The 57671-nt window shown below is 66.9% G+C and carries 50 protein-coding genes, 1 tRNA gene and 2 pseudogenes (1 of these 53 running past the window's edge); 29 read left to right on the top strand and 24 right to left on the bottom strand.

Translation table 11 applies throughout. The features are described 5' to 3' along the window. On the top strand, nucleotides 1-63 hold the end of the coding sequence (gene cysD, locus QSJ18_RS17165; protein ID WP_286327827.1) for a sulfate adenylyltransferase subunit CysD. The gene continues 900 nt to the left of window position 1, outside the view; 63 of the gene's 963 nt are visible here — the last part of the coding sequence; the start codon falls outside the window, past its left edge; the stop codon is at nucleotides 61-63. Further along, the gene (gene cysC, locus QSJ18_RS17160) at nucleotides 63-2003 is read left to right on the top strand and encodes an adenylyl-sulfate kinase (protein WP_286327826.1); all 1941 of its coding nucleotides are present in this window, start codon (nucleotides 63-65) and stop codon (nucleotides 2001-2003) included. Before cysD ends, cysC begins: the two co-directional genes overlap by 1 nt. 24 nt (nucleotides 2004-2027) lie before the next feature. On the opposite strand, the gene efeB is transcribed toward cysC, so the two are convergent. Genes efeB through efeU form a run of 3 tightly spaced genes read right to left on the bottom strand, consistent with a single transcriptional unit; the run spans nucleotide 2028 to nucleotide 5608 of the window. Next, complete coding sequence (gene efeB / locus QSJ18_RS17155; protein ID WP_286327825.1) at nucleotides 2028-3359, bottom strand: iron uptake transporter deferrochelatase/peroxidase subunit; 1332 nt, start codon at nucleotides 3357-3359, stop codon at nucleotides 2028-2030. A 13-nt stretch (nucleotides 3360-3372) separates the two neighbouring features. Next, the gene (efeO, locus tag QSJ18_RS17150; protein WP_286327824.1) at nucleotides 3373-4581 is read right to left on the bottom strand and encodes an iron uptake system protein EfeO; all 1209 of its coding nucleotides are present in this window, start codon (nucleotides 4579-4581) and stop codon (nucleotides 3373-3375) included. A 16-nt stretch (nucleotides 4582-4597) separates the two neighbouring features. After that, on the bottom strand, nucleotides 4598-5608 hold the full coding sequence (efeU, locus tag QSJ18_RS17145) for an iron uptake transporter permease EfeU (protein ID WP_286327823.1): 1011 nt from the start codon (nucleotides 5606-5608) through the stop codon (nucleotides 4598-4600). 209 nt (nucleotides 5609-5817) lie between these two features. Between efeU and QSJ18_RS17140 the strand changes: the two genes are divergently transcribed. From QSJ18_RS17140 to QSJ18_RS17120, 5 genes are all read left to right on the top strand, one after another. After that, nucleotides 5818-6576: a lytic transglycosylase domain-containing protein gene (locus tag QSJ18_RS17140; protein WP_286327822.1), complete on the top strand. Its 759-nt coding sequence runs from the start codon at nucleotides 5818-5820 to the stop codon at nucleotides 6574-6576. A gap of 152 nt (nucleotides 6577-6728) precedes the next feature. Continuing rightward, entirely contained in the window at nucleotides 6729-8012 is a 1284-nt protein-coding gene (gene eno / locus QSJ18_RS17135) for a phosphopyruvate hydratase (protein ID WP_286327821.1), read from the top strand. Between the two features lie 13 nt (nucleotides 8013-8025). Beyond that, a complete protein-coding gene (locus QSJ18_RS17130; RefSeq protein ID WP_286327819.1) occupies nucleotides 8026-8745 on the top strand; it encodes an FtsB family cell division protein in 720 nt (239 codons plus the stop codon). Continuing rightward, entirely contained in the window at nucleotides 8742-9290 is a 549-nt protein-coding gene (locus QSJ18_RS17125; RefSeq protein ID WP_286327818.1) for a DUF501 domain-containing protein, read from the top strand. Before QSJ18_RS17130 ends, QSJ18_RS17125 begins: the two co-directional genes overlap by 4 nt. Then, nucleotides 9287-10243 (top strand): Ppx/GppA phosphatase family protein, encoded by a 957-nt coding sequence (locus QSJ18_RS17120; RefSeq protein WP_286327816.1) that lies wholly within the window; start codon nucleotides 9287-9289, stop codon nucleotides 10241-10243. Before QSJ18_RS17125 ends, QSJ18_RS17120 begins: the two co-directional genes overlap by 4 nt. Nucleotides 10244-10325: 82 nt before the next feature. Here QSJ18_RS17120 and QSJ18_RS17115 read toward each other — a convergent pair whose 3' ends face one another. The 4 genes and pseudogenes from QSJ18_RS17115 to QSJ18_RS17100 all read right to left on the bottom strand — a co-directional run bounded on the left by QSJ18_RS17115 (nucleotide 10326) and on the right by QSJ18_RS17100 (nucleotide 13660). Then, complete coding sequence (locus QSJ18_RS17115) at nucleotides 10326-10829, bottom strand: DUF4395 domain-containing protein (protein WP_286327815.1); 504 nt, start codon at nucleotides 10827-10829, stop codon at nucleotides 10326-10328. Between the two features lie 183 nt (nucleotides 10830-11012). Beyond that, nucleotides 11013-11196, bottom strand: a pseudogene (locus QSJ18_RS17110) (hypothetical protein); the annotation flags it as partial. A gap of 98 nt (nucleotides 11197-11294) precedes the next feature. Next, nucleotides 11295-12512, bottom strand: coding sequence for a fatty acid desaturase family protein (locus tag QSJ18_RS17105; RefSeq protein WP_286327813.1), 1218 nt, complete (start codon nucleotides 12510-12512; stop codon nucleotides 11295-11297). A 74-nt stretch (nucleotides 12513-12586) separates the two neighbouring features. Then, nucleotides 12587-13660 (bottom strand): ferredoxin reductase, encoded by a 1074-nt coding sequence (locus QSJ18_RS17100; RefSeq protein WP_286327811.1) that lies wholly within the window; start codon nucleotides 13658-13660, stop codon nucleotides 12587-12589. Nucleotides 13661-13837: 177 nt separating this feature from the next. Between QSJ18_RS17100 and QSJ18_RS17095 the strand changes: the two genes are divergently transcribed. From QSJ18_RS17095 to QSJ18_RS17065, 7 genes are all read left to right on the top strand, one after another. Next, on the top strand, nucleotides 13838-14500 hold the full coding sequence (locus QSJ18_RS17095; RefSeq protein ID WP_286327810.1) for a TetR family transcriptional regulator: 663 nt from the start codon (nucleotides 13838-13840) through the stop codon (nucleotides 14498-14500). A gap of 173 nt (nucleotides 14501-14673) precedes the next feature. Further along, complete coding sequence (locus tag QSJ18_RS17090; RefSeq protein ID WP_286327808.1) at nucleotides 14674-15849, top strand: LLM class flavin-dependent oxidoreductase; 1176 nt, start codon at nucleotides 14674-14676, stop codon at nucleotides 15847-15849. A gap of 89 nt (nucleotides 15850-15938) precedes the next feature. Continuing rightward, the gene (sfnG, locus tag QSJ18_RS17085; RefSeq protein WP_286327807.1) at nucleotides 15939-17051 is read left to right on the top strand and encodes a dimethylsulfone monooxygenase SfnG; all 1113 of its coding nucleotides are present in this window, start codon (nucleotides 15939-15941) and stop codon (nucleotides 17049-17051) included. Further along, the gene (locus QSJ18_RS17080) at nucleotides 17048-18274 is read left to right on the top strand and encodes an SfnB family sulfur acquisition oxidoreductase (protein ID WP_286327806.1); all 1227 of its coding nucleotides are present in this window, start codon (nucleotides 17048-17050) and stop codon (nucleotides 18272-18274) included. The genes sfnG and QSJ18_RS17080 overlap by 4 nt, the downstream gene beginning before the upstream one ends. Before the next feature lie 76 nt (nucleotides 18275-18350). Next, nucleotides 18351-19865: a serine/threonine-protein kinase gene (locus tag QSJ18_RS17075; RefSeq protein WP_286327805.1), complete on the top strand. Its 1515-nt coding sequence runs from the start codon at nucleotides 18351-18353 to the stop codon at nucleotides 19863-19865. Between the two features lie 62 nt (nucleotides 19866-19927). Further along, the gene (locus tag QSJ18_RS17070) at nucleotides 19928-20818 is read left to right on the top strand and encodes a serine hydrolase (RefSeq protein ID WP_462476108.1); all 891 of its coding nucleotides are present in this window, start codon (nucleotides 19928-19930) and stop codon (nucleotides 20816-20818) included. A 156-nt stretch (nucleotides 20819-20974) separates the two neighbouring features. Beyond that, the gene (locus QSJ18_RS17065; RefSeq protein ID WP_462476105.1) at nucleotides 20975-21841 is read left to right on the top strand and encodes a serine hydrolase; all 867 of its coding nucleotides are present in this window, start codon (nucleotides 20975-20977) and stop codon (nucleotides 21839-21841) included. An 18-nt stretch (nucleotides 21842-21859) separates the two neighbouring features. Here QSJ18_RS17065 and QSJ18_RS17060 read toward each other — a convergent pair whose 3' ends face one another. Both QSJ18_RS17060 and QSJ18_RS17055 read right to left on the bottom strand, forming a co-directional pair. Continuing rightward, nucleotides 21860-23296, bottom strand: coding sequence for a YibE/F family protein (locus QSJ18_RS17060; RefSeq protein WP_462476104.1), 1437 nt, complete (start codon nucleotides 23294-23296; stop codon nucleotides 21860-21862). Nucleotides 23297-23486: 190 nt separating this feature from the next. Then, nucleotides 23487-24953, bottom strand: a complete 1467-nt coding sequence (locus QSJ18_RS17055) for an LLM class flavin-dependent oxidoreductase (protein ID WP_286327802.1) — start codon at nucleotides 24951-24953, stop codon at nucleotides 23487-23489. 69 nt (nucleotides 24954-25022) lie between these two features. Here QSJ18_RS17055 and QSJ18_RS17050 point away from each other — a divergent pair, with 69 nt between their 5' ends. Together QSJ18_RS17050 and QSJ18_RS17045 are read left to right on the top strand one after the other, a co-directional pair. Continuing rightward, the gene (locus tag QSJ18_RS17050) at nucleotides 25023-25526 is read left to right on the top strand and encodes a mycothiol transferase (protein ID WP_286327801.1); all 504 of its coding nucleotides are present in this window, start codon (nucleotides 25023-25025) and stop codon (nucleotides 25524-25526) included. 10 nt (nucleotides 25527-25536) lie between these two features. After that, complete coding sequence (locus QSJ18_RS17045) at nucleotides 25537-26466, top strand: LLM class F420-dependent oxidoreductase (protein ID WP_286327800.1); 930 nt, start codon at nucleotides 25537-25539, stop codon at nucleotides 26464-26466. Between the two features lie 15 nt (nucleotides 26467-26481). Here QSJ18_RS17045 and QSJ18_RS17040 read toward each other — a convergent pair whose 3' ends face one another. Continuing rightward, nucleotides 26482-27237, bottom strand: a complete 756-nt coding sequence (locus QSJ18_RS17040) for a pirin family protein (protein WP_286327799.1) — start codon at nucleotides 27235-27237, stop codon at nucleotides 26482-26484. A gap of 130 nt (nucleotides 27238-27367) precedes the next feature. Between QSJ18_RS17040 and QSJ18_RS17035 the strand changes: the two genes are divergently transcribed. After that, nucleotides 27368-27745 carry a hypothetical protein gene (locus QSJ18_RS17035; RefSeq protein WP_286327796.1) on the top strand — a complete coding sequence of 126 codons (378 nt, stop codon included), beginning with the start codon at nucleotides 27368-27370 and terminating at the stop codon, nucleotides 27743-27745. A 20-nt stretch (nucleotides 27746-27765) separates the two neighbouring features. Next, on the top strand, nucleotides 27766-28596 hold the full coding sequence (locus QSJ18_RS17030) for an alpha/beta hydrolase (RefSeq protein ID WP_286327795.1): 831 nt from the start codon (nucleotides 27766-27768) through the stop codon (nucleotides 28594-28596). A gap of 55 nt (nucleotides 28597-28651) precedes the next feature. Here the strand turns inward: QSJ18_RS17030 and QSJ18_RS17025 are convergent, their stop codons facing one another. Beyond that, a complete protein-coding gene (locus QSJ18_RS17025; RefSeq protein ID WP_286327793.1) occupies nucleotides 28652-30250 on the bottom strand; it encodes an alpha/beta hydrolase in 1599 nt (532 codons plus the stop codon). Between the two features lie 164 nt (nucleotides 30251-30414). Further along, the gene (locus QSJ18_RS17020) at nucleotides 30415-31839 is read right to left on the bottom strand and encodes an aldehyde dehydrogenase family protein (protein WP_286327791.1); all 1425 of its coding nucleotides are present in this window, start codon (nucleotides 31837-31839) and stop codon (nucleotides 30415-30417) included. Nucleotides 31840-32029: 190 nt separating this feature from the next. Between QSJ18_RS17020 and QSJ18_RS17015 the strand changes: the two are divergent. Continuing rightward, a pseudogene (locus QSJ18_RS17015) lies at nucleotides 32030-32921 on the top strand (SDR family NAD(P)-dependent oxidoreductase). Here QSJ18_RS17015 and QSJ18_RS17010 read toward each other — a convergent pair. From QSJ18_RS17010 to QSJ18_RS16990, 5 genes are all read right to left on the bottom strand, one after another. Beyond that, nucleotides 32908-33132: a hypothetical protein gene (locus QSJ18_RS17010; RefSeq protein WP_286327790.1), complete on the bottom strand. Its 225-nt coding sequence runs from the start codon at nucleotides 33130-33132 to the stop codon at nucleotides 32908-32910. The pseudogene QSJ18_RS17015 and the gene QSJ18_RS17010 sit on opposite strands and share 14 nt — an antisense overlap. 37 nt (nucleotides 33133-33169) lie before the next feature. After that, on the bottom strand, nucleotides 33170-34477 hold the full coding sequence (locus tag QSJ18_RS17005) for a hypothetical protein (protein ID WP_286327789.1): 1308 nt from the start codon (nucleotides 34475-34477) through the stop codon (nucleotides 33170-33172). 7 nt (nucleotides 34478-34484) lie between these two features. Further along, nucleotides 34485-34715 carry a hypothetical protein gene (locus QSJ18_RS17000; protein ID WP_286327787.1) on the bottom strand — a complete coding sequence of 77 codons (231 nt, stop codon included), beginning with the start codon at nucleotides 34713-34715 and terminating at the stop codon, nucleotides 34485-34487. 10 nt (nucleotides 34716-34725) lie between these two features. After that, nucleotides 34726-36633 carry a hypothetical protein gene (locus QSJ18_RS16995; protein WP_462476107.1) on the bottom strand — a complete coding sequence of 636 codons (1908 nt, stop codon included), beginning with the start codon at nucleotides 36631-36633 and terminating at the stop codon, nucleotides 34726-34728. 89 nt (nucleotides 36634-36722) lie between these two features. Beyond that, nucleotides 36723-37688 carry a sterol desaturase family protein gene (locus QSJ18_RS16990; RefSeq protein ID WP_286327861.1) on the bottom strand — a complete coding sequence of 322 codons (966 nt, stop codon included), beginning with the start codon at nucleotides 37686-37688 and terminating at the stop codon, nucleotides 36723-36725. Nucleotides 37689-37804: 116 nt separating this feature from the next. Between QSJ18_RS16990 and QSJ18_RS16985 the strand changes: the two genes are divergently transcribed. Beyond that, nucleotides 37805-38479, top strand: a complete 675-nt coding sequence (locus QSJ18_RS16985) for a TetR/AcrR family transcriptional regulator (protein ID WP_286327786.1) — start codon at nucleotides 37805-37807, stop codon at nucleotides 38477-38479. A gap of 130 nt (nucleotides 38480-38609) precedes the next feature. Here QSJ18_RS16985 and QSJ18_RS16980 read toward each other — a convergent pair. Continuing rightward, nucleotides 38610-38686: transfer RNA gene (locus QSJ18_RS16980), tRNA-Leu, on the bottom strand. A gap of 160 nt (nucleotides 38687-38846) precedes the next feature. On the opposite strand from QSJ18_RS16980, the gene QSJ18_RS16975 reads away from it, so the two are divergent. From QSJ18_RS16975 to QSJ18_RS16960, 4 genes are all read left to right on the top strand, one after another. Then, the gene (locus QSJ18_RS16975) at nucleotides 38847-41132 is read left to right on the top strand and encodes an MMPL family transporter (protein ID WP_286327785.1); all 2286 of its coding nucleotides are present in this window, start codon (nucleotides 38847-38849) and stop codon (nucleotides 41130-41132) included. Continuing rightward, entirely contained in the window at nucleotides 41089-41808 is a 720-nt protein-coding gene (locus QSJ18_RS16970) for a TetR/AcrR family transcriptional regulator (RefSeq protein WP_286327784.1), read from the top strand. The genes QSJ18_RS16975 and QSJ18_RS16970 overlap by 44 nt, the downstream gene beginning before the upstream one ends. 144 nt (nucleotides 41809-41952) lie before the next feature. Next, nucleotides 41953-42807 carry a Bax inhibitor-1/YccA family protein gene (locus QSJ18_RS16965; protein ID WP_286327783.1) on the top strand — a complete coding sequence of 285 codons (855 nt, stop codon included), beginning with the start codon at nucleotides 41953-41955 and terminating at the stop codon, nucleotides 42805-42807. Between the two features lie 176 nt (nucleotides 42808-42983). Next, a complete protein-coding gene (locus tag QSJ18_RS16960) occupies nucleotides 42984-44489 on the top strand; it encodes an MDR family MFS transporter (RefSeq protein ID WP_286327782.1) in 1506 nt (501 codons plus the stop codon). Nucleotides 44490-44570: 81 nt separating this feature from the next. Here QSJ18_RS16960 and QSJ18_RS16955 read toward each other — a convergent pair whose 3' ends face one another. Then, nucleotides 44571-45794 carry an acetyl-CoA C-acetyltransferase gene (locus tag QSJ18_RS16955; RefSeq protein WP_286327781.1) on the bottom strand — a complete coding sequence of 408 codons (1224 nt, stop codon included), beginning with the start codon at nucleotides 45792-45794 and terminating at the stop codon, nucleotides 44571-44573. 65 nt (nucleotides 45795-45859) lie between these two features. Continuing rightward, on the bottom strand, nucleotides 45860-46783 hold the full coding sequence (locus tag QSJ18_RS16950) for an SGNH/GDSL hydrolase family protein (protein ID WP_286327860.1): 924 nt from the start codon (nucleotides 46781-46783) through the stop codon (nucleotides 45860-45862). 140 nt (nucleotides 46784-46923) lie between these two features. On the opposite strand from QSJ18_RS16950, the gene QSJ18_RS16945 reads away from it, so the two are divergent. From QSJ18_RS16945 to ilvA, 3 genes are read left to right on the top strand one after another with little or no spacing between them, the layout of a single operon-like run. After that, entirely contained in the window at nucleotides 46924-48318 is a 1395-nt protein-coding gene (locus QSJ18_RS16945; protein ID WP_286327780.1) for a cystathionine beta-synthase, read from the top strand. Nucleotides 48319-48326: 8 nt separating this feature from the next. Further along, a complete protein-coding gene (locus tag QSJ18_RS16940) occupies nucleotides 48327-49472 on the top strand; it encodes a cystathionine gamma-synthase (RefSeq protein ID WP_286327779.1) in 1146 nt (381 codons plus the stop codon). 13 nt (nucleotides 49473-49485) lie between these two features. Next, entirely contained in the window at nucleotides 49486-50688 is a 1203-nt protein-coding gene (gene ilvA / locus QSJ18_RS16935) for a threonine ammonia-lyase (RefSeq protein WP_286327778.1), read from the top strand. Between the two features lie 84 nt (nucleotides 50689-50772). On the opposite strand, the gene QSJ18_RS16930 is transcribed toward ilvA, so the two are convergent. Beyond that, nucleotides 50773-51246 (bottom strand): SRPBCC family protein, encoded by a 474-nt coding sequence (locus tag QSJ18_RS16930; protein WP_286327777.1) that lies wholly within the window; start codon nucleotides 51244-51246, stop codon nucleotides 50773-50775. 33 nt (nucleotides 51247-51279) lie between these two features. Here QSJ18_RS16930 and QSJ18_RS16925 point away from each other — a divergent pair, with 33 nt between their 5' ends. Then, nucleotides 51280-54630, top strand: a complete 3351-nt coding sequence (locus QSJ18_RS16925) for a BTAD domain-containing putative transcriptional regulator (RefSeq protein WP_286327776.1) — start codon at nucleotides 51280-51282, stop codon at nucleotides 54628-54630. Here the strand turns inward: QSJ18_RS16925 and QSJ18_RS16920 are convergent. From QSJ18_RS16920 to QSJ18_RS16910, 3 genes are all read right to left on the bottom strand, one after another. Next, entirely contained in the window at nucleotides 54612-55439 is an 828-nt protein-coding gene (locus tag QSJ18_RS16920) for an ABC transporter permease (RefSeq protein WP_286327775.1), read from the bottom strand. The two genes, QSJ18_RS16925 and QSJ18_RS16920, sit on opposite strands and share 19 nt — an antisense overlap. Next, on the bottom strand, nucleotides 55436-56446 hold the full coding sequence (locus QSJ18_RS16915) for an ATP-binding cassette domain-containing protein (RefSeq protein WP_286327774.1): 1011 nt from the start codon (nucleotides 56444-56446) through the stop codon (nucleotides 55436-55438). The genes QSJ18_RS16920 and QSJ18_RS16915 overlap by 4 nt, the downstream gene beginning before the upstream one ends. Before the next feature lie 104 nt (nucleotides 56447-56550). Then, nucleotides 56551-56859: a hypothetical protein gene (locus tag QSJ18_RS16910; RefSeq protein WP_286327773.1), complete on the bottom strand. Its 309-nt coding sequence runs from the start codon at nucleotides 56857-56859 to the stop codon at nucleotides 56551-56553. 249 nt (nucleotides 56860-57108) lie between these two features. Between QSJ18_RS16910 and QSJ18_RS16905 the strand changes: the two genes are divergently transcribed. Further along, on the top strand, nucleotides 57109-57591 hold the full coding sequence (locus tag QSJ18_RS16905; RefSeq protein WP_286327772.1) for an MmpS family transport accessory protein: 483 nt from the start codon (nucleotides 57109-57111) through the stop codon (nucleotides 57589-57591). Nucleotides 57592-57671: the final 80 nt, after the last annotated feature.

Below are 57671 nucleotides of genomic sequence, written 5' to 3'. Positions count from 1 at the left end.
CGCGCCGACGACCGCACCTCAAGTGCCGCGATGGAAGACCGCAAGCGCGAAGGATACTTCTGATGACTCTCACCGACACCACCTCCGGCGCGGCCGCAACGGGTACGGAAGTATCTGCACCGGACGACCTTTCGCATGGACGGCAGTTCCTGCGCATCGCCACCGCAGGCAGCGTCGACGACGGCAAGTCGACGCTGATCGGACGGATTCTGCACGACACCGGCAGCCTGCCGACAGATCATCTGTCCGCGGTGACCAACGGCGACGGAGACGTCGACCTCGCCGCGCTGTCCGACGGGCTGCGTGCCGAGCGGGAACAGGGCATCACCATCGATGTCGCCTACCGCTTCTTCGGCACCGAGACCCGCAGCTACGTGCTCGCCGACACCCCCGGTCACGAGCGTTACACCCGCAACATGTTCACCGGTGCGTCCAACGCGCATGTGGCCATCCTGCTCATCGACGCCCATAACGGTCTCGCCCGCCAGACGCGGCGGCACGCACGGATCGCGACCCTGGTCGGGGTGCCCCACGTGATCGCCGCGGTCAACAAGATCGACCTGACCGACTACTCGGAGTCGCGGTTCGCCGAGATCAAGTCCGACCTCGACGATCTGGCGACACAGCTGGGTATCGGAACCATCGACGCCATCCCGATCGCCGCCAAACACGGCGACAACGTCGTGCACCGCTCCGCGAACACACCGTGGTACGAAGGCCCCACGCTGCTGGAATACCTCGAAGGTGTCGAACTCGTGGCACCCGATCCCGTCGCAGGCGAACTGCGTCTGCCGGTGCAGTGGGTATCGCGGCCGACGGACGACCAACGGCGGACCTACACCGGCCGGCTGGCCGCGGGCACGCTGCGCGTCGGCGACGAGATTCGCGTATTGCCTTCGGGCAGTACCAGTGTGGTCACCGCACTGGACACCCTCGATCCGGAGCGGAGCGTCGCGGTCGCGCCGCTGTCGGTGTCGGTGGAACTGGCCGACGACATCGATGTCGCGCGCGGCGACGTGATCGTGAGCGCGGCCGACGGCGCGCATCTACCGGTGCTGGCCCGTGAGATCGATGCCCATGTCTGCTGGTTGTCGGGGACGCCGCTGCGGGCGGGGGACCGGGTGGCGTTCAAACACGGTGCGTCGACGGTGCGGGCCACCGTCGGCTCCATCGAGCGGCGCCTGGACCCGGACACGTTGATCGAACACGTCGGTCCCAGCAAGTTGGAACTCAACGACGTCGGCACGATCACCCTGCGCACCTCGTCGGTGGTGCCCGCCGATCGCTACCGCGACAACCGGGACACCGGCGCCTTCATCCTCATCGACGAGGCGTCCAACGACACCGTCGGCGCGGGCACCATCCTGGAGCCGCGTGCGGTCATCCCCGGACAGGTCACCCGCAACGACATCAAGTGGCATCCCAGTTCCCTGGCCAGGGCCGAACGGTGGGCCTACACCGGTCAGCGGGGTGCGACGGTGTGGCTGACCGGGCTACCCGCGTCGGGAAAGTCGACGGTGGCGGTGGCCCTCGAACGTGCCGTCGTCGCGCGCGGGCGGGTCGCCTACCTGCTCGACGGAGACAACATCAGGCACGGTATCTCCGACGATCTCGGGTTCTCGCCGGGTGACCGCGCCGAGAACATCCGTCGGGTCGGCCATCTGGCCCGGTTGTTCGCCGACGCCGGGGTGATCGCGATCGCGTCGATGGTCTCCCCGCTGCGGTCGGATCGTGAGATCGCCCGAGAACTGCATCAGGCCGCCGAGCTGGAGTTCATCGAGGTTCACGTCAGCACACCGGTTTCCGAATGCGAGCGCCGCGACCCGAAGGGGCTCTACCAGCGGGCCCGGTCGGGACAGTTGCGTGGGTTGACCGGGGTGGATGCACCGTACGAGCATCCTGAACACCCGGATCTGCGATTCGACACCACCGGCGCCGACATCGACACGCTGGCGTCGCTGGTACTCGGTGCGCTGATGGACCGCGGGATCATCGAGGGGTGAGCCGGGCTTCGTGATGCGGTGAGGCTAGCCGGAGAACAGGTGCTGACCCCACCATTCGCCGTCGGCGAGACCGGCGGGCACGGCGAAGACGGCTGAACCGTTGGGGCTGATGTACTCGTTCATCGCGTCCTGGCGGGACAGCGTCTGCTGCATCGGGATGAACTGCTTCTTCGGGTCGCGGTTGAACGCGATGAAGAAGAGGCCGGCGTCGAGGTGGCCGAAGCCGTCGGAACCATCGGTGAAGTTGTAACCCCGCCGCAGGATCTGGATCCCGCCGAGATTGTCCGGATGTGCCAGCCGCACATGGGCGTTGCGCGGAATCAGCGGGGCGCCATACGAGGTGATCTGGAAGTCGGGTTCGTCGAACTCGTTCTTCTGTCCGAGCGGGGCGCCCACACGCTTGTCTCGGCCGATGACGACCTCCTGCTCGAGGAGATGGGTGCGGTCCCACGCCTCGATATCCATCCGGATGCGGCGGGTGACCAGATAGGTGCCGCCGGTCATCCACTGTGCGCCTGCCGGATTGTCGGCACCCTCGACCCACACCCACTTGTCCAGCAGGTCGGTCTCCTCGGCGCGCACATTCGCTGTGCCGTCCTTGAAACCGAACATGTTGCGCGGGGTCTGCTGGGCTTTCGTGGTGGCCGAGGTGCGGCCGAAGCCGAGCTGCGACCAGCGCACCGCGACCACCCCCATGCCGAGCCGGGCGAGGTTACGGATGGCATGCACGGCGACCTGCGGATCGTCGGCGCAGGCCTGGACGCAGATGTCGCCGTAGGAGCGACCGGGATCGATCTTCTCCCCGGCGAACATCGGCAGGTCTTGCAAGACAGCGGGTTTACGGTCGGCGATGCCGAATCGATCTGGACGGTCCGGATAGGCGACGCTGGGTCCGAACAGGCCGGGGCCGAATCCGATCGTCAGCGTCAAGCGCGCCGGATGCAGGTCGAGAGCTTCGCCGGTGTCGGTGGGCGGGGTGTAATCGCCGAGCCCGGTCGCACCGCCCGGTTCGGTTTCCTCGCCGCGGGTCATCCGCTCGGCGGCGGCCGTCCACCGCTTGAGTAACGCGACGAGTTCATCGCGGGAGTCAGTGGTGACATCGAAGGCGACGAAATGCAGACGATCCTGCGCCGCGGTCACGATCCCGGCCTGATGGGTGCCGCGGAAGGCGACGACCTCGGTGTCGGCGGGAGTCTGTTCACCGGCCCCGGCACGACCGATCGCGACACCACCCGCGGCGGCCGCGACCCCGACCCCGACGGTACCGAGCACGGTGCGGCGCGAGAATGCGCCACGTCCGGCCCGCTTGCCGGGAGTGGAATCGTTGTCTGCCGCTTCGGGGGTCGCGTCGGTCATGCCGTCACCTCTCTCAGGGGGCCAGCACCAGGCCGGGCACCTGGGAGAGGGTGGCCGACAGGGCGTCGATCTTGTTGGACAGATCGCGGCGCTGTTCCGGGGTCACCTTGGTATAGGAGACGTAGCCGTCGCCCTCACGGAAGGCGTTGACCGCGTTGCGGGCCTCGGTGAACTGCTGGGTGATCTTGTCCATCAGCGCCTGGTTCTTCTTGGCGATGATCGGCTGCATGGTCGCGATCGCGGTCTCGGAGCCGTCCAGGTTGGCCGCGATATCCCACAGGTCGGTGTGGGAGTAACGGTCTTCTTCACCGGTCACCTTGGTCGCGGCGATCTCGTCGACGAGTGCCTGCGGGCCCTGCACGAAGGAGCGGGTCTCGAAGTCGAAGGTGGGGCGGGCGACCTCGTCGCGAAGCTTGATGACGTCGGCGAGCAGTTCGTCGGCGACCTTGTCGATGGCAGCCTTCGTGTCCGCGGTCTTGGCGTTGGCCGCGTCATCGGGCGTGATCTGGCCTTCGGCGTCGCCGATCTCGTTGGGCTGCGGCGGCCACAGGAAGCGTTCGAGGCGGTGGAATCCGGTGAACGGCTGCGTCCCGCCCTCGGTGTCGTCCCAGCGCATGTCGATCCGCGGATCGAGGTCGGCGAAGGATTCGGCGACCGGCTCGATGCGCTCGTACGGGGTGCGGGCGAGTCCGAACTGGCTGCGGGCGGCGTCGAGGTTGCCGCTCTTGATGTTGTCGACGAAGACGGTGGTCTGCGAGACCAGGGTGTTCAGCTGATTGCGGACGTACTCGATGTAGGCCTTCTTCGCCGCATTCACGTCGGCGGGCACCTCGGTCTTGTCCTTGGCATCGCCGGACACCTTCAGCTCACTGCGGATGCCGGTGCCGACCATGCCCGGCTTGCAGGCGACGGTGTAGGTGCCGGGTTCGACGATCTCCACGGTCAGGTTGCCGGTCACGCCGGGGCCGATGTTCTCCACCTCGCCGAGAACCCGGTTGTTGTTGCCGTACACGTAGAACTCGGTGACCTTGTTGCCGTTGTTGGTGACGGCGAAGTCGACCTGGCCGGTCTGCGCGTCGGTGCTGTCGAGGTCGCACGCCGATTCGGTCGAGGTGACGCTGATGGCGCCCTCCGAATCTGCCTTCGACGTACAGCCCGCGAGGAGCAGGGGAGTGGCCACGGTCAGCACGACCGCGCCCGCGCAGGTGGTGAAGCGATGCACCTTGGGATTCTTCCTTTCAGGAACCGGCGTCGGGGGTGGCCGGATGAACAGTGACTGGATGGCTCGTGTTCGCGCCGGGGGAGACGGCCGCGTCGGTGGTTTCGTCATCGGTGGCCGGCTGGTCGTCGGCAGGCTGATCGGATGCCGGTGCCTTGGCCGGCGCCGGAGGGCGTTTGGCCAGATTCGCGTAGAGGAACAGGGGCATCACGATGGCGATGTAGGCGAGCCAGGCGATGACCTGCAGCCAGGTCGGTTCGGGCCGGAAGTTGAAGATGCCCGCGAAGATCGTTCCGTACCACGACGACTGGTCGTACTGGGCCGAGATGTCGAAGGCGATGTTCTCCCGGCCGGGTAGCCAGTCGACGGTCTGCAGGGCGTGCACGGCGTAGGCGAGGATGCCCGCCGCGACGACGATGAGGAAGGCGCCGGTGTAGAGGAAGAACCGATGGAAGTTCAAGCGGATCGCGCCCTGGTAGAGCGCGATGGTCACGACGACGGCCGTGAGGACGCCGAGCAGCAGGCCCAGTAGTGGCCACCATCCGCCCGACACGCTCTCGGCGTAGCCGACCATGAGCAGCGCGGTCTCGAAGCCTTCACGGCCGACCGCGACGAAGGACAGGCCCAGGATCGAGAGGCTGCCCGCGACCAGCGCCTCCGACATCCCCTCCTTGAGGTCGGCGGAGATGTGCGCCGATGCCTTGCTCATCCACAGGACCATGAACGTGACGATGACGACGGCGACCAGGGAGGCGACGCCGGCGATCGTCTCGGCTGCCAGCGGTGTCATCGTCGAGGTACCGAAATGGATGATCGCGAAGACCGCGAACACCATCGCCACGGCGATCCCGACTCCGGTCCAGATCCATTTGAGGGCGTCGCGACGGCCGCTGCGGGTGACGAAGGCGACCAGAACCATGACCACAATGCCCGTTTCGAGGCCTTCGCGAAGGCCGATGAGGCCGCTGCCGAACATTTGGGCGAACACTGACGGGGTGCCGCCCGAGGCGAGGATCTCCACGGAACTCATTTCTGGTGCGCGTCGGTGGCTGTTACACACCGACTGCTTCAGCAGGTAAGCCTAGCCTGCCGGAAGGGGGAACTGAATGCCGACCCGGCGAGTTGAGTAGGAGATTGGGGTCCAAGGACCCAAGGTGAGAGGGTGTTGCTCGGCCGGATCACATAGGTCGCGCGAGCGGCCCGATCGGCCGAGGTATCGACTGAGGAATTGCGGAGGGTATGAGCGTGGCTGGGCAACGGTCGTGGGTGCGTGGTGTGGCGATGGGTGTGGTTGCCGCCGCGACGGTGGTCAGCCTTGCCGGCTGTATCGACATCCCCTCGCTCGACCGGCCCGACATCCCTGACGGACTGCCGCCCGGCGCCGGGATCCCGCAGCCCTATATCGACATCAACGCGCCCGGGCGGACCGCCGAGAAGATGCGTGGCTGGGCCACGCCGATCGCCAAGTCGACGGGTATCGGACTGGTCGCACTCGAGGCCTACGGAAATGCCGCGGAAATCCAGCGTCAGCAGCATCCCGAATGCGGTATCACCTGGACGACACTGGCCGGGATCGCCGGTGTGGAGAGCAAACACGGCACCTACCGCGGGACCCGGGTCGCCGCCAACGGCGACACATCTCCGTCCATTCGCGGGGTCGCGCTGGACGGTACCCGCGGAAATATGAAGATCCACGACACCGACGGCGGGCGTCTGGACGGCGACGCGACGCACGACCGGGCGATGGGGCCGTTTCAGTTCATCCCCGAGACCTGGACGCGATTCGGTGTCGACGCCAATGGTGACGGCAAGGTCGATCCGGACAACATCGACGACGCGGCGCTGTCCGCGGCCCGCTACCTGTGTGTTTCCTCCGGCGGTGACATGACCACCCCGGCGGGCTGGGAGAAGGCCGTCAAGGTCTACAACAACTCGATGGCCTACGTGCTCGATGTCCGTGATCACGCCAACGCCTATTCGGTGAACGTCCGCTACTGAACGCACTTCGCCCTGCGCTGTCGCCGGTGTCCGCAGGCGCTTGGACGATCCCTTGCTACATGTGCTGCGACGGCAGCCATTAGGCTTTGTCGCGTACGTGTGGTCGGCCGGCAATGCCGACCCTTCCACCGAGATAGGTAGGGGTTGAATCCGTGGCAATCATCGAACAGGTTGGTGCACGCGAGATTCTCGATTCGCGGGGTAACCCGACGGTCGAGGTCGAGGTCGTTCTGGACGACGGCACGTTCACCCGGGCCGCGGTGCCCTCGGGCGCGTCGACCGGTGAGCACGAGGCCGTCGAACTGCGCGACGGTGGCGATCGCTACCTGGGCAAAGGCGTCACTAAGGCGGTCGAGGGCGTGCTCGGTGAACTGGCACCGGCCGTTATCGGCATCGAGGCCGAGGAACAGCGCCTCGTCGACCAGGCGCTCCTCGACTGCGACGGGACCCCCGACAAGAGCCGCATCGGCGCCAACGCCCTGCTGGGTGTGTCGCTCGCGGTCGCCAAGGGCGCTGCCGAGTCGGCCGGACTGCCGCTGTTCCGCTACATCGGCGGACCGAACGCCCACATCCTCCCGGTCCCGATGATGAACATCATCAACGGCGGTGAGCATGCCGACAACGGCATCGACTTCCAGGAATTCATGATCGCGCCGGTCGGCGCACCCACCTTCAAGGAGGCGCTGCGCGCCGGTGCCGAGGTGTACCACGCGCTGAAGTCGGTGCTGAACAAGAAGGGTTACAACACCGCGCTGGGCGACGAGGGTGGCTTCGCCCCCGATCTGCCCAACACCGACGCGGCGATCTCGATCATCGGCGAGGCCGTGGAGAAGGCGGGCTACAGCTTCGGTCGCGACATCGTCATCGCGCTCGACGCGGCGTCCACCGAGTTCTACAGCGATGGCGCATATTCGCTGGAGGGTAAGAAGCTGACCTCGGACGAGATGGTGCCGTTCTACGAGAAGCTGATCGCCGACTTCCCGATCGTCTCGATCGAGGACGGCCTGGCCGAGGATGACTGGGCAGGCTGGGCCAAGCTTACCGAGGCCATCGGAGACAAGGTGCAACTCGTCGGTGATGACCTCTTCGTCACCAACCCCGAGCGCCTGGAAGAGGGCATCTCCAAGGGCATCGCCAATGCGTTGCTGGTGAAGGTGAACCAGATCGGCACGCTGACCGAGACCCTGGACGCCGTCGCGCTGGCGCACAACAACAGCTACAAGTCGATGATGAGCCACCGGTCCGGCGAGACCGAGGACACCACCATCGCCGACCTGGCGGTGGCGTGCGGTTGCGGCCAGATCAAGACGGGTGCGCCGGCACGCAGTGAGCGCGTCGCCAAGTACAACCAGCTGCTGCGCATCGAGGAGGGGCTGGGTGACGCGGCACGCTACGCCGGGGACCTCGCCTTCCCGCGCTTTTCGTTTGGTTCGTGATTAGCTGAAACCCATGGCATCGGATGGACGTCGGCGGGCGCGGGACACGCGGTTGGATTCGCGTACCCGTGAACGCGCTCGTGCGACGCGCCGCCGTTCGCAGCCCGGGGCTCGTCGTGGTTCGCCGGTCTCGACAACCGAGACCGGCGAACACGAACTCCGCGACGGCAGCGGCGTCGACGATCGGTTCGATACGGCCGCCCGGCTGGTCGACGCCGAACCCGGACCGGACGCGACCGCTGACGGGGCCGCCGAAGCGGCCGTCGAGCGCACCGCCAGGCCGATCCGTTCTGCATCGACCCGGGCTCGTCGCGACCTCGGCGGCCCATCCTTAGGAGAGCGGCTCCTGGCCCGCGCACAGCGGGTCGACGCCAAACGCGCCGTGGTGCTGGCCTTGGTCATCAGTGTGGTCTCCCTGACCCTGGCGATGCCGGTGCGCACCTACTTCGAACAGCGCGCCGAGCTCAACGATCTGACGGCCTCCAACGCCGAGAAACGACGCCAGGTCGTCGACTATCAGCAGAAGGTCAACGAACAGAACGATCCGGCCTACATCGAGGCGAAGGCCCGATCGGAACTACTCTTCGTCAAGCCGGGAGAGACCCCGCTGGTGATGATGTTCCCCGGGGACGAAGCCCGTAAGGCCGCCGCCGAAGAAGCCGAAAAGCGTGCGCGCGCACCGTGGTACGGCAACCTTTTCGAATCGATAGCAACACCGCCGGGAGTCAAGTGAGCTCGTTGGAAGAGGATCTGGCGACGGTCGCCGCCCAGCTGGGGCGCGAACCGCGCGGGGTCCTGGAGATCAGTTACCGCACCCCCGATGGGCGGCCCGCCGTGGTCAAGACTGCGCCGCGGCTGCCCGACGGGACGCCTTTCCCCACGCTCTACTACCTCACCGATCCGCGGCTGACCGCCGAGGCCAGCAGGCAGGAATCGGCCGGGGTGATGCGCGAGATGACCGAGCGGCTGGCCACCGATCCCGAACTCGCGGCCGCCTATCGTCGCGCACATGAGGACTACCTCGCCGAACGCGACGCGATCGAGTCGCTGGGTACCGATTTCACCGGTGGCGGTATGCCGGACCGAGTCAAGTGCCTGCACGTGCTGATCGCGCACTCACTGGCCAAGGGGCCCGGACTCAATCCGCTCGGGGACGAGGCCGTCGCACTGGCGGCCGACTCCGGTCTGCGAGGGACCGCGATTCCCGACGACTGGCCCCGTGCGCGTGGCTCCGATGAGGCCGCAGGCGACGCGCCGAACACCCCCGACACACCGTGACGGTCGTCGGGGCGGTCGACTGCGGCACCAACTCGATCCGCCTGCTGATCGCGACGCCCGGCGTTGCGGGCCGGCTGACCGACGTGCATCGGGAGATGCGGGTCGTCCGGCTCGGACAGGGCGTCGACGCCACCGGTCGTCTGGCCGCCGAAGCGATCGACCGAACGCGGGTCGCCCTCGCCGACTATGTCGACACGATGGTCGCGGCCGGCGTGACGCGCGTGCGGATGGTCGCGACCTCGGCGACACGCGACGCCGCCAATCGTGACGACTTCTTCGCCATGACAGCAGAGCTGCTCGGCCGCGTGGTGCCCGGCGCGTGCGCCGAGGTCATCAGCGGCGACGAGGAGGCCCGACTGTCCTTCCGCGGTGCGGTCGGTGAACTCGATCCCGCCCAGGGGCCGTTCGTGGTGACCGACCTGGGCGGTGGCTCGACCGAGGTCGTGCTGGGTGACGAGCACGGCGTCACGGCAGCCTACTCCGCCGACATCGGATGTGTCCGGACCACCGAACGTGCGTTGCACTCCGATCCGCCCACCGCCGCCGAGGTGACCGCGGCGGAGAGCTTCATCGCCGAACGGCTGGCGCCCGCATTCGCCGCGGTGCCGCTCGAATCGGCTCGCACCTGGGTCGGGGTCGCGGGGACGATGACGACGCTCGCCGCCCTCGACGTCGGACTGGACACCTACGACTCGGACATCATCCATCTGTCCCGGACGCCCCTGGACGACTTCGAAAAGCTCTGTCGCGCAGTCGTTGCGATGCCGAGGTCGGAGCGCGCGGCCCTGGGCCCGATGCATCCCGGCCGCGTCGATGTGATCGGTGGCGGCGCGCTGGTGTCGCTGAAGCTGGCCGAGGAATTCGCCGCGCGGGCGGCGATCGCCGAATTGGTGGTCTCCGAACACGACATTCTCGACGGCATCGCGCTCGGCCTCGTCGACGACGCGGGGTAACCGTCAGTTCTTCCGAGATGTGGTGACGCCCGCAGCCGGCTGGAGTGTGCGTATGCGGAGACCCTCGGCCGGTCGACGAGAATCAGGAGTTCGCGGCCACCGGATTACGCAGGCTGATGTTGTTGCACGCCTCGCACACCGTCTCCGGGATGACGCCGCGGCGCTGCAGGAAGCCGAAGATGACGCAGCCGAGGCAGAAGCCGAATACCGATTCGAGCGTGGCGGCGGCGATCAGCAGCCCGGTGACGATCTGCGCGGCCAACCCGAGGCCGAGCAGGCTGAGCACCAGCGCGGTGGTACTGAAGATGAGGCCGATGGTTTGGGCGAACCGCTTCGGGGGTCCCGGCACCAGCTTGCTCTTGCGCCAGATCTTGGGCGCGATCACGCGGACGGACAACTGGCCGAACGGCGACAGCTTGGGTCCCGACAGCACGCGCAGCAAGAAGCCGAGCGCGAGGATCGCGTACAGCCACGGCTGATTGACGATCACCGACACGAGCGCCAGCACCACGACGAGTCCCGCAGTGGAGCGGGCAGCGTATTCGTTGACCGGGTTGGGGAAGGTGAACACCGACGGTGCGGGCATGGGTCGGACTCCTGACGTGCTGAGCAAACACGACCAAGCTACGACGGGGTCGGCCTGATGGCAAAGGTTGCACGCAGGCGGAGGAAAACTAGTCTGTCTGACCTGGCTCGATCGAATCGGGTGTGACGATGTCGGCATCTGCGTCGCCATCGGACTCGGCTGTCGCCGGGGTGTCGGAGCCGCCGTCGACCGCCGCTCGCTGCGCCGCCTCCCGCATCTCGAATCCGTCGGTGAAGATCTCACCCACCTCGCGGGCGACGTCGACGACGGCGCCGGTGATGATGGTCGCGATCTGACCTACGTGCGTCGCGGTCGATTCCACGAGTTCCTGAACGAGATCCTTGTTGCGTTCGATGCGTTCGACCATCGTCGGGGCTCCTCGGCGTGGCGGTCGGGTGGTGTGCTGTGAGGATACCTGCACCGCACACCACCCGGCAGCAGCCAATCGTCATCGCCGCGCGAGGCTCAGGCTGTGGCCGCGGGTTTGGTGCGTTCGACGATGACCACCAGATCGTCGTCGTCACGGGTCATGAAATTGGGTAGCGACAGCTTCGCGATCTTCTTCCACGTCGACGTCAGCTGTTTGGTCAGCGAACCCGTGTTGTACGGCAGGCCGTGGCGTTCGCAGATCTCGCGAACCTCACCGGCGATCGCCGGATAGCGGCTGGCCGGCAGATCGGGGAACAGGTGATGTTCGATCTGGTGGGACAGATTGCCGCTCATGACGTGGAACAGCGGGCTGCCGGTGATATTCGCCGACCCGAGCATCTGCCGCAGGTACCACTGGCCGCGAGTCTCCTCGGCACATTCCTCTGGGGTGAATGTCTGTGCACCCGAAGGGAAGTGGCCGCAGAAGATGATGGAGTACGTCCAGACGTTGCGCACCAGATTGGCGGTGGCATTGCCCACCAGTGTAGGGATGAACAGCGGTCCGGTCAGTGCTGGGAAGACGACGTAGTCCTTGACGACCTGACGACGGGCCTTGCGCCACATGCCTTTCAGTAGACCTTTGACGTCGCTCCACTTGCGCTTACCGGCGATGATGTTCTCGGTCTCGAGGTCGTGGAGCATCACGCCCCACTCGAACAGCAGCATCAGTGCGGTCGCGTACCCGAGATTGCCGAGGTAGTAGGGATTCCACTTCTGGTCGCGGGCCATCCGGAGGATGCCGTAGCCGATGTCGCGGTCCTGGCCGAGGATGTTGGTGAAGGTGTGGTGCAGGTAGTTGTGACTGTGGCGCCACTGATCGGCCGGACACACGGTGTCCCACTCGAATTCGCGTGAGTTGTAGGTGTCCTCACGCATCCAGTCGTACTGGCCGTGCATCACATTGTGGCCGATCTCCATGTTGTCGAGGATCTTCGACACCGAGAGTGCGCCGACCGCGGCGATCCAGGCGGGCGGGAAGAAGCCGAGATACATCAGTGCGCGGCCGGCCACCTCGAACCCGCGTTGGGCGCGGATGATCGAGTACAGGTACTCGCGGTCGGATTCGCCGAGATCGGCGACGACCCGGGCGCGCAGGGCGTCGAGCTCGCGACCGAGTTCCTCGACCTGCTCATAGGACAGCACGATGGTCGTCGAGTCGGTGGCGGTCGGATCGGTACCGGGGTCGCGGGTGGCGGCCGGTTCGAGGATCTGCGGGAGATGGGCCGGGCGGGTCTGGGGGATGTCGAGCGTCATGGCGTGGTTCCTCCTTCGATGTAGGGGTGGGCCGGACGGCTGGGCTAGATGCGGCTGGGCCAGATGCGGCTGGGCTAGATGCGGATGTCCACGTCGCCCACGGGGGCGTTGACGCAGAGCTGGATCTGGGTGTCGGCTTCGGAGTCGGTCTCGCCGGTGAGCACGTTGCGGGTGCATCCGGAGACCTTGGTTGCGGTGCAGGAGAAGCAGATCCCCATACGGCAACCGAATTCGGGACGCAGGCCCGCCGATTCGGCCTGGTCGAGGATGGTGCGACCGTCGTTGGCGACGGCGGTCGACGACGCGGAGAACGATAGGTCCCCGCTCACCGGCTGATCGGGGTCGACGCTGATCGGCGCCGCGGCGGTGAATGCCTCGCGGTGCAGCGGGCCGAGGAGTTCGGCATCGTGGTGGAAGGTTTCGACGGCGTCCATCAGCGACGGTGGGCCGCAGACGAATACGTCTGCGGTGGCAAGATCGTCGATTCCGTCGAGATGGTCGCCGGTGAAGTGCCCACCGCCGGCCCGGGTGTAGTGGATCCGTAGGTCGAGATTGGGTTCCAGGGCAGCCAGGGCGGTGAGTTCGGCGCGATAGGCGAGGTCGGCGGCGCTCGGCACATAGTGCACGAACGTGATGCGTCCTCCGTAGTGACTCGCGACAAGTGTTCGCAGGATTGAGAGTACAGGTGTAATCCCACTCCCACCGCTGACGAGAACGATCGAGGTCGGGTCGATGCTTGGCAGGTGGAAATCTCCGCCGGCCTGCGACAGCTGTAGGACATCACCCACTCTGGCGTCGTGTGCCAGGTGGCGGGACACGAACCCGTCGTCGTGGCTGGTCACGAGCAATTCGATGTCGCTGTGCGCGTCGCAGGCGGCGTTGGCCGGCGAGAAGCAGCGCGTGTGCCGAACGCCGTCGATAACGACGCCGAGCTGTACGAACTGTCCGGCCCGGTGGCCGCGCCACTGGCGGGTGGGCCGCAGTCGCAGGCGCACGGTGCGCGGGGTGGGGTGGTTGATGGCGACGACGCGGGCGCGCATATCGCGCCAGGTCAGCATGGGGTCGACCAGCTCGAGGTAGCGGTCGAGCGGGTGGGGTGTCACGGTGGCCTCGACGACCGAGCCGATCCATCGGTTCAGGATGCTCATGGGCTGGCTCCCTTCGGATGCTGTTCCAGTGAACAACGATGTTTCAGTGAACAACTGTACACAAACAAGTGTGGCATATGTTCTCGGTGCGGCGTCAAGGGAGAATTTCGTGACCGCCGTCACCAATGGGGGTGGGTTCGGTCCGGGGGCGTGCCTCCTGACGCCTAGACTCGGTGCGTGACCCGGACTCGACACTCGAGCCAGCGTGAGACGCAGTCGCGGGCTGACCGCAAGAATCAGACCCGGCAGGCGCTGCTGGACACCACCATGGAACTGGTCGCCGAACGGAGTTTCGGCAGCATCAGCCTGCGCGAGGTGGCGCGCGGTGCGGGAATCGTCCCGACGGCCTTCTACCGCCATTTCGCCTCTATGGAAGACCTCGGTGTGACCCTCGTCGAGGATTCGATGCGGGTCCTGCGGCGGACATTGCGCGAAGGGCGCCGCGACCTCGCCTCGCGGCAGGTGTTGCCCACCGCACGGATCTCGCTGGAAATCCTGATGCGGCACGTCCGCGACAACGAGTCGCAGTTCCGATTCCTGATTCGTGAGCAACATGGGGGAGTGACCGAGATCCGACGGGCGATCGACACCGAATTGCGGTTGTTCGCCAAGGAACTCGCGATCGACCTGGCGCGGCTACCCGACCTCGCCCGGTGGGAGGCCGAAGATCTCGAACTCGCCGCCGACCTGATCGTCACCATCATGCTCACCGCCGTCGCCGAACTCCTCGACGGCGACCGACGCGGCCGTGATTGGGAATCCGATGTCGTCACCCGAACCGAGCGTCAGCTCGTGATGGTGTTCCTCGGCATGGGTCGTTGGCGCAGCGGAACCGAATAGCCGCACCTCGCCGTCGGGGTCGACCGGCTTCGCGTGCCGCGATACCGGGGCCGGGCGCATTCTGTCGACTTCGAGCCATCACGATTTCAATGGTGGGTTGAGAAGTAGCTCGCGGGCACACTGCCATCGGACCCGATCGCGGTCCGATGCTGTCTCAGAAGGAAAGGTGTCCGGTGTCTCTGCACTTCCACTGGTTTCTGCCCACGTACGGTGATTCGCGCAATCTGATTGCGGGTGGCCACGGCAGCCAGATGACCGGTGATCGTCCCGCCGACCTGCGTTACCTGAAGCAACTGGCCGGCGCGGCCGAGATCAATGGATTCGAAGCAGTGCTGACACCCGCCGGATTGTGGTGTGAGGACGCCTGGTTGACCACCGCTGCGCTGATCGATGCGACCGAGACGCTGAAGTTCCTGGTGGCCTTCCGCCCAGGGCTGCTGAGTCCGACCCTGGCCGCGCAGATGGCCACCACCTTCCAGTACCACTCGCAGGGGCGTCTGCTGGTCAACGTCGTGACCGGTGGGGAGTCCTCCGAGCAGCGTGCCTTCGGGGATTTCCTGGCGAAGAACGCGCGGTACGAGCGGTGCGGGGAGTACCTCGACATCGTCCGGCGGTTGTGGACCTCGGACGAACCCGTCGACGTCGTCGGAAAGCACCTGCGGGTGGAGGGTGCGACCCTCGGTCGACGGCCCGATCCGGTGCCGCAGGTCTTCTTCGGCGGTTCGTCGCCTGCCGCCGGTGACGTCGCCGCCGAATACGCCGACGTCTACCTCACCTGGGGTGAGCGTCCGGACGCGGTGGCCGACAAGATCAACTGGATCAACGGTCTCGCCGCGGAGCGTGCCCGCGATGTCTCGCACGGGATTCGGTTCCACGTGATTGCCCGCGAGACCTCCGCGCAGGCGTGGACCGAGGCGGAGCGGTTGCTGTCCAATCTCGATCCGGCGACGGTTGCCGCGGCCCAGCAGAACCTGGCCCAATCGGAATCCGAAGGGCAGCGGCGGATGTCGGAACTGCACAATCGCGGTGCCGGATTCGCCAATGGCGCAGACCCCCGTTCGCTGCAGATCCACCCCGGCGTGTGGTCGGGTGTCGGTCTGGTCCGCGGCGGAGCCGGTACCGCGCTCGTCGGTTCCTATGACGAGGTCGCCGAGCTGATCGCCGAGTACTCCGCGCTGGGCCTCGAACACTTTGTGCTGTCGGGCTATCCGCATCTGGAGGAGGCCTATCACTTCGGCGAGGGTGTCCGTCCGGCGCTGGCTCGACTGGGCTTGCTCGACGACGATGAGGCCGGCCAGGAGCCGGTGCGCGGCGCGTTCCTGCCCACCCTGCAGGCCGCCTCGTCCTGATCCGGCCGACGCCCGATCTCGTCTCCCACCACATACACACGTCATCACGAGCGGACCGGTCCGTCCGACCGCTCTCACCGGAGGTAATCATGTCCACCGAATCCATCGCCGATCAGATCAAGTTCGCCTACTGGGTGCCCAACGTCAGTGGGGGCCTGGTCACCAGTGACATCGAACAGCGCACGAGCTGGGACTACGAGTACAACGTCAAGCTCGCACAGACCGCGGAGAACAACGGCTTCGAATATGCCCTCTCGCAGGTGCGCTACGAGGCCAGCTACGGTGCCGAATTCCAGCATGAGTCCACCAGTTTCAGCCTCGCGCTGCTACTCGCGACGCAGCGGCTCAAGGTGATCGCCGCCGTCCATCCGGGGCTGTGGCACCCGGCCGTGCTGGCGAAGTTCGGCGCCACCGCCGACCACCTGTCCAACGGACGCTTCGCGATCAACGTCGTCAGCGGCTGGTTCAAGGACGAGTTCATCCACCTCGGCGAGCAGTGGCTCGAGCACGACGAGCGCTACCGCCGCAGCGGCGAGTTCCTGCAGGCGATCCGCAAGATCTGGACAGAGGACGACGTCGAGTTCAGCGGTGACTTCTACCGCATCCACGACTTCACACTGAAGCCCAAGCCGCTCAACACCCCGGAACGGCCCAACCCCGAACTCTTCCAGGGCGGCAACTCGACGGCTGCCCGCAACAACGGTGGCCGCTACGCCGACTGGTACTTCTCCAACGGCAAGGATTTCGACGGCGTCACCGAGCAACTCGACGACCTGCGTGCGGTCGCCCGGGCACACGACCGGTCGGTCAAATTCGGACTCAACGGCTTCATCATCGCCCGCGACACCGAGAAGGAGGCTCGCGACACTCTCCGCGAGATCGTGGAGAAGGCGAATCGTCCAGCAGTGGAAGGATTCCGGAGTGCGGTGCAACAGGCAGGCAACTCCACCGGGGACAAGCAGGGCATGTGGGCGGATTCGACCTTCGAGGATCTCGTCCAGTACAACGACGGATTCCGCACGCAGCTGATCGGGACGCCCGAGCAGGTTGCGGAGCGAATCGTCGCCTACAAGCGTCTCGGCGTCGACCTCATCCTCGGCGGCTTCCTGCACTTCCAGGAGGAGATCGAGTACTTCGGCGAGAAGGTGCTGCCGCTCGTACGTGAGCTGGAGGCCGCCGAAGCTCCCGCCGGTGTCGCATGACCCTCGCGTCACCCGCAATTCGCATCACCTCGGCAGCGCAGGCGCTGGAATCGGCGCGCACCCTGGCGGTGGAATTCGCCGCCGGGGCCGCCGACCGCGATCGGCGGCGCCGGCTGCCCCACGACGAGATCGATCGATTGTCGGCGGCCGGTCTGCTCGCACTGACCGTGCCTGCCGAGTTCGGTGGCGCCGATCTGCCACCGAGCGTGGTCGCCGAGGTGATCGCCATCCTGGCCGCGGCCGATCCGAGTATCGCGCAGATTCCGCACAGTCATTTCGTCTATCTGAACCTGCTCCGGCTGGTCGGTGACGGCGACCTGTCGGCACGGATCTTCGGTGCCGTCCTCGATGGTGGCCGGGTCGCCAACGCCCAATCCGAGCGTGGCGGTAAGACGATCGCCGACATCACCACCCGGCTGACACCGGCCGCCGACGGCGGATTCGTCCTGAACGGTGAGAAGTTCTACTGCACCGGTTCGCTGTTTGCACACACCCTGGCCGTCCTGGCCCGCCTCGACGAGCCTGCGGTCGGGCTGGCGTCGGGCGAGTACATCGCGTTCATCCAGGCCGACGCTCCCGGCGTCGAGGTGATCGACGACTGGAATGCCCTGGGGCAGCGGACCACCGGATCGGGGACGGTGCGCCTGACCGAGGTGGCGGTGTCCTCGGCCGACCTGGTGGCGCGCGCCGGTGCGGTCTCGGCGCCCACCGGCTACGGAGCATTCGCGCAACTGCTGCACGTCGCGATCGACGTGGGCATCGCCCGCGGGGCGCTGGCGGCGGCGGGGGAGTTCGTCCGCACGAAGTCGCGGCCGTGGTTCGAGGCCGGGGTGGATCAGGCCACCGACGATCCGTTGTTGGTGCAGCGGTTCGGCGAACTCGCGGTCGAGGTAGCGACGGCCGAGGCGGTACTCGCCGAGGCCGGTCGGCGCGTGGACGAGGCGGTTGCCCACCGGGCAGATGCCGAATCCGCCGACGCGGTCGCACGGGCGTCGATTGCGGTGGCGACCGGAAAAGTCGTGGCCGATCGGGTGGTGACGGCCGTGTCGTCGGCGCTGTTCGAGGTCGGCGGTACCCGCAGCGCAGTCGGGGGTGACGGTCTGGACCGGTACTGGCGCGACGGTCGCACCCATACGCTGCACGATCCGGTGCGGTGGAAGCTACAACGTATCGGCCGGTATGCCTTGGTAGGTGAACGGCCGCCGTTGCATGGGGTGATCTGACGGCGACGTCGTCTCTTTGGGCGATCCTGCTGCCGACGGCATGTGGTGGCGGATGTGGCAGCCTAAGCTCGGTGACATGTCCGATGAGCGCGTCACCAGGCAGTTCGGCCCGTACCGGCTGGACAAGCTGCTGGGTCGCGGCGGGATGGGCGAGGTGTATCGCGCCTACGACACGGTCAAGGATCGGGTCGTCGCGCTGAAGTTGCTCAACGCCGGACTGGCGACCGATTCGATGTACCAGGAGCGGTTCCGCCGCGAGTCGCATGCCGCCGCCAGACTTGGTGAGCCGCATGTGATCCCGATCCACGACTGGGGTCAGATCGACGGCGTGCTGTTCATCGACATGCGCCTGGTCGAGGGGGAGGACCTGCGCGCGCTCCTCAAACGCGAGCACCGTCTCGATCCTTCGCGTGCGGTCGCCATCGTCGCGCAGGTGGCTTCCGCGCTGGATGCGGCGCATGCACAACGGCTCGTGCACCGTGACGTGAAGCCGGAGAACATCCTGGTCGGCGCGGATGATTTCGCCTACCTCGTCGATTTCGGTATCGCCCACGCCGCCGACGACACCCACCTCACCCAGGCCGGCACCGCGATCGGTTCCGTCGCGTATATGGCACCCGAACTCTTCGACGACGCCGAGATCACCGCGGCCGCCGACATCTACGCGCTGTCCTGTGTGTTGTTCGAGTGCCTGACCGGGCAGGTCCCGCATCCGGCCGATTCGGTCAGTGCGTCGCTGATGGCGGCGCTGTCCGGTCCGCCCCCGGCTCCGAGCTCGGTCAACGTCGACGTGCCCGCGGCCTTCGACCCGGTCATCGGCCGGGGTCTCGCCCTCGATCCGGCTCAACGGTTTCACCGGGCGAGTGATCTCGCGCGCGCCGCGCACGCCGCGCTGGTGGCGCCGACGCAGCCGGTGTCGGCTCCGCCGACCATCACCCCGGCCCGGCCGTCCATCAACCCGGCCCCGCCGACCGTCACCGCGGCACCCGCGGGGCAGGCATGGCCGCAACAGACCGGTTCTGATCCGACGCTGCGCGTGCCCGGGCTTCCGCCGCGTACGGTGACCCCGGCCGCCGGGGTCCCGACGGCCTCCGGGCCGGTCGGGTATCCGCCACCGCCGTCGTCGTATCCCCCTGCACGGCAAAAGAATTCGCCGGTGATGCCGATACTGTTCGGGGTGATCGCAGTGGCGATCATCGGGGTGGTGGTGCTCGGCGGCATCCTGCTCTTCGGTCGTGGTGGCGACGATTCGTCGGATACTCCCGCCGCGAGCACCTCGACGGTGACCAAGGTGGTCCCGGGTGGCGAGACTCCGTCGACCCCGGCCTCTGAATCGCCGGTGACCCCGGTCACCCCGCCACCTGGATCGGTGCCCTGCGATTCGACGGTCGGGATCGGTACCCAGGTGACGAGTTGTTCGTTCGCGGCGGCCGTCCGCGATGCATACCTGCGGTCGGGGCCGAAGGGTACCGCCCGGGTGGTGACCGCCTACAGCCCGGTCACCAGCCAGTCGTATCAGATGTCGTGCGCACCGGAATCCGGCATCGTGATCTGCCGGGGAGGTAACGACGCGGTGGTACACATCTACTGATGGGGGTCGCATCGGTGAGGGTCATCGGAGGCGGGTTGCGCCGCAGGTCGTGGGTTCGGGCGGTGGCGCTGGTGGGTGTCGTGCTGGTGGGTCCGGGTGTGCTGGCCGGATGTTCGTCGCCGGAGGCCGATCAGCCCGCCGCCACCGTCACGGTGACCTCGACCATCGGGTCGTCACCGCCGGGTGTGGAATCTGGTTCGTCGTCGGTGCCGACGACGCGGGGGGCGGACTATCCGGGGCTGCGCGACAGCTTCACGGCTGCGGTGTCCGTCACGGGTGCGACCGTCGGGGTCGCGATGGCGCCGGTTGGCGGTGACGCGGTCGCCGCCCTGACCCTCGGCGATCGGACCGACCGGGTCGCCTGGTCCACGATCAAGGTGCCGTTGGCCGTCGCCGCCGAGCGGGTGAACGGCCCGTCGGCCGCCGAGACCGCCGCCATCATCGACTCCGACAACGATGCGGCCCAGACGTTGTGGTCGTCGCTCGGCTCGGATGCGGCTGCCGCGCAAGCGGTCACGTCGGTCCTTCGCGAGGGTGGCGACCAGACGTCGGTGGTGCCTGCACGGCAACGCCGGGCCGGGTACACCATCTTCGGGCAGACGCGGTGGTCGCTTTCGGCCGCGGCCACCTTCACCGCGCATCTGCCCTGTATGCCCGGCACCGATCATGTGCGCGGGTTGATGGGGCGTGTGGCGGGCAATCAGCAGTGGGGTGTGGAGATCATGCGTGCGCCGACGTCGACGGCGGTCAAGGGCGGGTGGGGGCCGGGCGAATCGTCGGGCTATCTGGTCCGCCAGATCGGCATCATCACCTTCGGCGACGGACGGGCGACGGCCGTCGCGATGAGCGCGCTTGCCGGATCGATGTCGGGAGGTGTTGCGGCCCTCAATGCGGTCGCGAACTGGTTGTCACGTCACCTGCGGTCCTTGCCGCGGGGACGATGCCCGGCTTGAGGTGCGCCGACTGTCCCGCCGTGACTGTTGTATCTGCATCGGGTCGCGGGCTGATTCCGATTCCGTAACCGGGTTGGCGGCTCGGCGGACGAGTCGTTAGCGTCAGAAGCCTCTGTTGCAAAAGGGGCAGAAGTGACAATTGTTAAACGTGTATTCGTGGTGACCGTGACTTTCGCCTGCTGTCTCGTGGCCGGCGTCGGGACTGCCTTCGGCGCCCCCGGTCTGGCCGGGCTTCCACTGGCACAGCCCCTCGCCGAGATCCTCACCCCGCCGACCCCGGTGGACGGGAAGCTGTCGAAGGGTTTCGCCGCACTGCAGAAGTCGATGCGGAAATCGCTACCCGGCCGGATGGGGATGGCCATCGTGCCGATCGGCGGTGATCGCGCCATCTCCCTGGGGCCGTTGAAGACGGGCCGCGCGTGGTCGACGCTGAAGGTGCCGGTGTCGCTGGCCGCCCAGCGCAAGGGCGGCCCGGACGTGGCTGCCCTGGAGAATAAGGCGATCACGCTGTCCGACAACGACGCCGCCGGTGACCTGTGGGGCTTCCTGGGCGGTGGCGTCGCCTCGGTCGACGCGGTGACCGCAGTCCTGCGGGAGGGACACGATCCGCGCACGCGGGTCTCGTCGGAGGTCGACGTCCCCAAGTCCTACCCCGGTCATACCGCGTGGGCGCTGGCCGATCAGGCGCGGTTCGCCGCGCATCTGCCCTGTATGGACGGCAGTGAGCAGGTGATCCGCCTGATGAGCGCGGTCGCCCCCAATCAGCAGTGGGGAGTGGCCGGCGTCGGCAGGTCGTCGGGTGCGATCTCGGCGGTCAAAGGCGGTTGGGGTCCCGCCACGTCGGCATCGGTGGGCTACCTCGTTCGGCAGGTCGCGATCGTCTCGACGCGGCGTGGACAGGTCGCGGTGTCCCTGGCCGCCGTACCGCGCAGCGGCCGGTTCCAGGACGGCATTGCCATGCTCAACCGGATGGGCAGATGGCTCGGCAAGTACTACGCGCAACTGCCGGTCGGCCGCTGCTGAGCTAGTGCTCCCGCACCATCAGTCGGGCCGTGCGTGCCGTGATCGCGAGACGGGGATGTCCGTGGTCGGTGGGGGTGCGGGAACCGGTGGGGCCGCAGTCGCCGGGGTCGGTGTGGGCCGGCCCTGAGGTGTCTGCTTCGGGCGCGGGCGCGCCGGTGCGGGCGTCGCGGTCGTGGCCGGCATTGGCGCCGCGCCCGTAGGGGCGACGAGTGCTGCGGCGATCGCGGTGGTCAGCGGGACCGACAGTGCGATGGCGATGCCGCCGACAAAAGTGCGGGCCAACTCCACCGCGACGGTCTCGGTGGTGACGAGCGAGCCGAACGGCTGCTGGGCGACCGAGAACAGCAACAGCAAGGGCAGCGCGCTGCCCGCGTAGGCGAAAACCAGCGTGTACACCGTGCTCGCGATGTGATCGCGACCGACTCGCATCGCCGCACGGAAGGTGGCCAATCGCGTCGGTTCGCCCGCCGCGGCGAGTTCGAAAGCCGCCGACGCCTGGGTGATCGTGACGTCGTTGAGCACACCGAGTGTGCCGATGATGAAGCCCGCGAGCAGCAACCCGCTGACCGAGATGGTGCCCTGATAGATCTGCAGATTCGCGGTCTGCTCGCCGGACATCCCGGTCAGCTTCATGGTGTCGATGGCGACCTTGCTGAGTATTGCGGCCATCACCAGGGAGGTCAGTGTGCCGAGCAATGCCGAACTCGTGCGCAGGCTGACGCCGTGCGCCAGATAGAGCACGACGAACAGAATCGCAGCGGAGGAGACCAGCGCGACCGCCACCGGCGACGACCCCTCCAGGATCGCGGGCAGGGTGAAGACACCGAGCACGAGGAAGGCGAAGGCCAGACCGATGATCGACCGTAGACCTCGCCAGGCTGCCACGAGCACGACGGCGCCGACGAACAACAATGCCCAGATGAGCAGCGCGGTTCCACGCTGGAAATCGAAGAAGGTATACCGCTGGGTGCCGTCGACACCGGGCACCGTCGACAACCGGATGGCGTCACCGATCTTCAGTGTCGGCTGGCCCGGCATCGGTTCGTCGAGCGCGTTGGGGTCGGGTCGGGGTGCGCCGGGTCCGGTGGCTCCGCCCGCGCGGCCGGTCGGCACCTCGAGCACCGTGTAACGGCCCTGCGACGGACCCGAGTCCAGTCGGACGGTACTGAGGATGCACGGGCCGCCCGGTACCGGATTCACCGGAATGTCGGCGGTCTCCTGTACCTCGCCGGAGACCGAGTTCAGGCAGTTGGCCCGAAACTGGTCGACGACCTCACCGTCGACCGTCTCGATCGCCTTGCCGTCCGAGGACTGGAACAGGATCGGGATGGGATGGTCGGATTTCGTCGGCCACAGCGCCACCGCGCCGATGGTCACGGCAAGGCCGGCGATGGACAGGACGCCGATGACGATCCACTTCGTCATCGGTGACAGCAGATGCGCGATGTCGGTCAACCCATGGCCGTGTGAATGCCCGTGTCCGTGCGAGTGCCCGTGCCCGTGTGACTGCCCACTGCGAGTGGCGTCGGCTCCACCGACGCGATCACCCGAGGACTTGCGTAGACGCGACAAGGACTCTCGATTCACGCAGCCACCCTATGCTGAGGAATCATCGGGCACCAGCAGCGTTGGCCGAATGGCTGCGTCAGCGCACCCCGGCACCGGTCAGCGAATGCTGCCGCCGCGGCGAGTCGTCGATCGTCGAACCCGGGCCGCCGGGTCGGAAGGTCGAGCCGCGATGGTTGTCGGGCAGGAGGTTGCCGCGGCCGAAGAGCTTGTGGCGCAACGTTCCCGGGGTGTAAGCACGGTCGTAGAGGCCGCGTTGTTCCAGTGCGGGCACCACATGGGTGACGATGTCCTCGAACGATCCGGGGGTCACGGCGTATGCGACGTTGAATCCGTCGACGTCGGTCTCGTCGACCCATTCCTGCAGTTGGGCGGCGACCTCGTCGCCGGAACCGATGAGGACCGGACCCATGCCGCCGATACCACCCCACGCGGCGATGTCGCGGACCCGCCACTCCTCGCCGGATTCGTCGGCCTGGCTGAACGCGGCGACCGCGGACTGGATGGCGTTGCTGTGCACATTGCCGATCGGCTCGTCGATGCTGTACGTGGACAGGTCGATTCCCATCCAGCCCGACATGAACACCAGCGAGCCCTCCTCGCTGGCGTAGGCCCGGTAGGCCTCGGCCTTGGCGCGGGCCGCCTCCGGTGTGGCGTCGGTGATGATGGTGAGCAGGGTGTAGATCCGGGCGTCGTAGGGGTCACGCCCGGCGCGTACCAGCTCTTCGCGTGTGTTGGCGACGATCTCGCGCAGGATCGCCTTGGTCGGGGCGGCGACGAAGATCGCCTCGGCGTTCTCGGCGGCGAATCGCCGACCTCGCGGGGACGCCCCCGCCTGGTAGATGACCGGCGAACCCTGCGGAGACGGCTCGGACAGGTGGATGCCGGGAACGCTGAAATGCTTGCCCTGATGACCGATGTGATGGACCTTGGCCGGATCGGCGAAGACGCCCGCCGCGCGGTCACGTCGGACCGCATCGCGTTCCCAGGAGCCCTCCCACAGCTTGTACAGCACGGTCAGGTACTCGTCGGCGTGGTCGTAGCGGGCGTCGTGTTCGAGGTGTTCCTCGTCACCCATATTGCGGGCGGCCGCGGGGAGGTAGCCGGTGACGACATTCCAGCCGAGACGGCCCCTGGTGAGGTGATCGAGCGTCGACAGGCGCCGGGCGAACGGATACGGATGTTCGAAACCGGTGCCGGTGGTGATGCCGAAGCCGAGGTTCTCGGTCGCGTGCGCCATCGCCGACACCAGCAGTAGCGGATCGTTGACCGGGATCTGGGCGCCCTGACGGATCGCCGCCTCGTCGTTGCCGGCGTACACGTCGTAGGTGCCGAGCACATCGGCGATGAACAGGCCGTCGAAGCCGCCGGATTCGAGCAGCGTCGCGAGGTTCACCCAGTAGTCGAGCGTGTTGTAGTCCCACGACCGGTCGTCGGGGTGTCGCCACAGGCCAGGGGACTGGTGGGCGACGCAGTTCATGTCGAAGGCGTTGAAACGGATCTTCTTACGGCTGCCGGGCACAGCGCTGCTACTGGAATCGGGCACCAGGAGAGAATGGCGACGATGACGTGAAGCGGCCACGGTTGAACTCACCGCGAACCTAAACTGGATCGCATGCGTGCTGTGGACATCCTGCTCGACTCACTCGGCCGGGTCGCCGAGAACGTGGATGCCGTTCTCGACGGGCTCGACGAACGGCTCCTCAACATCGCCCCGGCGCCGGGTGCCAACACCATCGGTTGGCTCGTCTGGCATCTCGCGAGGGTTCAGGACGCGCAGATCGCCGACGTCGCAGGCGCATCGGAGATCTGGCTGACCGACGGGTGGGCCGGGCGGTTCGACCTGCCCTTTCCCGATACGGCGACCGGATACGGCCAGACGGCCGAGGATCTGGCCCGGTTCCACGTAGCCGACCCCGCGCTGCTGGCCGGCTATTACGATGCCACGCATCGGGCCAGTGTCGACTACCTTGCGGCGTTGTCTGATTCGGAACTCGATCGGATCGTCGACGAGAACTGGGACCCGCCGGTCACTCTCGGTGTTCGGCTGGTGAGCATCATCGACGATGACGCCCAGCACGTCGGCCAGGCCGCCTACCTCAAAGGCGTACTCGCGTAAGTTGGGGGCGGTGGACCTTCGCATCTTCACCGAACCGCAGCAGGGCGCGACCTACGACGATCTACTCCGGGTTGCCCAAGCCGCCGAGCAGTTGGGCTTCGACGCCTTCTTCCGCTCGGATCACTATGTCGCGATGAATGTCGACGGCCGCCCCGGCCCGACCGACGCGTGGCTGACCCTCGCCGCGCTGGCGCGCGAGACGTCGCGGATCCGGCTGGGCACCCTCGTCACCTCGGCCACCTTCCGGCATCCTGGCCAACTGGCCATCGAGGTGGCCCAGGTGGACCAGATGAGTGGCGGCCGTGTCGAATTGGGTTTGGGGGCGGGCTGGTTCGAGCGTGAGCACGAGGCCTACGGCATCCCGTTCCCCACCTTGCGTGACCGCTTCGATCGCTTCGAGGAGAGTCTGGCGATCATCACCGGGCTGTGGTCGACGCCGCTGGGGGATACCTTCGATCACGACGGCAAGCACTACCGCCTGACCGACTCCCCGGCGTTGCCCAAGCCGGTGCAGTCACCACGTCCACCGATTATCGTGGGCGGCAAGGGAAAGCGCCGCACACCGGAGATCGCGGCGCGATACGCCGACGAGTTCAATGTGGTCTTCGCCCCGGTCGAGGAGGCTCGTGATCAGATCGACCGCGTGCGCGCGGCGGCCGCGACCGTCGGACGGGCCGCCGAGGAGATCGCCTTCTCCGCGGCGCTGGTGCTCTGCTGCGGACGTGACGAGGCCGAATTCGCCCGGCGCGCCGGCGCTATCGGCCGTGAGCCTGCGGAACTGCGCCGCAACGGTGCCGCCGGGACGCCCGACGAGGTGGTGGCGGCAATCGAGCGTTATCGCGAGTTGGGCATCGAGCGCTTCTATCTGCAGACACTCGATCTCGACGACATCGACCATCTGGAATTGGTCGCCGATACCGTTGCCCGGCAACTGAATTAGGCCGCCCGCGGCGGTTCAGTCTTCGTAGGTCGCGTAGTTCTCCCAGAACAGCACCTCCGCGCCGTCGGCAGTCGACAGTTCGATCGCGTCGGTGGCCGTGGTGCGCACCGCGTCGCCCTGTGCCAGCGACGTACCGTCGGGCAGCGCGGCCGATCCGCGCGCGACGTAGAGGTGGCCGTATGGTGCTGCGGGCACGATGACCGATGACTGCGGCCGCATCCTGGCAACGTGCAGTGCGGCGTAGGGGTTGGCGATCGGCACCGCCTTCGACGACGCGTGCTCGGCGCGTCCAGACGCCACCGTGACCAACTCGCCGGAATCCAGTTCTTCGGTGAAATCGGCTTCGGCATAGCGTGGGTCGAGTCCGGTGCGCTCCGGGGCGAGCCACATCTGTACGACCCGCAGTGGCGAGCGTGAGCTGTAGGCGGAACCGTTGACCTCGGAATGGGAGATGCCGCGTCCGGCGGTCATCGATTGCACGACGCCAGGTCGTAGCGTTCCGGTCAATCCCGTCGAATCCCGGTGCGTCAGCTCACCGTCGAGGACCCAGGTGACGATCTCGGCGTCATTGTGCTGATGGGTGTCGAAACCTTCACCCGCGTCCACCAGATCGTCGTTGTGGACCAACAGCATTCCGTGTGCCCCGGCCGTCAGGTCGAAGTTTCCGGTCGCGGGGAAGGACTGCCACGAATCCAGCCATGCGCTCCGCCAGTGATGGCGGTCCGCGGCACGTACGACGCGGATCGTGCCGGTGGTGTGCGGTGTCGACATTGAGTACCTCCCCGTGCTGGGTGCTTGTGCTACCCGAAACAACCGGACTATGGTCCGGTTAATTCCGCGGCTGAGGGGAGTATGCGGTGACGGGCCACACATCTCCGGCCCGGTGACCTAATCTCGACCCATGGTCGAACGCGGGGATCCCAAACCGGAGCGGCAACGTATCCGCAAGCTGGCACAGGCGGCGCTGAACGCCGATGTCACCGTTGATCAGCTCACCACGATCATCGTCGACATGGGTGACACCCTCGAAGGCGTCGGCCAGACGGTGGACGGGATGAATGTGACCATCGCGAGCCTCGACGAGACCCTCACCCGGATGTCGGAGACACTCGATCAGGTGGATCTCATCGCCGCCCGGATGAACGACGTCGTGGTCCGGATGGAGCGCGTGGTCGGCCGGGTGGAGGCGATCGTGGATATCGGTGAGGTCGCGATACGGCCGCTCGGCGCACTGGAATCGGTGGGCCGTAGCGTCGCCGGACGACTCGGTTTGAAATGAGAATGGGGAGGAAGTCGCAGATGTCACCCGAGGAGCGCACCTTCGTCGGTGCGCACGGAAAGTCGATCGTCTACCACGTGTATCGGCCGGCCGATGAGCCGCGCGCCGTCGTGCTGATCGCGCACGGACTCGCCGAACACGGTCGTCGCTACGACCACGTCGCGCAGCGACTGCTGGACGCCGGGTATCTCGTCGCAGTGCCCGATCACCTGGGACATGGTCGCTCGGAGGGCAAGCGCCTGCGGGTCAACCGGTTCGCGGACTTCACCGACGATTTCGAGACCGTTCGCGAACAGGTGGCCGTCGATGGGCTGCCGACCTTCGTCATCGGACACAGCATGGGTGGTGCCATTGCGCTCGACTACGTACTGCGCCACCAGGATCGGGTCGACGGACTGGTGCTCTCCGGCGCTGCCGTGGTTCCGGGAGACGACCTGCCCGCGGCGGCGGTCAAGGTCGCCGGGGTACTCGGACGCATCGCGCCCGGGCTGCCGACGACCCAACTCGACTCCGCGATGATCTCGCGTGACCCGGCCGTCGTCGCGGCCTACGATGCCGATCCGCTGGTCAGTCGGGGACGGATTCCGGCGGGTCTGGGCGGCGCACTGCTGACGACGATGGGAACTTTCCCGCAGCGGCTACCCGGGCTGCGCGTTCCGCTGCTGGTGCTCCACGGGGGAGCCGACGCGCTCACATCGCCGGCCGGTAGCGAACTCGTCGACCGACTCGCCGGTTCGGCGGACAAGACGCTGATCGTCTACGACGGCTACTACCACGAGATCTTCAACGAACCCGAGGGCGATGACGTCATCGCGACCGTTCTCGACTGGATCGGCGCTCATCTGGATTGAGGCGTATCGGGATCCGCGTATGGCAACCACGGTCAGCGGTCACGCCGCCCGCGCGTCAGCGCACCGGTGTCGTCGGGGGTGTCGACGTCGGTGTGACGGCACCGGTCGGCGCCAAGGGGACCACGGTGGACGGCGGATTGGTGCTCGTGGCTTCCGGCGTCGTGGCTTCCGGCGTCGTGGTAGTCGGCGTCTCGGTATTGGATTCTTCGGGGGTCGGGACCTCGGTGGCATCGGAGGCATGCGGATCGGTGGGGACCGGCGGGGTGGTCTCGGTGGTGTCACCGCCCGGCGCCGATGGCACGGTGGACTCGTCGACCGTGGTCGGCTCGACCGGGTTCGGGAACGTCGGCGCCGCGGCCTCGGTGCTGCCGTCGTCCTCGGCCGCCACCGTGGCGAGCACCTCGGGGGTCAGCGACGGTGCGATGGCGGCCGCCTTCTTGGCCGCGATCGTCGCATGGGACTGGCCATCGGGGTCGGGGCTTCCCTCGGCGGAGACCACCTGGGTCTTCTCGGTGATCGGGGGAGTCTCGCGCAGCGCCTTGAGCACATGGCTCTTGCCGTCGTTGAGTGCCCGCCCCCAGTTCTCCCAGGTGTGGCCGCCGTAGTTGGGCAGTGAGATCACATTCGCGCCGCTCTGTGCCGCCTGGAGCTGGAACAGGACCGTCGACACCGCCGACAGCATTTCCAGCAGCATCGCGCTGATCTGGTCCTGCTGCGACAGCTTGGCCATCTCGCTCTTGGTCAGGAAGCCGTTGCCCGACGAGATGATGAGGGTCTGGCCGTTCTCCTTGAGCTTGTTCACGTTCTTGGACGGATCGTTCTCGGTCCAGCGTGCACTGCCCGGTGCACCCCACATGTTGATGATGCCGTTGGTGTAGTTCGACACCATCGTCTGCGTCGCGAGGACGCCGGCGTTCCCGATGGGGTTGTCGGTCTGGTAGTACCCCGACATCGCCTGCACAACCTTGAACTGGTCGGGATGACGCTCGGCGAGGGTCACCGCCGGGCCACCCGACATCGACAGACCCACGATCGCGTTGTTGTGCGGGCTCACGCCGAAGTTCTCCGACAGGTAGGCCGGAAGCTCGGAGGTCAGGAAGGTCTCCTGCTTGATGGTCTTGTTGCCGGCACCCGCCCCGCCGTCCCAGTCGGTGTAGAAGGACGACGCGCCGCCGACGGGCATCACCAGGGTGGTGTCGGTAGAACCGTCGTACACCTTGGCCGCCTGCACATCGGTCGTCCAGGCGGAACGATCCTCGGCGGCCCGCATCCCGTCGAGTAGGTACACACCCTGGTCGCTCCCGTTGGATGCGCGGATCTGGACGATCACCTCGCGCTGCTGGGATTCCGACCACACCTTGCAGTTCTGCACGTAGTTGCCGGACTTGTCCCAGGTGCAGCCCTTACGCAGGATTTCGGGATGTCCGGAGAGCGCGTTGGCCTGGTTGCCTGCCAGGAACAACGAGCTGACGGCGAACAAGGCCAGGGTCAGCGAGGCGACTGCGGCCACCGTCGTCAGCAACCGGCGGCGTCGGCCGACTGCACGTCGCGACCCAGACTTCGCGTCCACATCGGCGATGGTGGGTTGATCGTCGGCCGGGTAGGCAACGACAGATGCTTCATCGAGGGGCGCGAAATCGTCGGTCGCGGACATGGAACTCCTGACATGCGGGGCAAAATTCGACAGCTGTGAATCCAGCGATGCCCGATGCACGGAATGTCGCTCGGCGAGGCGACAACGTTACCGGCCCGGAAAACCGGGAGCGGCCCGTCGCCTGGGATGTTCACCCAGGCGACGGGCCGCTATCGCGGGACCGATCAGGCGCCGAAGCCGAGCAGCGACTTGACCTCGAGGAATTCGTCGAAGGCGTAGTCGCCCCACTCGCGGCCGTTACCGCTCTTCTTGTAGCCGCCGAACGGTGCGACCGGGTCGACGCCGACACCGTTGAGTCCGATGGAGCCGGCGCGGATCAGCCCGCCGATGCGACGCACCTCGTCGATGTCCTTTCCGGAGACGTATCCGGCCAGGCCGTACTCGGTGTCGTTGCCGATCTTGATGGCCTCGTCGACCGAGTCGTAGCCGATGACGACGAGTACCGGGCCGAAGACCTCGGTCCGGGCGATCTCCATGTCGTTGGTGACATTGGTGAACACCGTCGGCTTCACGTAGTAGCCGGTGGGCAGGTCGTCGGGTCGGCCGGCGCCGCCGATGACCGGCTGAGCGCCGTCGGCGATGGCACGCTCGATCAGACCCTGGATCTTCTCGAACTGCGGTGCGGAGACCACTGGGCCCAGTACAGCGCTGCCGGTCGGGTCGCCGACGACGAAGTTGGGTTCCACCGACTTGGCGATCTCGGCGACCTCGGCGACGCGGGCCGCGGGGACCAGCATGCGGCTCGGCGCGTTACAGGACTGTCCGGAGTTGACGAACATGGCCGCGATACCGCCGGCGACATTCTTCGCGAAGTCGTCGTCGTCGAGGATGATGTTCGGGCTCTTGCCGCCCAGTTCCTGGGCGACGCGCTTGACGCTCGGTGCCGCCGTCTTGGCGACCTCGATGCCGGCGCGGGTCGACCCGGTGAAGGACACCATGTCGATGTCGGGGTGGGCGGCGAGCGCCGATCCGACCCCGGGTCCATCACCGTTGACGAGATTGAATACGCCGGCGGGAACGCCTGCGGCATCGAAGATCTCGGCGACGATGGCGGCGCTGAACGGGGCGACCTCCGACGGCTTGAGCACCATGGTGCATCCGGTTGCGAGCGCCGGTGCGACCTTGCACATGACCTGGTTCAGCGGCCAGTTCCATGGGGTGATGAATCCGCACACACCGATCGGCTCCTTGACGATGCGATGGTTACCGCGGTCCTCGCTGAAGCTGAAGCCGGGCAGCTGGGCGGCCGCCGTCATCAGATGACCGAGTCCGATCGGGACCTGCGCGGCACTGGTCAGCCCGGCCGGGGAACCCATCTCCTCGGTCACCGCCGCCTCCAGATCGGGGATTCGCTTGGAGTATTCGGCGACGATGGCGTTGAGGAGGTCGACACGTTCGGCGACGGTGGAGTGTCCCCAGGTGGCGAAGGCGCGGCGGGCCGCGGCGACCGCGGCGTCGACGTCGGCGGCGGTCCCGAGTGCCACGTGACCGGCGGCCTTCTCGGTCGCCGGGTTGATGACGTCGAGCAGATTCAGTTCCGCGGGTTCCACCCACTGGCCGTCGATGTAGAACTTCGTGATCTCACGCATGGTGCCTCCTGAGTGATCGACCGCTTGATGGTCGCGGCATGACTTCGGCCGCGAAGTGGTGACATGTGTTGTCTGTTTCACACTCTATGCCTCCCGCGCACGGCGCTCCGATGAATCTCCGATCGAGGGTTCCGCTACACCGATCTGACCTAAGGTGCGGGACATGATCAGCCCGCGACTGTCGTTGTCGATGACCGGTGACCGGCGACTCCGAGGTGAGGTGCTCGGCGGCCGACAGGCGATCGTCACCGGCGGCGGCTCGGGGATCGGCGCCGCGCTGACCAGGGCGTTGGCTGCGGCTGGGGCGGATGTGGTGTGCGCCGACATCGATCTCGCCGCCGCGCAGCGGGTCGCGTCGCAGGCAGGCACCCGGCCAGACGGTCGGTCGGTCGTCGGCACGATCCGCGCGGTGCCGCTTGATGTGACCGACGCGGATGCGGTCGCCGGGGTGGTCGCCGAGGTCGTCGACCGTGCCGGACACCTCGACCTGATGTTCAACAACGCGGGCATCACGTGGGGCGGGCCGACCGAACAGCTCACCCTGGAACAGTGGAATGCGATCATCGACGTGAACATCCGTGGCGTCGTACATGGGGTGGCGGCCGCCTACCCGCAGATGATCGCGCAGCGGCACGGCCACATCATCAACACCGCGTCGATGGGCGGGCTGACGGCGGCAGGCCTCATCACCAGCTATGTGATGACCAAACATGCGGTCGTCGGACTCACCCTCGCGTTGCGCCGCGGAGGCGGCCGCACACGGTGTCGGTGTCATGGCGATCTGCCCGGCCGCGGTGGAGACGCCGATTCTGGACAAGGGCAGTGTGGGTGGATTTGTCGGCCGCGACTATTACCTGTCGGGACAAGGGGTTTCGCGTGCCTATGATCCCGACCGGCTCGCCGCCCAGGTATTGGCCGCGCTCGCTGCGGACAAGCCGCTGCTGGTGGTACCCGCACAGGCGCGGATGGCGTGGCGGTTCGCCCGACTCGCACCTGGCCTGATGGACCGGATGTCGCGGCGGTTCGTCGACCAGCAGCGCGCCCGGCTGACGGCGACCGACGATGAGCCTAGCCGCCGGTGACGCTGCTGTAGATGGCGATGGCCAGACCGCCCAGCGTCAACGCCCCGACGACCCACGCCATGATGATGGCCAATCGTCGGCGCCGACTGCGCGCGGCACTGATGCCGACGCCGATGCACACCAGGATGACCGCCGCGTACAGCGAGATGCCCAGGGTGAGCAGTGCTGCGTCGGAGGCGCTGTCGTCGGCGAGGATCGCGGTGGTGGGCATGAACCGAGTACACCATCCGCACCCGACGCGCCTGCAGTCAGCCGCCGAACAGCAGGTATAGACCGCCAAAGGTGTAGGCCACCATCACCACGATGAGGCCGAGCTGTCCGCTGAGCTGATGTCCTTTCGGCAGGACGCGCAGCGCCCGGTCGTGGGCGGCGATGACACCGATGACATGGCCGGTCAGGACGAACATCACCTTGAGAGTGGCGAGCAGCCCCTGATGTTCGGAGAGGACGAAGGATGCCGACAGATCCGAGATGCCCAGCGGGTTCCACCCGGCGTCGGCCGGATCGGCCAGCAGGATCAGGGTGGTCTGGCCGTTCTCGACGAGGTACGACAGATAGTGGGCGAAGATGTAGCCGACGACGATCGGCACGATCGAGTGCACCAGCAAGCCGGGCAGCGCCCGTCGCTGCGTTCGCGACATGCCGCCGACGAGTTGCGTCGCGACCAGATAGGTCGACGCGACGATCGCCACCGCACACCCCAATCCGATGGTGCGCCATAGCTGTTCGTGCCCGGAGTCGTCGACGAACTCGGTCCAGCCGGGGAACGCGTTGAAGCTGTCGAAGGCGGTGGAACCCAACAGGACCGCGACGACGGTGACGATTCCGGGAACCGGGACCAGGCCGCCGAGCGCATCGAGTGGGTTGCGCCAGGCCAGTCTGCCGTCCGGGCCACGGCCGACGATCGCCAGATGGGCGACGAGCGAGCTGTAGACCTCGAACGGGTCGGCCGCTGCACACCACGAACGTCCGAAGAGGATCGAACCGACCACGACGACCGACACATAGCCGATCAGCCAGGCTTTCACCGCCCACACCTGATCGCCGCTGGATGCGGCGAGTTCGAGCCAGGCGAACGCGAACAGGCCGATGGCACCGGGCCAGACGCCGACTCGGGCCGGCAGCGTCAGTGGTGCGGGCCGGTCCCGAAAAACGAAGCGGTGCAGCGTTCGCCACGGCGACAGCACCCGCCAGAACGGTCCGAGGAGCAGTGTGGCCGGTACCAGCCCGACCCACACCAGGACGTAGAGGACGCCGGGAAGCGGGTTCTGCGCGGTCTCGGATGATCCGGCGACGGCGGCGATCGCGACCCACCCGAGGACGACGAGGGTGAGCGCGCGAAGCAGCGAACGCATCCGCTTGTCGTCGGAGAGGGCCGCCAGGCGGCGCGGCAGCGCGTGCCCGACCCGCTCGGGATCCAGCCGCGGCGTCTTCCAGATCACGATGGTGATGACGAAGGACAGCGTGAGCGCCCAGGCGCCGCCGATCAGGGCATAGGTGAACGGGACCGGTAGGTCGGCGGCGCCGCCCGTCCCGTGTGCGACAACGAGATCCATCGGCGGGTCAGTCGGTCCTGTTCTCGTCGTTCGTGTTGTCCGGGGTGTCGTAGGGTTCCGTCTCCGGATCCGTTATCGACTCATGTGCCATCGCGTTCTCGCGTGCCTCGGCCCGACGGTCACGGATCACGATCACCAGGATCACGACGACGATCACCGCGACCGGCAGCAGTGCCGGAATGGCAAGCAGGACCGAATGGTCGGCTACGTAGACGGTGTCCGACGGTGGAGCGGTCAACGTGTGTGCCTCACCCTCGGCGTGCCGAGGCGGAGGCGGTGGCGTCGGCGTGTGGAACGGCAACCGCCTCGGCGGCCTGCTCCCGCAGCGCCCGGTTGACGCGCACCGCACCCCAGCTCAGCAGCCAGATGAAGGCGAGCGTGCACGCCAGGACGACGAGTGACGCCAGGCCGAAGGCGAGGGCAGGCGAATCGTCCTTACGTTCGCGCTGCAGGATTTTGAGTTCCTGCTGGAAGCCGTACGGCTGATCGGATTCGGCGCGCACCTCGGCCGCACCGATGCCCTCGTCCGCGGGCAGGTACAAGGGGACGGCCCCCATCTCCTTGCCGTTCTGCACACGAATCAGGGTCTTCCACGAGCCGCCGACCGGAAAGGGTTTGGTCGTCTCGTAGGTGGTGGGTCCGGTCTTGCGCAATTCGTCGATGTGCAGGCCGTCGAGATCGCTCTTGCCGCCCTGCCAGGCCATCAGCTGCACCCACTCGGCGTCGTCGGGGATCTCCCGGTTCAGGGTGATGGTCGCGGTCCGCATGGTGTTGCCGTCGTCGTCGGGGGCGGGCGCGATCTGCATCGTCGCGGTGAGATCGGGGGTGTGATAGCTCAACCCGTTCGCGGTGACGAGTCCGGCGACGATGACGAAACCGACCATGATCGAACGACGAATGGCCGGCCGCGGCAACGGTTCCCCGCGCACCGCGACGGCGAACAACGCGCCGACGAGACCGGCGGCGATCGCTGCCGGAACCGACATGAGTAGCGCCTCGGTGGTGAAGCCGGAATGCCACCCGATGGGGAAGACGGCGTTGACCCACAGACGTTCGGCGAAGAAGCCGACCGTGCCCGCGAGCAGACCGGCAACGGTGCCGAACCACAGTCGGTGCCGGGCCAGCGGGGTCAGACCCAGCACCTCGACGATGATCGCGATGCCCAGATACAGCGGGAAGACGCTGTGCGGGGCTTCGAGCGGACCCCACACCAGCCAGGCGATGATCTCGCGGATGATCGCTGCGGCGGCGACGGCGAACAAGGCGGTGCCGCGACCGACGAGCAGACGTGCGACGACCAGCGCGAAGGTACCGGCGGCGAGCATGAGCATCGGATGGAAGACGGCACGGAACTGCTGGACGCCGAAGTCGAATTCGACCTGATACACCGAGACGCCGATGACGAGACCGGCGGCGGTCATCGCGCGGCCGAACCAGACCATCGCACTCCGGCGGCCGGCGAGGGACTCGTCCTCGGGTTCCAGATTGCCGTCCTCGGTGCGCTTGAGGCGCGGCGCGGCCGAACCCTCCCAGTCGAGCAGGATGATCGCCAGCAGCGACAGTCCTGCGCCACCGATCAGCATGAGATGGGTTGGGCCCCAGAGGGTGACATCCTGGCCGAAGATCCGGTGCCAGACGTCGTCGAGAGGGAATCCGATGAGCGCATAGAGCCCCGCCGCGGCGATGAGGATGCCGCCGGTCGGCGCATACCAGGTGCGGGTGATCTTGACCGGGATGCGCCCGGATTGCGAACCGGGCGCGGTGCCCGCCTCCTCGCGCGGCAGGATCATCGCCAGCACGCCGCCGATGAACAGGAAGAACAGGCCGAACAGGATGAAGTAGTGGGCCGGATTGGCCAGCGGTCCCTCGTCACGTCCACGCCCGATGTGCAGGCTGACGTCCCAGATGAAGCCGAGCATCGCGGTGAGGATCGTCGTGGTGAACAGCAGCATCGGCAGGGCCACCCAGGCCGGACGTTTGAACAGCCTGCCCGCCGCGTCGGCGAAGGTCTGCAACCAGGTGATGCGGCGGGTGCGATGCAGGTAGGCGATGAGCCCCAGGCCGAGCGAGACGACGCCGGCGATGGCGCTCATGATCGCTACCTGGTCGAGGGCCGCACCGCCACCTTCGTCGGCGGCGAGGTACAGGCCGTGCATCGGCACGAGAGCTGGGTTGTCCACAACAGGAACAATGCCTGGTTCGCGCCTATTGTGTCAACAACTGTTGTTATGTTCTGGCGGAGGTGTCAGGCTCCCGCTGTGGTGGTGGTCGCCCGCTCCGCCGGAACCGGGGTGGTGGTCGGCGTCCAACCCGGCGGTCCGAAGATGTAGCCCAGTTTCGCACGCCAGTTGCCGGCCGCCGACACATCCCGCGCGATCGCTGCGTACTCGTGGGTTTGTAGGCGCCAGATGTTGTAGGTGTCAACGGCTTTCGTGAGTCCGTAGTGTGGTCGGTGCGTCTCCGGGGTGAAGCTTCCGAAGATGCGGTCCCACAGGATGAACACCCCGCCGTAGTTGCGGTCGAGATACTCCGGGTCGCTGCCGTGGTGGACGCGGTGGTGCGAGGGTGTGTTGAAGACGAATTCGAAAGGCCGCCACATCTTGTCGATGTGTTCGGTGTGAATCCAGAACTGGTAGATCAGATTCAGTGAATAGGCGACGAGGATCGTCGCGGGCGGGACGCCCAGGAAGGGAAGTGGCATCCACATCACGAGTAGCGCGGTGTTGTTCCACTTCTGGCGTAGTGCCGTGGCGAAGTTGAAGTACTCGCTGGAGTGGTGAGCTTGATGGGTGGCCCATACGAGGCGGACCCGATGGGAGATCCGATGGCTCCAGTAGAAGAGGAAATCGACGCCGAGGAAGGCGATCACCCAGGTGTACCACTGGTCGGCGGGTAATTGCCAGGGTGCTACGTAGGCGAAGATCGCCACATAGACGAGGAGTCCCAACGCTTTCCATCCGGCGCTAGTGGCGATCGAGACGAGTCCCATCGAGACGCTCGCCACCGAGTCCCGCCGGTCGTAGGCGCCCCGCGGGATGGGGGTGCCGCGGCTGGAGACGTGCGCTCCGGTGGCACCTTCGGTGGCGGATGCTTCGTCGACTTCGTGGTCGGCGCGGGTTGCGGCGAAGGCCTCGATCGCGAGCATCGTCACGAAGAATGGGATGGCGAGCACTGTCGGCTCACGCATCGCCTCGGGTAGGAAGTCCAGCACGATCGGCATCTCCTCGAACATCTGACACGCCCGCATGTCAGTTCTACTTCTGACAAGATAGCGTGTCAGAAGCGGGGTGTCCAGACTGTGGTCGACGTAAGCGGAGGTCAGGTGGCGTGACGGAGGTCGGTGCCGAGGGGCGGCGATACGGTGGTGCGGCGCCCGACGAGCGTCGCGAGCGTCGTCGTCGCGCTCTCATCGACGCGGGACTCGACGTCTTCGGCGCGCAGGGATACCCCAAGACGTCGGTCAAGGGTATCTGTGAACGCGCCGGGCTGACCCAGCGATATTTCTACGAATCCTTCGCCGATCGGGCTGCCCTGCTGGTCGCGGTGTACGACGACTGCGTCGACTTCGTTCGTACGGCCACCGTCACCGCCGCTGCCGACTATCTCGGTGACGCGGCACCCGGGGGGATTGCCGCCGCCGACGCCCCGGCTGCCGCACGCGCCGCGCTGGGCGCGTTCATGTCCTGTCTGGCCGACGATCCCCGGCGCGCGCGGGTCATGCTCGTCGAGGTCGTCGGCGTCAGTCCGGAAATCGAGCGGGTCCGGATGAAGGCGATCCACAGCTGGGCTGAACTGATCCTGCTCATCGCTCGTGGCCCCGACGAAAATATCGATGCCCCACAGCGATTGGCGGCGGTCGGGCTCGTCGGCGCGGTGACCCAGCTACTCGTGGACTGGTTCATCAGTCGTGAGTCGGCGGATGCGGTGCTCTTCCCGATGGAACAGATCCTCGACGTCAGCGTCGATCTGTTCGTCGCCGCCTACGGACGGCTCATCGGCTGAGTTTCGTTGCGGCAGGGATGTGACGGTGCGCCCTCCGGGCGCGTACTTGAACTCAGTGGGCGCACGCCGACCGGAGGTCGGTAGGGATGTGACGGTGCGCCCTCCGGGCGCGTACTTGAACTCAGTGTGATGGTGCCCCCAGTCGGACTCGAACCGACACTTGGCGGATTTTAAGTCCGCTGCCTCTGCCAATTGGGCTATAGGGGCCTCGTTGTCATTCGTACACAGCATGTCATGACGCTCCTGTGTAGAACTTGTTGCCCCACTTAAGTTAATGGTGATAACTTAACGCCGATATGACGGCCGGGGGGCTTCGTGGTTCCGACCGGGGTGGATCGATCGATAGTCTTCTGGGTGGGGGAATTCTATGTTGGCTGGGATGACGAAACGCATCATCGCGATGCCGAAACGTGTGTTGATCGTCGCGGTGCTGTTCCTGGCGCTGTGCGGGGCATATGGTGCCACCGCGGCCCAGCATCTTCTGGCCGGCGGCTACAGCGATCCACAATCGGAATCCTCGCAGGCCAACGACGTCCTGGCGGACACCTTCGACCGTGGCGGCGTCCAGGCGGTGATCAAACTCGACGCACCCGCCCCGACCGATGTCACCCAGAGTGCAACCGTCCGTGAGGTCGCCTATGAGCTGGTCACCGCGCTCAAGACGACCGACTATGTGCAGCAACCGATCCTGTCGTACTGGACCACGCCGCAGCTCGCGACATCGCTGGTCAGTAGCGACCGGACGTCGGCGCTCATCATCGTCGGACTCGCGGGCGGTGAGGACAAGGCGCCCGCTCACGCCGAGGAACTGGCGGACCGATTCGCCGGTGAACGATCCGGCGTCACCATCCGTGTCGGTGGTGAGGGTGCGGTCTACAGCCAGGTAAACGAGCAGACCTCGCGGGACCTCGCCATCGCCGAGGGCATCGCGATCCCGATCAGCTTCCTCGTCCTCATCGTCGTCTTCGGTGGTGTTGTCGCCGCATCGCTGCCGATCATCATCGGGATCGTGTCGATCGTGGCGACCTTCGCCCTGCTGCGTTTCATCGCCGAGTTCACCGAGGTGTCGATCTTCGCCCTCAACCTGACCACCGCGTTGGGGTTGGCACTCGCCATCGACTATGCGCTGCTGCTGCTCACGCGCTATCGCGAGGAGGTCGCGGGAGGCCGCGACCGGGCCGATGCCATCGTCAAGACATTGGCCACTGCCGGTCGGACGGTCGCATTCTCCGCGGTGACCGTCGCGCTCGCACTGTGCGCACTGGCGATCTTCCCGATGTACTTCCTGCGGTCGTTCGCGTACGCGGGCCTCGGCGTCGTCGCGGTCGCGGTGTTCGCCGCGCTCATCCTCACGCCGGCGATGCTGATGGTGCTCGGTGACCGCATCGACGCGTGGGATGTGCGCGGACCGGTTCGTCGCCTGTTGCGCCGGCCGGAGCCTGCGCCGAAGGCGGCCGAGGACACCTGGTGGTATCGGTTCGTGCAGGGCGTGCTGCGACGTGCGCTGCCGGTCGCCGCCGGCGCGACGATCTTCCTCCTGATCCTCGGTGCGCCGTTCCTGTCGATCAAGTTCGGCTTCCCCGACGATCGGGTGCTGCCCAAATCTGCGGAGGCGCATGTCATCCAGGAAGAGATCCGTGCCGACTTCGAGGGTGACCTGTCCTCGACGATCTCGGTCGTGGTCACCGGGACGGCGGACACCGCTTCCGTCGGTGCCTATGCACAGGACTTGTCGAAGGTCGCCGACGTCACTTCGGTGACCTCGTCGGCGGGGACCTTCATCGGCGGCAAGGCGGTCGGCCCCGGAAGCCCCGCGGATTCGTCGGGGGAGGTGCATCTCATCACCGTCGCCACCGACGCCCAGCCGATGACGGATGCCGGTAGCGATCAGTTGCAGCGGTTACGCGACGTCGCCGTGCCGCCCGGCCTGGAGGTCAAGTTCGCCGGGCAGCAGGCCATCAACGACGACACCGTCGGCTCGATCTACGCACATCTGCCGTGGGTGCTCGGGGTGATCGCCATCGCAACCTTCGTGCTGCTGTTCCTGTTCACCGGCAGTGTGGTGCTGCCGATCAAGGCGCTCGTGCTCAACATCCTGTCGCTGTCGGCGACCTTTGGTGCGATGGTGTGGTTCTTCCAGGACGGACACCTTGGCGGATTGGGCAGCACCGCAACCGGATATCTGGTCGCGACGATGCCGGTACTGATGTTCTGCATCGCCTTCGGGCTGTCGATGGACTACGAGGTGTTCCTGCTCGGTCGCATCCGGGAGGAATGGCTGGCCTCGGATCGCTCCCGGGCCGCCAACGATCATGCGGTGGCTCTCGGGCTGGCCAAGACCGGTCGGGTGATCACGGCGGCCGCCCTGCTGATGAGCATCGTGTTCGCGGGTATCGCCGCGTCCGAGGTCTCTTTCATGCGGATGTTCGGGGTCGGACTGACGATCGCGGTGCTGATGGACGCCACGCTCATCCGGATGCTGCTCGTACCGGCGGTCATGCGCCTCGCCGGGCGTGCCAACTGGTGGGCCCCCGGTCCGCTGCGTCGTCTACACGATCGCATCGGACTGGCTGAGGAAATACCGGAAAGCCGAAGCGAGGAGGTCAGCAGTGGACGCCCGAAGACGAACCCGGTCGCCGCGCGGCTCCGGTGAGATCCTCGCCGAAGAGATCATCGTCGCGGCCAGCGACCTCCTCGTCGAACAGGACGGGGATGCGAAGGTGTCGATCCGGGCGGTGGCGGGCCGCGTCGGGGTGACCCCGCCGTCGATCTATCTGCACTTCGCCGACAAGGACGCGTTGATGGACGCGGTCTGTGCACGTTACTTCGAGCAACTGGACTCGGCGATGGCCGATGCGTCGGTGGATATCGCCGACCCGCTGGAGCGTGGGTTGCAGCAGGGACTCGCCTATGTGCGATTCGCGCTGGCCAACCCGGTGCTGTACCGGATCGCCTTCCGGGCACCGGTCGTGGGCGGGACGTCGTTGCTCGTCGACGAGGTGCTGGCGATGTCGGCGTACCGGCGTTTTGCCGCGGTCGTCGGCGAACTCGCCGACGAGGGCATCTTTGACCATGACGACGTCTACGACATCGTGCTGGAGATGTGGGCGGCAGCGCACGGGGTGGCGTCGCTGATGCTGACCAAACCTGGGCTGGGTTGGGATGACGACCTGCGCCACGCGGAGAACCTGATGCGCGCGATCTGCATCGGCCGCGCCGGCTTGGGGGTTCTCGGGCCGCGCGTCGACCACTCGTATGCGCGCGGGTGGCTGAACGAACAGCGGGAGCGCGTCGAGTCGCCGAACGACAAGATGGTCAAGAGAAGGTAAAGTTTGCAGGGAGGCCGACTCAATCGCGGAACCTGTGGGACGTCGCCGACGTTCACAGGATGTACGTCGATCGAGGTTTGACCGAAATACTCTGACCGACAGCCACTACGGATTCACTACATCCATCAGGATAAGGAGCGCTTCGTGCGAGAGAGCAGCAATCCGGTTATGCGCGGCGTGGTCCGCGACAACCAGACCGGATACGCGGGCTTCGGGGCCGGCTTCGCCGGTGCCGGCCAGGCCGCGATGATGAACCAGTACGGTCAGCCGCAGGTCGACCCGTACACCCAGGCGCCGCCCGCCGCGCGGCAGCTGACGATCGACGATGTGGTCACCAAGACCGCCATCACGCTCGGCGTGCTGACGATCTCGGCGGTCGCCACCTATGCGCTCGTGTCGCAGAACGAGGGCCTCGCCGGAGTCTTCTCCGCGCTGGGTGCGATCGTCGGCCTGGTGCTCGTCCTGGTGGCCTCCTTCGGCCGCAAGCAGGACAACCCGGCCATCGTCCTCGCCTACGCCCTCTTCGAGGGCATGTTCGTCGGATCGATCTCCTACGTATTCGCCAACTGGATGGTGTCCGGCGAGGTCTCGGCCGGTGCGCTCATCGGCCAGGCGGTACTCGGAACGTTCGGTGTGTTCTTCGGCATGCTGTTCGTCTACAAGGTCGGCGCCGTGCGGGTCACCCCGCGGTTCACCCGCATGCTGCTCGCCGGCCTGATCGGTGTGATGGTCCTGATGCTGGGCAACCTGGTGATCTCGCTGTTCACCGGTGAGGTCGGCATCCTGCGCGACGGCGGACCCATCGCCATCATCTTCTCGCTGGTCTGCATCGGCCTGGCCGCCTTCAGCTTCCTGCTGGACTTCGACGCCGCCGATCATCTGATCCGCGCCGGTGCGCCGTCCCGTGCCGCATGGGGCGTCGCGCTCGGCCTGACCGTCACCCTGGTGTGGCTGTACATCGAGATCCTGCGCCTGCTGTCCTACTTCAATTCGGACTAGCCGACGACAGATCCGGCCAACTGCGCCCCACCCGATTTCCCATCGGGTGGGGCGCAGTTTCCTTTGGGTCGCAAAAACAGTGGCGCATACCGCCGTCGGGTTTGTAGCCTCGCTTATGAATTTTGTCGGTGACATGAGTCTGTCCCGGGGAATCCGTCTGAGAGGGGACTACAGCAATGACCGCCGACATACCCGATTCGCGCCTGTCGCGAACCGACCTCACCATCATCGGAACGCTGCTCGTCGCCAGCTTCGTGGTGATCCTGAACGAGACTGTCATGAGCGTGGCTCTGCCGGTGTTGCAGAGCCACCTCGGCGTCGACCCGACGATCGGCCAGTGGCTCACCACGGCCTTCATGCTGACCATGGCGATCGTCATTCCGCTGACGGGATTCCTCATCCAGCGCTTCGGTACACGCACCATGTTCCTCGCCGCGATGACGCTGTTCAGCATCGGGACGATCGTCGCCGCGGTGGCTCCCGGTTTCACCGTGCTGCTGATCGCACGCGTCGTCCAGGCGCTGGGCACGGCGATCATGCTGCCACTGCTGATGACGACGGTCATGACACTGGTACCAGAGCATCGCCGGGGCGTGATGATGGGCAACATCTCCGTGGTGATCGCGGTGGCCCCGGCACTGGGTCCGACGCTGTCGGGTTTCCTGCTCGACCATTTCAGCTGGCGCTCGATCTTCATCGTGGTGGCGCCGATCGCGCTGATCGCGCTGGCGGTGGGCGCCGGGGTAATCCAGCCGACGGCCGGTGCACTGTCGTCGGCGGCGATCGACTTCTGGTCCATCCCGCTGGCGATCCTCGGCTTCGGCGGCGTTGTCTACGGCGTGGTCGGCATCGGTGAGTCGGCCGCTGGCGACGTCGCGGTGCCACCGTGGATCCCGATCGTCGTCGGCGCGTGCGCGCTGGCCGGTTTCGTGGCACGCCAACTGGTACTCCAACGTGAGGATCGGGCACTGCTCGATCTGCGGGTGTTCCGGTCGCGCGTGTTCTCGCTGTCGCTGATCGTGATGCTCGCGGGGATGGCGACGATGATGGGCACCTTCATCGTGGTGCCGTTGTACGCGCAGACGGTGTTGGAGCTCGACGCCTTTCGCACCGGTCTGATCACTCTGCCCGGCGGACTGGTGATGGGTATGGCTGCGCCGCTGATCGGGCGTGTCTACGATCGGCACGGTCCCAGGGTGCTCGTCATCCCCGGCACCATCCTGGTCGCGTCGGGTGTGTGGATGCTGACCATGATCAGCACCGATACCTCGGTGTGGTTGCTGGTCGGTGCGAACCTGGTGCTGTGTCTGGGCCTGGCCGCGACATTCACTCCGCTGATGACCCTCGGGCTGAGTTCGGTGCCGCCGCAGCTTTATTCGTATGGTTCCGCGGTAGTCGGCACCCTGCAGCAGGTGGCGGGCGCGGTCGGCACCGCACTGTTCATCACGGTGATGACCGTGGTGTCGACTCACCAGAAGGAGAATGGCGTCCCGGCGCTGCAGGCCGACACCGACGGGGTGCGCACGGTCTTCCTGGTGGCCGGGGTGCTCGGCATCGTGCTGGTGCTACTCGGACTCCTCGTCCGACGTCCGCCCGCGGCGGAGGCGGCCGCGCGTGAAGACGAGCCGGTTGTCGACGAGGAACTCGACGACCCCGACGATCAGCCGGTTCCGGTGGGTTGACCCCGGGCGAACAAGAAACGATCCGGCCCGGCCGACGAGAGGTCGTCGGCCGGGCCGGATCGTGTTGTCGGTGAAGCCGTCTCAGCTGAGACGTTCGAGCACCATCGCCATACCCTGGCCACCGCCGACGCACATCGACTCGATGCCGAATGTCTTGTCGTGGGTGCGCAGGTTGTTGAGCAGCGTGGTGGTGATGCGTGCACCGGTCATGCCGAACGGGTGGCCGAGGGCGATCGCGCCACCGGAGACGTTCAGCTTGTCGTGGTCGATACCCAGCTCGTTGGCCGAACCGAGGACCTGAACCGCGAAGGCCTCGTTGATCTCCACCAGGTCGATGTCCGAGATCGACATGCCGGTCTGCTTGAGCACCTTGCGGATCGCCTCGATCGGGCCAAGACCCATGATCTCGGGGGACAGACCGGTCGCGGCGGTGGCCACGACCCGGGCCAGCGGGGTCAGGCCGAGTGCCTTGGCCTTGGTGTCACTCATGATCACCAGGGCGGCGGCACCGTCGTTGAGCGGACAGGCGTTACCCGCGGTGATGGTGCCGTCGGGGCGGAAGACCGGCTTGAGCTGGCTGATCTTCTCGTAGGTGGTACCGGCGCGCGGACCGTCGTCGGTGGTCACCTGGGTGCCGTCGGCGAGCGTGATCGGGTCGATCTCGCGGGCGAAGAACCCATCGGCGATGGCCTTCTCGGCGCGGTTCTGGCTGAGCACACCCCAGCGGTCCTGGTCTTCACGGGAGATGCCGGTCAGCGACGCGACGTTCTCGGCGGTCTCGCCCATCGGGATGTAGACGTCGGGGATCAGGCCTGCGGCCCGCGGGTCGGTCCATGCCGGAGCGCCGCCCTCGGTGGCCTTGGCGGTGCGGGCCTGGGCGTCGGCGAAGAGCGGGTTCTTGGAATCGGGTGCACCGTCCGCGCCGCCGGACACGCCGAACGACGAGACGCTCTCGACGCCACCGGAGATGATCACGTCGGCTTCGCCCGCCTTGATCGCGTGCAGCGCCATGCGGGTGGTCTGCAGCGAGGACGAGCAGTAGCGGTTCACGGTGACGCCGGGGATGTGGTCATAACCGAGTTCGACGGCGATCACGCGGGCGATGTTGTAGCCGCCCTGGCCACCGGGCTGACCGATGCCCCAGTGGATGTCCTCGATGTCGGCGGGATCGAGTTCGGGCACCTTGGCGAGAGCTGCGGCCACCATCTGGCGGGAGAGTTCGTCGGGCCGGACGTCCTTGAGGGACCCCTTTCCGGCACGACCGATGGGCGAACGGGCATGGGCAACGATGACGGCTTCAGTCATGGCGATAGATTACGCCCACCAAGCAGGTGCTTGGTATCGGGTCGGGTAGGTATGCGTGCGACCGGTCAGCCGACACCGAGATGGCCGAGGATCCGATGCCCGAATCGATGCTGTTCGGCGGCCTCGGAGACCTCCGGCGGCTGGGGTAGGGGAGCCGGTCCCCATTCGCCGATCGCGGCCAGCACCTCGGGCAGCAGGATGTCGGCGGCCAGGGCGTATCCGGCCGCGGACGGGTGATAGTTGTCGGCGGAGAACATGTTCTCGGGTTCGGCGAGGAACTCCTTGGTCAGCAGATCGGCCATCGGCACGGCACGTCCGCCCGCGGCCCGTACCGCGCCGCGCTGTGCGGCCGCGAGCCGCAGGCCCCATCCGCGCAGCACCGATCGAAGCGGCTGCGGGATCGCGGTGATCACCCCGAAGTCGGGGCAGGTGCCGACGACGACCTGTGCGTCCACCTCCCGCAGACGACGAACCGCGTCCCCGAGCCTGCGCGCCGACGACCGGATGCCGTTGCTGGCGGTGACATCGTTGGCGCCGATCAGGATGACCGCGACGTCGGGCCGCTGTCGGGCGATGAGCATCGCGTCGATCTGGGCGGCCAACCCCTTCGAGGTGGCACCCACGATGGCCTTGTTGCTGTAGTGCACGCGGTGTCCGGTGTCGGCGGCCACGCGCCGGGCCAGTTGGACGCCCGGGGTCTCATCCGCGGTGTCGGCGCCGAGTCCGGCCGCGGTCGAATCCCCGAAGACGGTCAGGTGCAGGTCGACGACGTCGTCGCGGCCGAGCGGGATCGGTCCCTGTCCGTCGCCGAGGTAGACGCCGTCGCCGTCGGGTGCGTTGTCGGTGCGGTGCGGGATCGTGGTGCGTGCGGTCGCGGCCTGATAGTGCAGGTAGTTGTAGAAGGCCCAGGATGCGCCGGTTGCGGCGGCGGTGGCCGCCGCGGTGGCGCCGACGTCGCGCAGGGTGGGATGGTCCCGTAGCTCCTGCATCACCCGCAGGGCCGGGTTGAGCACTCGTGCGCTGTCCGGGGTCGCCACGTCGTCCAGTCTAGAGGGCGAGAATCGCCCATCCCGGGTGCAACTCGACACCGGATTTCGGACACCGATGACGACTCTGGGACGATGGACGTATGCGCATCGCCAATCATGTGATCGACCTGGTGGGCAACACCCCGCTGGTCAAGCTCAACTCGGTGACCACCCCCGGATCGGGGCTGGTCGCGGCCAAGGTCGAATACCTGAATCCGGGTGGTAGCAGCAAGGACCGTATCGCGGTCAAGATGGTCGATGCCGCCGAGGCGTCGGGTGAGCTCAAGCCGGGCGGCACCATCGTCGAGCCGACCTCCGGCAACACCGGCGTGGGACTGGCGCTCGTCGCCCAGCAGCGTGGTTACAAGTGCGTGTTCGTGTGTCCGGACAAGGTGGGTGAGGACAAGCGCAACGTGCTGCGTGCCTACGGCGCGGAGGTCGTGGTGTGCCCGACCGCGGTCGAGCCGTCGCACCCGGACAGCTACTACAACGTCTCCGACCGGCTCACCCGGGAGATCCCCGGCGCATGGAAGCCCAATCAGTACGCCAACCCGGCCGGGCCGCAGAGCCATTACGAGACGACGGGCCCCGAGATCTGGCGGGACACCGACGGCACGGTGACGCATTTCGTCGCGGGCGTCGGTACCGGCGGCACCATCACCGGCACCGGCCGGTACCTCAAGGAGGTGTCCGGCGGCGCGGTGAAGGTCGTCGGCGTCGATCCCGAGGGATCGGTGTACTCCGGCGGCACCGGGCGGCCGTACCTCGTCGAAGGTGTGGGTGAGGATTTCTGGCCGGACGCCTACGACCCGTCGATCCCGGACGAGATCATCGCGGTCTCCGACGCCGACTCCTTCGACATGACCCGGCGCCTGGCCCGCGAAGAGGGTCTGCTGGTGGGTGGATCGTGTGGGATGGCCGTCGTCGCCGCGCTCCAGGTTGCCGAACGTGAGGGGCCCGACGCCGTCGTCGTCGTACTGCTGCCCGACGGCGGGCGCGGCTACATGGCGAAGATCTTCAACGACGAGTGGATGAGCAGCTACGGCTTCCTGCGCAGCCCCCTCGGCGGCAAGGCAACCGACGCCCTCGTCGGAGATGTGTTGCGCGGCAAGACCGGTGCCCTGCCCGATCTGGTGCACACCCACCCGCAGGAGACCCTGCGCGACGCCATCGAGATCCTGCGCGAATACGGCGTCTCGCAGATGCCGGTCGTCAAGGCCGAACCGCCGGTCATGGCCGGTGAGGTGGCAGGCGCGGTCACCGAGCGCGACCTGCTGTCGGCGGTCTTCGAGGGACGTGCGAGCCTCGCCGACCCGGTGTCCGCCCACATGGGTGCCCCGTTCCCGCTGATCGGTTCCGGTGAGCCGGTCCCCGCGGCGACCAAGGCGCTCGGCGAATCCGACGCGCTGATGGTCGTCGAGGACGGCAAGCCCATCGGTGTCATCACCCGTCATGATCTGCTGGCATTCGTCAGCAGCCATCCCATCGTCGGTTAGGAGTAGTCGTGAGTGACCAGCGAGGTTTTTCCACCCGGGCCATCCACGCCGGATATGAGCCCGATCCGCTGACCGGCGCGGTCAACGTGCCGATCTACGCCAGCTCGACCTTCGCCCAGGACGGAGTCGGTGGACTGCGCGGCGGATTCGAGTACGCGCGCACCGGCAACCCGACCCGACGGGCCCTCGAAGCGAACCTCGCCGCCCTCGAAGGCGGCACCTACGGGCGTGGGTTCGCCTCCGGTATGGCCGCCACCGACACGCTGTTGCGGTCGGCGTTGCGGCCCGGCGACCATCTGGTGATCCCGAATGACGCCTACGGCGGCACGTTCCGGCTGATCGACAAGGTCTTCACGCAGTGGGGGATCACCTACTCGGTTGCCCCGGTCACCGACATCGACGCGGTGCGAGCCGCGGTGCGCCCGGAGACGAAGCTGGTGTGGGTGGAGACGCCCACGAACCCGCTGCTCAACGTCGGCGACATCGAGGCGCTGGCCGGTGTCGCCCACGACGCCGGCGCAAAGCTGGTGGTGGACAACACCTTCGCCTCGCCGTACCTCCAGCAGCCGTTGAGTCTGGGTGCCGACGTCGTACTGCATTCGACCACCAAGTATCTGGGTGGGCATTCCGATGTCGTCGGCGGTGCCCTCGTCACCGACGACGAGGAACTCGACGCTGCCTTCGCTTTCCTGCAGAACGGGGCGGGTGCCGTGCCGGGGCCGTTCGACGGCTACCTGACCTTGCGCGGGATCAAGACCCTCGCGGTGCGGATGGACCGCCATTGCGACAACGCCGAGAAGGTCGTCGACTTCCTGTCCGGCCACGCCAAGATCGAGTCGGTGCTCTACCCGGGACTTCCCGGCCATCCCGGCCATGAGGTTGCGGCCAAGCAGATGAAGCGGTTCGGTGGCATGATCTCGGTCCTGGTCGCCGGCGGAATCGATGCGGCCAAGGACTTCTGTGCCCGTACCGAGGTGTTCACCCTGGCCGAGTCGCTGGGCGGCATCGAGTCCCTGATCGAGCATCCGGGTGCGATGACCCACGCGTCGACGGCCGGATCGCTGCTCGAGGTCCCCGACAACCTGGTGCGCCTGTCGGTGGGCATCGAGGATATCGACGACATCCTGGGCGATCTGGAGAACGCCCTGCGCTGAGTGTGGTGGACCCATGCTGATCACCGAAGGGGAGATCGCCGACGCGGCGACGGCGCTGGCCCCGGTCATGCGCCGCACCCCGGTGATCGCGTCGCGCGTGCTGTCGGATCGCTGTGGGGCGCAGGTCTGGATCAAATGCGAGAACCTGCAACGCACCGGCTCCTTCAAACCGCGCGGCGCTTACCTCCGCATTTCCCGGTTGAGTGCCGAGGAACGGTCGCGCGGAGTGGTGGCCGCGAGTGCCGGTAATCACGCACAAGGGGTGGCGTGGGCGGCGACCGACCTGGGCATCGCCAGCCGGGTGTACATGCCGGCCGGCGCATCGCTGCCCAAGATCGCGGCGACCAAGGCCTATGGGGCGCAGGTGATCCTGGGTGGCGCCACGGTCGATGACGCGCTGGTCGCGGCCCAGGCGTACGCCGACGACACGGGTGCGGTGCTCATCCATCCTTTCGATCACCGTGACATCGTGCTCGGGCAGGCGACGCTCGGTGCGGAGATCATGGAGCAGGTGCCCGATGTGGCGACGATCGTGGTGCCGACCGGTGGGGGCGGGCTGCTGGCCGGTATCGCGGCGGCGATCAAACCGCGCCGACCCGACGTCGGCATCGTCGGCGTGCAGGCCGCGGCGGCCGCAGCGTGGCCTGCGTCGTTGCGACGCGGATATCCGGTTGCGGCCGAGTCGATGAACACGATGGCCGACGGCATCGCGGTGGCCACGCCGGGAACGGTGCCCTTTGACTACGTTCGCCGCTATGTGGATTCGGTCGTCACGGTCTCTGAGGAGGCGCTGTCCTCGGCGCTGGTCCTGATGCTCGAACGAGCCAAACTGGTGATCGAGCCGGCCGGGGTCGCCGGGATTGCGGCGTTGTGCAGCGGCGCGCTCGACGTCACCGGACCGGTCTGCGTGGTGGCCTCGGGCGGCAATATCGACCCGTTGTTGCTGACCCATGTCACCACCCACGGACTCACCGCGGCCGGCCGGTTCCTGACTGTGTCGGCGGTGGTCTCGGACCGGCCGGGCGGACTGATCGCCTTGCTGGAACTGCTCCGCGATCACGGCGCGAGTGTCGTCGATGTCGTCCATTCCCGCGTCGCCGACGATCTCTACCTCGGTGAGGTTGCCGTCACGGTCAGTGTGGAGACCCGCGGGGTCGAACATCAGCGACAGGTTCGACGGGCACTGGCCGAGGCGGGTTTTCTCCGCGAGGATTAGCGACCGCGGTCGCCCAACCGCGCTACCGACCGGAACCGTTCAGGTCGCCGGGTCGAGTTTTGCGAAATGGCGCAGCGTGTCGGCTTAGACCGTCTTGAACACCGACGACGCGGTGGGAGCGGAAAACGCCGTGACCGCTCGCGCCGACGACGGCAGTTCCAGGGCGAAAGCCCAGACTAGTCGGCTACCCACCTCGGCCGGGCTGATCTCGGTCAGTTCGCCGAATCGGCGGATGCCCGGCACGCTCGCGTCTCGAACCCGAAAGGCATTGTGGTACCTACCGGTGTCGGGATCCGCTGTCCAGCTGAAGAACTCCTCGTGCAGGGTGGCCAAGCCACGGGCCAGCTTTGCCGTGCGGGTGGTGCCCACCCCGTAGGGTGCCGGCGCGGTGAACTCGATGGATGTGATCGCCTTGCACCAGTCCAGGGTGTGCTGGCGGGTCAGCTCGGCCCAGGCACGTGCCGGGGATACGGGAATGCGCACGTCGATGCGGTAGCTGATCGGGGCGCGGTCGAAGAAGTCGAGTTCGAAGGACTCGAGAGCGTAGCTGCGTGCCATGCTCCATTCAAACATGGATCACTCTGCGCGAACATGGATGACTACGCTGGTCTGGTGTCCTCGTCACCTCCGCCGCAGTCCGACTCGGTGAACCCGACCGTGTCAGAACCGGATACGCCGGTGCTCGCGGTGTTGGGGCCGGTGGCGGTGACAACGACGGATGGACTGGTGCCGCGCAGCCTGATCGAGGTGCCCGGAACCCGCGCACGTCGTCTGCTCACCTCGCTGGTGCTCGCCGACGGGCGTGCTCGCTCCGCGGACCGGCTGATCGACGACGTCTGGGGCGACGAGCCGCCACGGTCCCCGTCGTCGGCGCTACAGACCCAGATTTCGCGGTTGCGGACACTCGTCGGCGCGGGATCGATCGAACAGTCCGGCAACGGTTACCGGTTGCGCGGCTGTCGCACGGATCTCGACGTCGTCGGCGAACTGATCGCGACCGGAACTGCCGACGGGCTGGCCCACGCCACGCAGTGGTGGCGCGGTACTCCCGGTGACGATCTCGGTGCGGACACGCCACTGGCGGCCGAACTGGTGGTCCGCGCGGAGAAGCTGGCCGCCGCACTCACCTCCCGGCGCATCGCGGTCGCTTTCGACGACGGCGATTTCGACACTGCGATCACGTTGTCGCAGAACCTGTGTGACGCGGATCCGCTGGACGAGACCGCGCACCTCGCGTCGATGCGGGCGCTGGCATCGGCTGGGCGCGCCGCCGATGCGCTGTCGGTTTACGCGCGGTTGCGACGGTCGCTGAGCGCCGAACTCGGCGTCGACCCGGGCGCCCAGATCTCTGCACTGCATGACGAACTGCTCGCCGGTGCGACGCCGGTACCGGCCGGGGACGGTCGACGAATGTCGCGGATGAGTGGATTGTTCGCGGAGGCAACCGAACTCATCGGACGCACCGATGACATCGAGAGATTGTCGGGGTTGCTGTCGCGGTATCGGCTGGTCACTGTCCAAGGGCCGGGCGGGGTCGGCAAGACGCGCGTGGCCAATCGGGTGGGCCATCGCGCAGTCGAGTCGGGCCGGGATGTCTTCTATGTCCCCTTGGCGCCGATCCGAGACCCCGCCGACCTCGTCCCGGCGATCGCGGCGGCGGTCGGTGTCGGTGAGGCCGAGATCGGTACCGGCGGCCGGCCCCGGATCTCGGTCGGTGACCTTGCCGACCGTCTGGTCGATGCGCTGCGTGGTCGTCCGACCCTGCTGATCCTGGACAATTGCGAGCAGATCGTCGACCGGTGTGCGGCGGTCGTCGCCGACCTGCTGCGCGCCGACCCGGAACTCACCGTTCTCACCACGAGCCGTGCCCCGTTGCAGTTGGCCGCCGAGTACATCTACCAACTCGACGTTCTCGCTACCGATGGCGCCGCTCCGGCCGTCCGACTCTTCACCGAACGTGCCCGAGCGGTCCGGCCCGATGCCGATCTGGCGCCGGACGCGGTGGTTGAGCTGTGTCGTCATCTCGACGGCTTGCCGCTGGCGATCGAACTGGCGGCGGCGCGGGTCCGGACCATGACGGTCGGCGAGATCTCCGCGCGGCTGGTCGAGCGATTCGCCCTCTTGCGCGGTTCGGATCGGTCGGCGCCCGATCGTCATCGCACTCTGCACGCCGTCATCGAATGGAGCTGGGACCTACTGGATGACGATGCACAATCGGCGTTGCGCAGGTTGTGCCGGTTCCCCGGCGGATTCACCCGTGCCGCTGCTGCCGAAGCGTTGGGCGACGACAGTTTCCGGCTCGACGACACGCTGGCCGCGCTGGTCAACCAGTCTCTGCTCACCGTGCGCGAATCCGGTGGACGGGTGCGCTACCGCATGCTGGAGATGGTGCGCGAATTCGGCGAGGAGAAGCTGACCGCCGACGAGGGCGCCGCAGTCATGAGCGCGCTGCGGCGGTGGGCGACGGCTTTCGCCACCGCGGTGATGGACCGCTATGACCATGGTGCCGACGACGATCTGCTCGCAACGGTGATCCCCGATGCGGAGAACCTGGTGTGGGTGTTGCGGGATTGCCTGCAGGAACTCGGGCGGCGTGATCGAACCGATCGCACCGGGGCCGTCGACGATGTGGTCGCGTGCGTGGTGCGGGTGTTTCCGGTCCTGGCCGGCCACTGGGTGGCGCGGGGCCTGCAACCGGAGGTCATGAACTGGGGGCTGCGTATCATCGCCGTCTTGCCGACCCCGCCGCGCGATCTTCCCGACGACTTGCGCCGGGCGTGGTCGGCGACCGTGCTGGCGTCACTCGTTCACCAGATGGTGCACCGCAACCTGCGCACCATGGCGATCGGGCGCTACCACCTGCGCATTCTGTACCGTCCCGATCAGATGTACACGGAACCAACGGATCTCGTGACCGCATGTGTACTGAGCGGGTCGGTGCCGGGTGCGATCCGGCATGTGGTGCGCGCGACGCGGGCCGCCAACGTGCGGGTGGCGGTCACCGCGTTGTCGATTCGGATGAACATCCGGGAGAACTTCGGCGACCTCGACGGCGCGTTGCGCGATGCACACGACATCCAGGGCCGCACCGGATCGGGTGGGGATTCGTGGATGGCGGCGATGGTCGAGGTCAGCATCGGGAGTATCCACGGGCAGCAGGAACGGTGGGTGCCCGCCGTCGAGCACTACCGATCGGGTATCGGTCATCTTGCTCGACTGCAAGCGCATGACGATGAGATGCAGGCCCGGTGCTACCTCGTCGTAACCCTGGTGGCACTCGGTGAACTCGACAGTGCGGCAGAAGAACTCGCGGTGGTCGCGAATGGCTGGACGCCCGCGATGCCGGACCCGCAGGGCGGACCGGAAACGTCGGCCGCGGTGATACTCGCCCACGCGGAGCTGGAGTTCGCGCGCGGTCACGAGGCATTGGCCGCGCAATGCTACGTACGCGCGGCCGATCTGCTCAAGCGTGAACACCCGCTCGGCGCCCTCGACCCGGGCGTGGTGATGATGATCGCGGTTGCGGTCGTCGGATTGACCCGCGCCGGTTGTGCTGACCTGGCGATGTCCTCGATCCCGATCCTTGCCGACGGGGTCGCCGAGTCATTCTCGGTGCGGGGCTGGGGAGATATTCCGCAGGTGGGGACCGCGTCGCTGGCGGCGGGATATGCGCTGTGCGCGCAGGAATCCACGCGAGGTGACGGGGCTAGGCTGCTGATGCTGTCGCGGCGGATGCGGGCGCGCCGAGACTATCCCGGCTTCGCCGAGGTCAACCGCGAGATGGCCGAACGGTCCCGGTTGTCGGCGCCGGAATGGGCTTCGGTGACAGCGCCTTTCGCTGAGATGCCCCGACGCCAGGCGGCCCGCGAGGTGCAGGCCATCCTGGCGCCGTGGACAACTGGCGGTCGAGACGGTAGTCAGCCTCAGACGTTGCGCATATAGGCGCGGACGGCGAGTGGTGCGAATACCGCGGTGATCGCCGCGGCTCCGACGAGCGACCAGACCAGATGCATTCCGATGTGACCGGTCGAGGTCAGATCACGCACGGCGCTGACCAGGTGGCTGACCGGGTTGACCTTGACGAAGGCCTGTAGCCAGCCGGGCATCGTCTCAACCGGGACGAACGCGTTCGAGATGAAGGTGAGGGGGAACATGATCATCATCGAGACACCCTGTACCGCAGAAGCTTTGCTCATCAGGCAACCCATCAGGGCAAAGATCCAGGACACTGCGAAGCTGCACACGAGGATCAGCACGCCGGAGACGACGACACCGAGAGCATCCGGTCGCCAGCCCATCGCGATACCCACGGTCACGGTGAGTACCGTGGCGATCAGGTAGCGGATCACGTCGGCGAGGAGCGCGCCGGCGAGTGGACTGATCCGTGCGATCGGCAGGGACCGGAAGCGGTCGAACACCCCCTTGTCCATATCCTCACGCAGCTGCGTGCCGGTAACGATGGACGTCATCACCACCGTCTGCACCAGGATGCCCGGGATGATGACGGGTAGGTAGTCGTGGACATTACCGCTCACCGCACCGCCGAAGATGTAGGTGAACATCAGGGTGAAGATGATCGGCTGGAAGGTCACGTCGAAGAGTTGTTCGGGATTGTGCCGGATCTTGAGCACTCCCCGATAGGCCATCGAGAATGATTGGCGCACAGACTCTCCGACGCTCACCGCAGACTTGGCCGGGCGGACTGGGCGGGTGGTGACGGCGGTCGGGTGGGTGATGGTCGTGACGGTCATCGAGCGACCTCCTCGGTGTCGGTGGGCTGGCCGGTGATGGTGAGGAACACCTCGTCGAGGCTGGGCTTCTGCACGGTGATCTCATCGATACCGATGCCGTTCTCGCGCAAGGCGATCAGGACGTCGGGAACCAGGTCGGGTTGATGGAGCGGGATGGTGACGCGGGCGGCCTCGGGGCTGAGGGCCGCGTGCTCGGCCAGGATTCGCTGCCCGATCTCGGCCACTCGGGCGGCGTCGGCGCGGTCGGTCGGTGTCAGTTGCAGGGTGCTCACCCCGATGGAGTGCTTGAGTTCGTCGGCGGTGCCGTCGGCGATCACCACCCCGCGGTCGATGACGGCGATGCGGTCGGCGAGCTGATCGGCTTCGTCGAGGTACTGCGTGGTGAGCAGCACGGTAGAACCCTGGGCGACGAGCGCGCGGATGGTGTCCCACATCTGGGCACGGGTCCGCGGATCGAGGCCGGTGGTTGGCTCGTCGAGGAAGAGCAGCGGCGGGGTGTCGATGAGGCTGGCGGCGAGATCCAGGCGCCGCCGCATACCGCCGGAGAAGTTCTTCAGCGGACGGTTGGCGGCTTCGGTGAGCGAGAACTGGTCGAGCAGTTCCTCGGCACGTGAGCGGGCGGCCGGTCGGGAGAAGCCGAGCAGTCGCGCGAACAGGACGAGATTCTGGGTCGCGGTGAGGTCCTCGTCGACCGAGGCGTACTGGCCGGTCACGCCGACCAGTGAACGTACGGCGACCGATTCGCGCACCACGTCGTGGCCGAAGATGGTCGCCGAACCGGCGTCAGGGCGCAGCAGCGTGGCGAGCATGCTCACGGTGGTGGTCTTACCGGCACCGTTGGGACCGAGCACGCCGTACACCGATCCGGTCGGAACCGCCAGGTCGACGCCGTTGACAGCGCGCGTCGAACCGAAGTGTTTGACCAGGCCCTGGGCGGAGATCGCGAGCTCGCCGGACTGGCGGGCCGGACTCGGCGCAGGCGGGTCGGGGAGGGTTGTCGTAGTCATGTCGTACACGATGCGACGGCGCGCTGTCGTGATGCTTGCATGCGCTTACGTGCCGGTGGCACCCGCTGTCGCGGACCGACCGGCGTCTGGGTCCGACGGCAGGTTCAGGCGGCCGGGTTGTGTGCGGTGGCGGGCAGATCGGTGCGGTAGCGGATCACCTCGGCGACCGTGCCGAGACGCCGTTCGGTAGTCGCGATGGCGGAGGCGAACTGGCTCGGGTCATCGACGTCGGCAACCAGGGCGACGGTGTCTCCGTTGTTGCCGAGCATGAACGGGACCACTGCCGAATAGTGATTGCTGACGACGGCCAGGGGGTGGCCGGCGTCGAACAGGGCGCGGGCGTGGTCGGCGACGGCGGGGTCGTCGTCGAGGACCACCAGGGTGACTTCGGGGCGGGGATGGTGGATTCTCATGTCGTCCATGGTGGTGTGCCCAGATGCGGTGCGACTGTCGTATAGCTGTGAGGTCGCTGTGGCGAGAGGACCGCTGTGACGAGAAGACCGCAGGGCGGGCCGCACGCGACGGTCTCGCCGATGGTCGGGGTGTCGTCCGATCGGATGACGCTGTGCCGCAGGGGATCCGAAATTGTCATACCCGCGATGCACCATTCCTCGCACAGCGGTCGCCACTTCCCGGGGGCCGCACAGTGAGAAGGAAATCCGATGACCGACCCCCAGAATCCCGAACCCCAGCAGTATCCTGCCCAGCCCTATCCCGGCCAGCCGTATCCCGTTCTCCCGAAGAAGAAGAGGGTGTGGCCGTGGGTTCTCGGCGGCATCACCCTCGTCTTCCTGCTCGTCATGGGTGGCTGCGTCGCGCTGATCGGCGGTGCCGCCAACGAGATCGACAAGGAGTCCAAGCGTGAGGTCACGGTGGTCTACCGGGTGACCGGAAACGGTGCGAACGCGTCGATCACGTTCACCGACAAGGACTTCAACATCGCTCAGGAGACGAACGCGAAGCTCCCGTGGGAGAAGACGGTGGTGATCACCGGGCTCGGCAAGACCGCATCGTTGACCGTGACCAACGACGAGAACGACAACGCCAAATCGACCTGCGAGATTCTCGTCGACGGTCAGGTGCGGTTCACCCAGACCGCCGCCGGGCCGTACGCCTCGGCGACCTGCAGTGGTGACGTCGGGTAGATCCCGGACTGGGTGTCGGGGGGGGGGGGGGGGGGGGCCGGCCCCCCCGCGGGGGGGGGGGGGGGCCCCCCGGGGGGGGG

It is taken from the genome of Gordonia heveisoli, assembly GCF_030315745.1.
In the GTDB taxonomy this organism is placed as follows: domain Bacteria; phylum Actinomycetota; class Actinomycetes; order Mycobacteriales; family Mycobacteriaceae; genus Gordonia.
The sequence above is the reverse complement of the archived record's forward strand: the minus strand, read 5'-3'. Positions and strand labels throughout refer to the sequence as shown.

Bases quoted from the DNA above. Each gene is read 5' to 3' on its own strand.
- QSJ18_RS17035 (WP_286327796.1), top strand. From the start codon at position 27,368: ATGGTCGAACGCGGGGATCCCAAACCGGAGCGGCAACGTATCCGCAAG.
- QSJ18_RS16960 (WP_286327782.1), top strand. From the start codon at position 42,984: ATGACCGCCGACATACCCGATTCGCGCCTGTCGCGAACCGACCTCACC.
- sfnG (WP_286327807.1), top strand. From the start codon at position 15,939: ATGTCCACCGAATCCATCGCCGATCAGATCAAGTTCGCCTACTGGGTG.
- QSJ18_RS16995 (WP_462476107.1), bottom strand. From the start codon at position 36,633: ATGCACGGCCTGTACCTCGCCGCCGACGAAGGTGGCGGTGCGGCCCTC.
- QSJ18_RS17040 (WP_286327799.1), bottom strand. From the start codon at position 27,237: ATGTCGACACCGCACACCACCGGCACGATCCGCGTCGTACGTGCCGCG.
- QSJ18_RS17020 (WP_286327791.1), bottom strand. From the start codon at position 31,839: ATGCGTGAGATCACGAAGTTCTACATCGACGGCCAGTGGGTGGAACCC.
- QSJ18_RS17050 (WP_286327801.1), top strand. From the start codon at position 25,023: ATGCGTGCTGTGGACATCCTGCTCGACTCACTCGGCCGGGTCGCCGAG.
- efeB (WP_286327825.1), bottom strand. From the start codon at position 3,359: ATGACCGACGCGACCCCCGAAGCGGCAGACAACGATTCCACTCCCGGC.
- QSJ18_RS16915 (WP_286327774.1), bottom strand. From the start codon at position 56,446: ATGACTACGACAACCCTCCCCGACCCGCCTGCGCCGAGTCCGGCCCGC.
- QSJ18_RS17100 (WP_286327811.1), bottom strand. From the start codon at position 13,660: ATGAGCATCCTGAACCGATGGATCGGCTCGGTCGTCGAGGCCACCGTG.
- QSJ18_RS16910 (WP_286327773.1), bottom strand. From the start codon at position 56,859: ATGAGAATCCACCATCCCCGCCCCGAAGTCACCCTGGTGGTCCTCGAC.
- QSJ18_RS16920 (WP_286327775.1), bottom strand. From the start codon at position 55,439: ATGACCGTCACGACCATCACCCACCCGACCGCCGTCACCACCCGCCCA.
- QSJ18_RS16945 (WP_286327780.1), top strand. From the start codon at position 46,924: ATGCGCATCGCCAATCATGTGATCGACCTGGTGGGCAACACCCCGCTG.
- QSJ18_RS17075 (WP_286327805.1), top strand. From the start codon at position 18,351: ATGTCCGATGAGCGCGTCACCAGGCAGTTCGGCCCGTACCGGCTGGAC.
- QSJ18_RS17030 (WP_286327795.1), top strand. From the start codon at position 27,766: ATGTCACCCGAGGAGCGCACCTTCGTCGGTGCGCACGGAAAGTCGATC.
- QSJ18_RS17130 (WP_286327819.1), top strand. From the start codon at position 8,026: ATGGCATCGGATGGACGTCGGCGGGCGCGGGACACGCGGTTGGATTCG.
- QSJ18_RS16955 (WP_286327781.1), bottom strand. From the start codon at position 45,794: ATGACTGAAGCCGTCATCGTTGCCCATGCCCGTTCGCCCATCGGTCGT.
- QSJ18_RS17080 (WP_286327806.1), top strand. From the start codon at position 17,048: ATGACCCTCGCGTCACCCGCAATTCGCATCACCTCGGCAGCGCAGGCG.
- QSJ18_RS16905 (WP_286327772.1), top strand. From the start codon at position 57,109: ATGACCGACCCCCAGAATCCCGAACCCCAGCAGTATCCTGCCCAGCCC.
- QSJ18_RS17005 (WP_286327789.1), bottom strand. From the start codon at position 34,477: ATGGATCTCGTTGTCGCACACGGGACGGGCGGCGCCGCCGACCTACCG.
- cysC (WP_286327826.1), top strand. From the start codon at position 63: ATGACTCTCACCGACACCACCTCCGGCGCGGCCGCAACGGGTACGGAA.
- QSJ18_RS16975 (WP_286327785.1), top strand. From the start codon at position 38,847: ATGTTGGCTGGGATGACGAAACGCATCATCGCGATGCCGAAACGTGTG.
- efeU (WP_286327823.1), bottom strand. From the start codon at position 5,608: ATGAGTTCCGTGGAGATCCTCGCCTCGGGCGGCACCCCGTCAGTGTTC.
- QSJ18_RS16925 (WP_286327776.1), top strand. From the start codon at position 51,280: ATGGATGACTACGCTGGTCTGGTGTCCTCGTCACCTCCGCCGCAGTCC.
- QSJ18_RS17025 (WP_286327793.1), bottom strand. From the start codon at position 30,250: ATGTCCGCGACCGACGATTTCGCGCCCCTCGATGAAGCATCTGTCGTT.
- QSJ18_RS16950 (WP_286327860.1), bottom strand. From the start codon at position 46,783: ATGCAGGAGCTACGGGACCATCCCACCCTGCGCGACGTCGGCGCCACC.
- QSJ18_RS17010 (WP_286327790.1), bottom strand. From the start codon at position 33,132: ATGCCCACCACCGCGATCCTCGCCGACGACAGCGCCTCCGACGCAGCA.
- QSJ18_RS16930 (WP_286327777.1), bottom strand. From the start codon at position 51,246: ATGGCACGCAGCTACGCTCTCGAGTCCTTCGAACTCGACTTCTTCGAC.
- QSJ18_RS17115 (WP_286327815.1), bottom strand. From the start codon at position 10,829: ATGCCCGCACCGTCGGTGTTCACCTTCCCCAACCCGGTCAACGAATAC.
- ilvA (WP_286327778.1), top strand. From the start codon at position 49,486: ATGCTGATCACCGAAGGGGAGATCGCCGACGCGGCGACGGCGCTGGCC.
- QSJ18_RS17140 (WP_286327822.1), top strand. From the start codon at position 5,818: ATGAGCGTGGCTGGGCAACGGTCGTGGGTGCGTGGTGTGGCGATGGGT.
- QSJ18_RS17105 (WP_286327813.1), bottom strand. From the start codon at position 12,512: ATGACGCTCGACATCCCCCAGACCCGCCCGGCCCATCTCCCGCAGATC.